Here is a 57,671-nt window from a genome sequence, read left to right on the forward strand (position 1 = left end):
GTGTGAAAGTAGGACATCGTCAGACTATTTATGCTACGAAAAAGCCCTCTGCTAAACACAGGGGGCTTTTTTATTGGGAGCTAAAAGCATAACTAACTAAATGCGGATATTCACATTGGTGGGCCGAGTACCTTGATGCCTCTTGCTTTATGCCTTTTACTGCATAGGTGTTTCTGTTGAAGCCAGAACGGTAAAACGTTTTGTTTGAGGATCGTAAATTTCAATGGTCTGGGTATTTTGCCATTCGCCATTTTCCGGCGACCATATGACGCGAGTGACCATCAGGCGTCCATCCGGTAATGGGACGGCTTCGCTGACCCAGTTCCATGATGCATCGGCACGAGACCATTGGTTTTTTGCATGGTCGTATATTTCGACAAGGTCAACCTGACCATCATCGGTCCATCCTCCTGCGACCATAACCTGATTATCCGGCAATAAGACGGCGTAGTGCTCACAACGTGCCTCCTGCATTTCGGGGAGTTGTGTCCATGTTTGAGTGGCTGGGTCGTATAGCTCTGCCGTATTCAGGGCTTGTGTCGGACCATCTTCCCCGCCGACGATCAAAACTTTTCCATTGTCTAAAAGTGTTGCTGTGTGGCGAACTCTGGCGGTTTGCATAGCGGTCATTTGAGTCCATTGATCTGCATCCGGTGTGTAGAGTTCTACGGCGGATAATTCAGTGCCTGCACCAGCCGCAGAGATCCCGCCAGTGACGAGAACTGAGTTATCCTGCAGTGTGGTCGCAGCAGCAAGCATGCGTTTTTGTTGCATGGGATGGATATTCTGCCACTGGTTATTAGCCATCATAAAGATGGCTGCATCTGTCAGGCCTTCCCCTGTGTTTGACTCTCCACCCATGAACATGATGCGTCCATCATTCAAAATGGTGGTTGTTGAATATGAGTTGAATGGATCTGGCTGGTTTGCTGTGGTGTCGATGATATTGGACTGTGGGTCATAAATACCGGCACCAGAGACATGTACACGACCATCTGGCAACAGGGTTAGAAAATGTCTGGAGGATCTGGAATCGGTCCATACGGAGTTTGCAGGAGCCGTTTGTACCCATTGGTTTTTAACCGGATCATAGACTTTGGCTTGATCCGCTCCCACAGATGCACCTGTTACAAGAACACGCCCATCTGTCAGAACAAGTAATCTGGCATGTGCTGAAGATGATAGAAACCAGCTAACACTAAATGCAAAAGCCCCTTATGCAGGCAAAAATGAAATGACGAGTGGCATGTGCAAAGGAGTATGTTTTCATGGGATGCATTTAATATTGACGTTTATATTTACATGAAAAGTATAGCGGTCTTCTGAATTTGATCATTTGTTTCGGGCGCGGAAACAAATGCAAGGCAAGCTAGTCAGAAGGCCCTGTAGCGGACGACTGGATCGCCTGCCCGGCAATAAAGTAATGGCCCCCAGCTACATGGTGTATCGTTCGGAGTTCATCATGACCTTCGAAGTGCCAATGGCCTTGGCTGAAAACACGGGTATCAGCCCATGCTGCAGTGACTTCTCCTAAAAACAGATCGTAGGTTTGCTGAATATGTGGCTCAATGATGAGTTTGCATTCCAGCCATGCAACACAGTCTTCAAGCAATGGGGCTTGAGTTGTTGTGCCGGTAAATGTTTGAAGGTTTAATGTGGTGATTTTGTCTTTTTGCGTGTCACGCAATAATGCTGCGCCGGAAAGAGAACCGATTTGTTGAGCCAGATTAACCTGAGCTCGGGTTGGAACGCTGATGGCAAACGTGCCTGATGCTTCGAGCAACTGGCGTGTCCAGGTCTGTTTGTCAAGGACGACTGCGACTTTGGATGGTGCAAAATCCAGTGGCATGTTCCAGGCGGCTGTCATGATATTTTGCTGCCCGTTATGGGCGGCACTGACGCAAATTGTAGGCCCATGGTTTAAAAGCCGGTAGGCTTTTTCCAGCAGCACAGTTTCACGATAGTTCATGTTCATTTTGTAGTATAAAAAGTGTTGATTTCCGGCAGTTTACCGGGTTTGGCACTTTATAGAAAGAGAACAGAGGCGCACAGAAAAGGAATCGTGGGATAATAGCGGTCTGGTCGTTTTTTAGACAGTGCATTCAGAGCAAGCAAATGATGGAAAAGAAGGTCTTTTCAGCAACAGATGATTTGGTGTTGTCTTGGCGGCAGCTCTTGCTGCCTATTGGTGCAATGGCAGCGGTGATCATTCTGTCCAATGTGCTGGTACAGTTTGTGATTAATGACTGGCTGACCTGGGGCGCTTTTTCGTATCCGTTGGTTTTTCTGGTGACAGACCTGACGAACCGTGCCATTGGTTCGCGCAATGCGCGCCGTGTGGTGTTTGTCGGGTTTGCCGTGGCTGTCGTGGTTTCTTTGTATCTGGCGCCGTGGCGTATTGCTGTGGCATCTGGCGCAGCGTTTATTTTTTCGCAGTTGATGGATATTCTGGTGTTTAACCGCTGGCGGCAGGCCTCCTGGTGGAAGGCGCCGTTTTTTGGTTCCACCGTGGCAACCGTGGTAGATACGCTGGTGTTCTTCTCTATTGCTTTTGCTGGCACGCACATGAACTGGTTCATGCTGGCCGCCGGTGATATGAGCGTGAAATGGTTGATGGCAGTAATGTTGCTTGCACCCTATAAGGTGCTGCTGCCGTATTTATTCAGTTACTACAAAAGGGCATTCAACTGACCTGAGCGGCTGGCATTAAGGCCGGATGGTAAATCCGGCTGGTGCAACGTTGGGAGCAGGCTGGTTGCAGTGGTACATGTCCATGTAAATCATGACGACATGCTCACCACATTGCACATGGTAGCGGTCAATGATGTGATGGTCCGGGTCTCCGGGTTGTATCGGTTGGCCGCATTTGGCGGCATATTCTCTTTCCTGCGCGGGTGTCAGATTCTCGGGCCAAGGCGTACGCATGCCGACATTGCCGGTCCGGTAAAAGTACGGGCTTTGCCCGTCCAGGCAAATCAGCCGGGACAGATATTGGCGTTGCCCCACAGGCTTGCAGACTTCAATGGCGGTTTCTATGGTCATACCGTATTGCGGGTCTGGCGTTTCATGCGTTAGGGCGTTTGAGACGCATCCGGATGTGCTGATGATGGCTGACAAAAGCAGCAGCAAAGAGAAATATGATGGTTTCATAGGGGGCAATATGCTTTGCTGGTAAAAGAGGAAGCCTGTTTTGCATCACGCTGAGCGCAATGCAAATCTGGCCCGCACAATAAGAGCAGTATATACGCTTGCCGGGGCTGCACCCACAAAATCAGAGTATGTGCTGGTAGATTGCCAGATCTGCAGCGCTGAAGCAGCAGAAAATGATTTCCTGAAGATAGCGGTTATGGGGCGCATCTTCAGCCAGATAGGTTTTGACAGTGTTGATGGCAATTTCTGCCGCGGCTTTTGGGGGATAACGGTATGCGCCGGTGCTGATGCAGGGGAAAGCTATGCTTTGAACACGGTGTTCGCCAGCCAAGGTCAGGCTGTTCTGGTAACAGCTTGCAAGAGCCTGTGGTTCACCGTGCAGCCCATCCTGCCAGTAAGGGCCGACCGTATGAATAATGTATTTCGCAGCGAGTTTAAAACCTGGGGTTATGCGCGCCTGTCCTACCGGGCAGCGTCCAATGCGGCGGCATGCTTCCAGCAGGTCAGGCCCGGCGGCACGGTGTATTGCTCCATCGACACCGCCGCCACCCAGCAAAGAGGTGTTGGCGGCATTGACAATGGCATCAACCTGCAGGGTGGTGATGTTGGCCTGAACCGCGCGAAATTCTGGCATCGCCATTCATTCAGGCGGTACCGCCAACCGTCATGCCGTTGATTCGGATGGTGGGCTGGCCAACGCCAACGGGAACGCTCTGGCCTTCTTTACCGCAGGTGCCTACACCGGTGTCCAGTTCAAGGTCATTGCCGATCATGGTGACACGGGTCAGGGCGTCAGGGCCGTTACCAATGATGGTGGCGCCTTTGACCGGGTACTGGATCTTGCCGTCTTCAACCCAATAGGCTTCTGATGCCGAAAATACAAACTTGCCGCTGGTGATGTCGACCTGACCGCCGCCGAAGTTGGTGGCGTACAGCCCCCGTTTCAGCGAAGAGATGATTTCCTGCGGGTCTTTGTCGCCGCCGAGCATGAATGTATTGGTCATGCGCGGCATGGGCACGCTGGCATAGCTTTCGCGGCGGGCATTGCCGGTGGAGCTGGTTTTCATCAGGCGGGCGTTCAAGGCGTCGTGCAGATAGCCTTTGAGTATGCCGTCTTCAATGAGTACATTGCGCTGGGTAAGGTGGCCTTCGTCATCAATGTTCAGCGAGCCACGCCGGTCGGTGATGGTGCCGTCATCCAGAATGGTGACGCCAGGCGCTGCCACGCGCTCTCCAATACGGCCGCTGAAAGCGCTGGAGCCTTTGCGGTTAAAGTCGCCTTCCAGGCCATGGCCGATGGCTTCGTGAATCAATACGCCCGGCCAGCCGCTGCCCAACACAATATCCATCTGGCCTGCCGGAGCGGGGCGGCTTTCCAGGTTGAGCAGGGCAGAGTTAACAGCCGTGTCGGCATATTGCTGAATCTGCGCTTCTGACAGTGCAGTCAGGGCGAAACGGCCGCCGCCGCCACTGGAGCCGATTTCACGCCGGCCATTCTGTTCTGCAATGGCGGTGACGGATAAGCGGACCAGAGGCCGTACATCAGCGGCAATGGTGCCGTCAGCACGGGCAATCAGTACAACGTCGTATTCTGCGGCAAGGCCTGCCATGACCTGAACAATGCGCGGATCTTTGGCACGGGCCAGGCGCTCCACTTTTTCCAGCAAAGCTACTTTTTCGGCGTTGTCCAGGGAGGTGATCGGATTCAGGGCCGGGTACAGGTTGTGCGAACTGCTGCCGGCAGTGGCTGGCCTGGCAATTTGGATGCGTTTATTTTGCCCCGCCGCAGCAATGGCGCGCACCGTGCGTGCAGCATCAAACAAGGCGTTTTCTGAAATGTCGTCAGAATAGGCAAAAGCGGTTTTTTCACCCGTGATGGCACGTACGCCCACTCCGGTGTCAATGCTGAAGCTGCCGGATTTGACGATTCCTTCCTCCAATGACCAGCCTTGCAGGCAGGTGTACTGAAAATAAAGGTCGGCATCGTCTATACGGTGTTCACCGATCAGTTTCAGTGCCCGGGCCAGCGTGGTTTCATCCAGCCCGAAGGGGGTCAGCAAAAGTGATTGGGCAGTTTGCAGCCGTTCCAGTGCAGGTTCGTGTGAAATCATGAAATAAGTTCCGTGGTGAAGTCTGAATTATCGCGTAAAGGCGTTCCAGACGGGGAAACATCTTATAAAGATGGGGATGAAAATGCCGGATTTCCAGTGCAGGCGGCAAAATGCCGGGCTTTTTAATAAACATAGTCCCCAAAACGGAAGATTCGTCGGTGATGAACGAATGACCCTGATCGGCGTATCATAGCAGTCTGTTACAGGCGGTGAAGTGGTTTGCTGCAAAGGGGCCATGTTCATCTGAGTTGAATTGGAAGGAGTTTTGATGCGTGCTGATCACAAAACAATTGACACTCAGGCGTTACAGAATTTAGTCAACCGGAAATGGGATCAGGAAATTACGCCTGCATTGTCAGAATACATCAAAATCCCGGCGAAATCGCCTGCATTTGATGCGCAGTGGGCAGAGCATGGCTATATTGACCGGGTGGTGCACGATGCGGTGGCGTGGGTCAAGGCGCAGCAGATACAGGGATTGCAGATAGAGGTTGTGCGTTTGAGCAAGCCGGATGGTTCGCCCCGCACGCCGGTGATTTATTTTGAGGTGGCGGCATACCAGTCTGCCGCAACACAAACAATTCTGATGTATGGGCATCTGGACAAACAACCTGAATTTTCCGGCTGGAGTGCCGGGCTGGGCCCGTGGCTGCCCAAAATTGTGGATGACAAGCTGTATGGTCGCGGTGGCGCCGATGACGGGTATGCCATTTATGCCAGTGCCGCCATTGTGAAGGTTTTACAGCAACTGGGGGCATCACACCCGCGGGTGGTGGGGGTGATAGAAACCTGTGAGGAATCGGGCTCGACCGATTTGCCTGCTTATCTGGATGCTTTGAAGGAGCGCATGGGCGATGTGGGCATGGTGGTCTGCCTGGATTCGGGTGCGGGCAACTATGATCAGCTCTGGATGACCAATTCGCTGCGTGGCATGGCTGCCGGCGTACTGCGGGTGGAGGTGCTGACGCAGGGCATCCATTCGGGTGATGCGTCAGGCGTGGTACCGTCCAGCATGCGGGTCATGCGCCAGTTACTGGACCGGCTGGAGGATAGCCAGACCGGGCAGCTCAAACCGGCGGTATTTCAGTGCGAAATCCCCGCCAAGCGGATGCAGGAGGCACAGGCCGCCGCCCGGATTCTGGGCGATGGCATGCTCAAACGCTATCCTTGGGCGCAAGGGGCTGATGGCTCGCCGGTGCATCCGGTTACCACAGACCTGGTGCAGGCGCTGCTGAACCGCACATGGGGTGCGACTTTGTCGGTGACCGGTGCGGATGGTTTACCGGCACTGGGAAGTGCCGGCAATGTGCTCAGGCCGCATACGGCTTTGAAACTGAGCCTGCGGTTGCCGCCGGTGGTTAATGCACAGGATGCCGTGCGGCAGGTGAAAACGCTGCTGGAAGAAAATACGCCCTATAACGCCAAAGTGACTTTTGCGCCTGAACTGCCGGCCAATGGCTGGAACCTGCCGGATTATCAGCCCTGGCTAGATCAGGCGTTGCAGCAGGCTTCTCAAACCCACTATGGTGCGCCTTGTGCGTTCATTGGGCAGGGAGGGACGATTCCGCTGATCAACATGCTGCAGACGAATTTCCCAGCAGCGCAAATGCTGGTGTGTGGCGTACTGGGCCCCAATAGCAATGCGCATGGGCCGGATGAGTTTTTGCATTTGCCCTATGCACGCAAGCTGACGGCATCTGTGGCGCAGGTGATTGCAATGCATCCTTGACGCGGCCGGGTCAAAGCGCGGGCCATGTATATGAGTACCGTGCGCTTTGCGGTATGATTTTGTGGATAATCCAGTGTAAGCAATCAATGTGAAGAACGGTTCGGATAAAGGAGAAGGCAGAGATGAGATGGATTGAGCATTTACGCAAAGCAGCTATGGCGCTGACAGCGGTTGCGGCTGTGGGCATGGTGCCCATGGTACAGGCAGAGGTGAAGGTTGGGGTGGTGCTTTCCAGCACCGGGCCGGCGGCGGCATTGGGTATTTCAAGCCGCAATGCCATTCAGATGTGGCCCCAGACACTGGGCGGAGAGCCTGCGAAGTACATTATTCTGGATGATGCGACTGATCCTTCTGCCACCGTGCGCAGCTTCAGTAAATTCATCAATGAAGAAAAGGTGGATGTGATTGTAGGGCCCAATCTGACAGCAGGGGCGCTTGCTGCGCTGGACCTGATTGCACAAAGCAAAACGCCAACCATCACGCTGGTGGGCTCAGGGGTGGTGGTGGAGCCGCCTGATGATCCCAAGAAACGCTGGGTATTTAAGATGGCTGCCACCGATACGCTGATGGCCGATGTGCTGGCGCAGTACATGGCGCAGCATGGTGTAAAAACACTGGGATTCATCGGCTATGCGGACAGCTATGGCGAAAGCTGGCTGAACGCGTTTAAGCCGTTTGCTGAAAAGCACGGCATTCAGATTGTGGGGGTTGAGCGCTATAACCGCACCGACACCAGCGTAACCGGCCCGGTGCTCAAGCTGATTTCGCTTAAGCCCGATGCCGTTCTGATTGCGGGCTCAGGTACGCCCAGCGTATTGCCCCAGAAAACACTGATGCAGATGGGTTATAAAGGCACCATTTACCAGACACATGGTATTGCCACACCGGAGTTTCTGAAAATCGGCGGGCGTGATGTGGAAGGCACCATTTTCCCGACGCAGCCGGTGGTGGTGGCAGAAACACTGCCGCAGGACCATCCGGTGCGTGCGGCAGCAATAGAGTTTGTGAATGCCTACAATGCCAAATATGGTGCCAATTCGGTGACACAGTTTGCCGGTGATGCGGCCGGTGCCTATCCGGTACTCAATGCCGCAGTTGAGCGCGCTTTACAGCATGGAAAGCCGGGAACCGTGGAGTTCCGCACGGCTTTGCGCGATGAGCTGGAACGGACCACTGAAGTGATTATGCCCAATGGCATTGTCAATACCAGTGCCAAAGACCATGTGGGGCTGGATGGCCGCTCGGCGGTGATCGGCACCATTCGAAACAACCGCTTCGTTTATCTGGCGGACTGAACGCGCAGGTTTTGGCCGGTGCATCCGGTTCTTTGACAGCCACCCTGAGCGGTGGCTGTTTTTATGGGGAGAGGAATTCCGACAATAGGTCATGTGGCTGTCAGAAGGTGCTGATAAGGGGGTAAAATCAAACCTTTGCCCGATGGGCGCAGCATTCTTTACGGCATTGACGTAAGAATGCGGTGTGAGGAGAGGTGTGTCGTGCTGTCAACCAGTGTGGCGCAGTCAGATGAACATGAACCGATTGAATGGCGATCAGATTAAATTGAGCAACATCAACCCGTATCAGGTGGTTTATGATTGACCCGTTTATTGCAGGCGTGCTGAGCATTGACGGGCTGACCACAGGTGTCATTTATGCCTTGCTGGGGCTGGCGGTGGTGCTGGTGTTTTCTGTCACGCGTGTGCTGTTTGTTCCTCAGGGCGAGTTTGTTTCATATGGGGCGCTGACCATGGCGGCGTTGCAGTCGCAGATGTTTCCGGCAACGGTGTGGCTGCTGCTGGTATTGGGCGGGGTCTGTTTCATGGTTGAAGCCGCACGCATGCTGAGTGCCCGCACCCGCTTCCCGGCCAAACAATGGGCATATATGCTGGTGCGCGATATTGCGCTGCCTGTGGCTATTTTTTTGCTGGTGCGCACGTATGCGCTCAGAGAAACCGGGCTGCTGGTGCAAAGCCTGCTGACGCTGCTGATTGTGATTCCGCTGGGCCCGATGGTCTACCGCTTGGCGTTTGAACCGGTGGCACAGGCCAGTACGCTGACGCTGCTGATCATTTCCATTTCTGTGCATTTTGCGCTGATGGGGCTGGGGCTGGTGATGTTTGGCCCCGAAGGGGTGCAGACCGCGCCTTTCATTGATGGCGGCATGTTGCTGGGCACCATTTTTGTGAAGTGGCAGACCGTGGTGGTGATCATGACGGCCTTGGCACTGGTGCTGGTGTTGTATGTGTATTTTGAGCACAGTTTCATGGGCAAGGCGCTCAAGGCGATGTCGGTGAACCGCATGGGCGCGAGGCTGGTGGGGATTAATACCGCACGGGCCGGCCGCATGACATTTGTCATTGCCGCAGCGCTGGGGGCCGTCAGTGGCATGCTGATTGCGCCGCTGACCACGGTGTATTACGACTCCGGTTTTATCATGAGCCTCAAGGGGTTTGTCGGGGCCGTTTTTGGTGGCCTGGCGAGTTATCCGCTGACGGCGCTGGGTTCTATTTTTGTGGGCGTGCTCGAATCATGGGCATCCTTTCTGGCCAGCGCCTATAAGGAAGTGATTGTCTTTACGCTGATCATTCCGCTGCTGCTGTGGCTGTCCATTTCCAAGGGGCAGCACGATGAGGAGGAGGAAGAATCATGAAGCCTCATCATCTCAGTGCGGTTGGTCTGGTGTTGCTGGTGATTTGCCTGGCAGTGCCGCAGTTGCCGGTGCCGGAATATTGGATCACGCTGCTGAACTACACTGGCATTTATGCGCTGCCGGTGCTTGGTCTGGTGTTGCTGACCGGGTTTGCCCGCATCACCACGCTGGGGCAGGCGGCGTTTGTCGGCATTGGCAGTTACGCAACAGCGGTGCTGGCGGTCAAGTTCAATATCTCGCCCTGGTTCGGTTTGCTGGCAGGCATTGCACTGGCCGTGCTGATTGCATTTTTGATCGGGCTGGTGACAATGCGGCTTTCCGGCCATTTCCTGACGCTGGCAACCTTGGCGTGGGGGCTTGCGCTGTTTTATCTGTTTGGCAATATGGAGTTCCTGGGCAAATACGACGGCCTTTCCGGCTTGCCGGCACTTCATGTCTTCGGGTGGGAACTGGCCAGCCCGCGGCAGATGTATTACCTGATCTGGATCGTATTGATTTCATCGATGCTGGGGGTGCGCAATCTGCTGAATTCGCGCATTGGCCGTGCTATCCATACGCTCAAAGGCGGCAATGTGCTGGCAGAAGCCATGGGCATCAACAGCCAGTGGCTCAAGATGCTGGTGTTTATTCTGGCAGCGGTGCTGGCTGCCATATCCGGCTTTTTGTATGCCGGGCTGCAACGGGCGGTGAACCCGACATCGTTTGGCATCAACTACGGCATAGAATATTTGTTCATGGCAGTCATTGGTGGCATGGGGCAGGTCTGGGGCGCGTTGATTGGCGCGGCGGTCATCACGATTTTGAAAGATGTGCTGCAAAGCATGCTACCCAGGTTGATTGGAGAGCAGGCCAATTACGAAATGGTGGTGCTGGGCATTGTCATGGTGCTGATTCTGCACTACAGCCGCGATGGGGTCTGGGGGTATATTTCGCGCCTGCTGCCGCAGCGCGCGCAAACCCAGGCGCCTGACCCGCAAAGTGTAGAGCCATTACCGTCACGGCGGCGAACAGGCGACAGCAGTGGGCCGCTGCTGGAAGTGCGGCAGGCGCGTAAAACATTCGGTGAGCTGGTTGCGGTCAATGATGTCAGTTTTGATGTCGGGCCACGTGAAATCGTGGGGCTGATCGGCCCCAATGGTGCCGGCAAATCAACGCTGTTTAACCTGGTGTCTGGTGTATTGGCACTCAACAGCGGAGAAATCAGGTTCTGTGGCGAGCGTATTGATGGACGCTCTTCAAGACAGATTGTGTACCAGGGGGTTGGTCGCACATTTCAGCATGTCAAACTGTTGCCGCAGATGACGGTGCTGGAAAATGTGGCTGTTGGCGCGCATCTGCGCGGGCACAGTGGTCCGCTGCGTGCGGTTTTGCGTTTGGACCGTCCTGACGAAAAACGGCTTTTGGCCGAGGCCGCCAGGCAGATTGAGCGGGTCGGGCTGACAGGTGCCATGTATACCCAGGCGGGTAATCTGGCGCTGGGGCAACAGCGGGTGGTGGAGATTGCACGTGCGCTGGCAGGAGACCCGACACTGCTGCTGCTGGATGAGCCCGCTGCCGGACTGCGTTATATGGAGAAAAAGGCGCTGGCAGATCTGTTGCGCAAGCTGCGTGATGAGGGCATGAGTATTTTGCTGGTGGAGCATGACATGGATTTTGTGATGAACCTGACCGATCGCCTGGTGGTGATGGAATATGGTGCACGCATTGCCAGCGGCACACCGCAGCAGGTTCAACAGGACCCGGCCGTGTTGCAGGCCTATCTGGGAGGCATGGCGTGAGCGCAGCGGCGAACCATATTTTGTTGAAGGTTGAGCACATGCATGTGTTTTACGGCAAGATTGAAGCCGTGCATGATGTCAGCCTGGAGCTCAGGGCCGGACAGATTGCCACAGTGATCGGTCCCAACGGGGCGGGCAAGAGTTCTTTGCTCAATGCGTTGATGCATGCCCTGCCTGCAACCGGGTTGGCGCATGGACAGGTCATGTTTGATGGGCAGGATATCAGCCACTGGCCGATTGAATCCCGGGTTCAGAACGGGTTATCGCTGGTGCCGGAAAAAAGAGAGTTGTTTTCATCCATGTCGGTGGAAGATAACCTGAAGCTGGGTGCCTATGTGCGCAAACTGGCTGGTGAGCGGGGTTTTCTGGACCAGCTTGATGTGGTCTACGCGCTTTTCCCCCGGCTGAAAGAGCGTTTTCGGCAGGAGGCGGGTACGCTATCCGGCGGCGAGCGGCAGATGCTTGCTGTGGGCCGTGCGCTGATGGCAAAGCCCAAAGTGCTGATGCTCGATGAACCCAGCCTGGGTTTGGCGCCGCTGATTGTGCAGGATATTTTTGCAACCCTGAGCCATCTGCGCTCACTGGGCATGGCGCTGCTGCTGGTGGAACAAAATGCACGCATGGCCTTGCAGACAGCAGACTATGGTTATGTGCTGGAGACCGGGGAGCAGGTTTTGCAGGGGAAGGCATCAGAGCTGCTGCACAATCCCAAGGTGATGGAAACGTATCTGGGGCTGGGGCGCCAAAAGCAAAAATAAATAAAGCCGGAACGCTTTTCACAGCACCCCGGCTTTGTTCTGGAATGTAAAAGCAGGTTTAGAACGGGAATCCTCTGCCCATATTCAATGGTTTGCCGTTCACCGTCATATTGCCCATTTCATATGAAAAATTGGAAGTGATCCGGTCGCCTGTGCGGGTGATATAGCCGCGGGCAACGGTTTCGTCGAGGAAGTCCTCAATCTCATAATCTTCCATGAAAATATTCAACCAGCTGACAGGTATATCCATGCTGGCATGTGCCTGCAGTTTTTGCATAATCAGCAAATGCATGCGTGTCTGGCGCTCTTCAGCGGTGAATGGCTGAATACCAATGTCATAGCTCAGCTCGCCTTTATCGCCATTGAGCACCAGTGAAAATTTGCTGATATCAACCTTGGGGCCATGGCTGAGTATATCCAGCATGATGTTTTCCATGGCCTTGGAGTCCATACCGTAGAAATCATCTTTGAACTGATCCATCAGTTTGAGGTAATTGTCTACGTGCAGATTGCTGATCGTTCCGGCAACATCAAAGCTATCAACCTGTACGGGTTTTTCTGTCGGATTTTCAACATCCACAACGGCGTTGCCGGCAAAAGTAAACTGCGTTTGCAGCAGGCCTTTGTCATCAACTTTGGAGTCTTCTGTGTATTTGCCATTATTGAGCGTGAAGACGGTTTCTCCTTCATCGCGGAATTCTGCTTTTTCAACGCTGACTTCATTGTGCCCGTTAAACTGCCACTGATGGTCACGGATGGGTTTGCCGCTTTGCAGGATGCGCAGGTTGGTTACCCATAAACCGCTGCCTTCGTAATAGGGATCAGTGCTGTAAACCGAAAGCGAAGGCATGGTAATGTCCATGTCAGCCAACTGCCCCTGATTGTATGTACGGAATGTTCCTGTATAAGACGGCACATTAAAGGCGATATCGTCTGCTTCGCCTTCCAGTGCCCGTGCACTTTGTATGGAACCGGTGATATCACCATTGAGCGCGATGGTGCCTTTGCCTTGCTCGATGGGCTGATCGCCCAGCAGATCCAGCAACTCAAACGTCGTGTTTTCCGTGGCGCGCGTGGTCCATTCAATTTGGGCAACGTCGAAACGCCCGTTTTCCAGAGCCGGGTTATGGTGGATTGTCAGATCGGTTTCAAAGGTCATGTTGACCTTATCGTCTGTCCACATGTCCACTCCGAAATCGAAATAAGATTCGATGACAGCGGTAGACTGGTTCCCGGTATTCTGGAAAGTTTTCAGCGTAAAGCGTGAAGACGGAAAAGCAGTTTGCAACCCCTTCAGATAACTTTGCAACTGTTGTTCAGCCATGGTTCCATAAGCAGACTGTGCTGCTGGGGCTGCGGTTGCGGTTGTGCTGTCGCTGGTTTGGGCCATGGCGCAGGATATGCTGCCTGCCATGGTGGCAGCAATCAGGGACCGGGCAAAAAATTTGGTTTTCATAAAAGGTTTCCTGTCTCAGGTCTCATGGGAAGGAGCAACGAAGACGCAAAAACAAGCCGTCTTGCTGTTGATACCCGAAGTATTCTACCGTATCGCGTTCAAATAGCGCTAAAAACACGCATATCTTTGCAAACGCAGTGCCATTATAGGAATGCAGAAATGGCAGCAGGCTTATTTTTTTGCTGGTTTGGGTTGTGTGGGTGTGTGCGGTACATTTCCGGCACGGGGGTGGGCGGCATCATATACCTGCGCCAGGTGCTGAAAGTCCAGACGGGTATAGACCTGCGTTGTGCTGATGCTGGCGTGCCCCAACAGCTCCTGTACAGCACGCAGATCGCCGCTGGACTGCAGCAGATGGGTGGCAAAGCTGTGGCGCAGCATGTGCGGATGCACTTTGCCTGCAATGCCGGCATGGCGGGCTCTGCTTCTGAGGCGGTTGCGGATCTGAACGTCTGTCAACCGGGTGCCATTGCGTCCCAGAAATAAGGGGGCCGGGTCTTCACGCACAAATTCCGACCGGACACGCAACCAGTTTTGAATGGCATGGATTGCGGTGCTTCCAATGGGAACAATACGCCGTTTGTTGCCTTTACCGAGAACATGTGCTTCTCCGGCCTGTAAATCAAGCCAGCCGGCAGCATGGTCAGATGGCACAACATCCAGGCCGACCAGTTCTTTGATACGTAAACCGCAGGAGTAAAGAAGCTCAATAATGGCATGGTCTCGTGTTTCAAGCCGCATGTCCTGATGATCAGAAGTGCTGGGAGGCTCCTTGTAATCGGCCAGTTGCATGGCCTGGTCCACAGATAGTGCTTTGGGTAATGGCTTGCCGGCTTTGGGTGCACGGATGCCGTCAATCGGATTGATGGATATAAGCTGTTGCTGGCCCAGCCAGCGAAACCAGCCACGCCATGCAGACAGCAAGTGCGCAATGCTGCGCGGGGCTAAGCCGCGCGCATGCAGTTTGGCCAGCCAGGAGCGCAGGTGAAACGGCTGGACCTGGTCATATTGGGTCGACAGGTCGAGCCCGTGCTCTTGGGCCAGCAACGCCAGTTGGGCCAGGTCATGGCGGTAACGTTCTAAAGAGCGTGCGGCCAGCCGGCGCTCATAACGCAGGTGTTCCAGATAGGGCATGAACGCTGCCGGTTCTTGAGAACTGGCAGGTGGCAAAGGCGTGTTCATGGCACCGGCTCGGGTTGCGGTTAAATGTCGCCGGAAGCCGGGGCTTCTTTAAGGCAGCGGGCCAGTGCTGAGCTGGCAATGGTGCCCATGCTTTTGAGCACGTCAACGCCCATGTCTGGTGAGAAGCGCTGCGCATCTGGCGAGCCTAACACCATCAGCCCGAATGTTTTGTGCGGAGACTGGATGTACAAAGGCAGTAACGCAACCGAGCGGATGGCGGCGGCATCGTCCAGCCAGTTAACGGCTTCCAGATCGGGGTTGTGCCCGCAATAGGGGGTACCGCCCATGCTGTTGACAAAAGACTGCACATTGGAAGATACCGGCTGCGCGTAGACACTGGATGCATACGCGCTGTCCATATCCCACAGGCGCAAAGCAATCTGGGGGACATTAAAGTGGTTTTGCAGGCCGGTAACCAGCTTGTGCGGGATACGTGTGGCAGTGCGCTCCTGCAACAGCGTCAGTATCCAGTCCAGCAGTTTCTGGTGTGTCTGGTCATTCTCGCTGGCTGCACGGATCATGTTGGCCATGCGCAGTTCCAGCCCCTTGATTTTGTCGCGCAGCAGTTCCATCTGGCGTTCTTGCAATGACACTGCACGCTGGCCGTGCGGGCTGGTTAACTGGATGGAGGCCAGTATATCGGCATTGCGTTCGAAAAAATCGGGCGTACTGAGCAGGTAAGCTGCAATGTCATCTTCTGTTATGGTATTCATAGTTCTATCACTCCCTCAAAAACGGTCTGGGCAGGCCCACTCATCCAAACAGGTTCCTGCAGCCCACGGCTAAAAGCCCAGCGGATTTGCAGGTGCCCGCCGCGGGCATCAACATCAACCTGCTCATCCAGCCAGCCTAGTCGGATGCCGCACACAACAGCAGCGCAAATACCGGTGCCGCAAGCCAGCGTTTCGCCAGCGCCGCGTTCATAAACGCGGACTTTGATATGCTGGCGGGATACCACCTGCATAAACCCCACATTAGTCCGCTGCGGAAAGCAAGGGTGGTTCTCAAGCAGGGGACCTGTTTCTGTGACCGGTGCCGTATCGACATTATCAACCCTTTGTACCACATGCGGATTGCCCATGGAAACTACCGCGCATGAAATGCTTGCCGGCAATGCCGCCGCATTCAGGGGCAAAGGCCAGAGCTGCCATGCACCGTGAGCAACGGGCTGCAAATTGCCTGGTACAAATGGGATTCGCTCCAACTCAAAAACAGGTGCCCCCATATTGACGGTGATATGCCCTGCATCATCCATCTGCAAAACAATATCGCCTGCAAGCGTGCGAACTTTGACCGTGTTTTTTGTGGTCAGTTTTTTTTCATGGATAAAACGCATGAAACAGCGGGCGCCATTGCCGCATTGTTCCACCTCGCTGCCGTCAGCATTGATGATGCGGTAACTGAAATCAATGCCTGGCGCAGGGGATGGGCCGACAATCAGAATCTGATCAGCGCCAATGCCGAAATGCCTGTCTGCCAGTTGCCGATACGCCGCAGAATGCAGTTCAATGGGCATGGCGGTGGCATCCAGAACAATGAAGTCATTGCCCGCGCCGTGCATTTTGGTAAAACTCAGTTTCATAGACTGTTATTATGAACGATGGTGCAATGAAAACAAGGGGGTAAGGGGATTTTCACGGCAGCTTTCGACATGAGCACATATACCAGCTACATATGCCGGTTGATATGCGTATGCATGAGGTCAGGCCGCCGGGGTTTTGTTCTCATATAAAGAGGGTTCTCCAGGCGGTCTGGTTTTAAAGCGGCGGTGCACCCACAGGTATTGAGACGGGTTCAGATGTATTTGCTGCTCAATAAACTGGTTGATCCGAAGTGTGTCGGTGTATGCATCGGCGGTGGGCACGCCCTCCAACGGGGCATGGTAGTGCACTTTATAACCTTTTCCTCCGGGGAGCATTTCTGCAATGATGGGTACGATTTTCATGTTCAGCGTCTGAGCAATTCGCGATGGCGCTGTCAGCGTGGCGGCCGGAATGCCAAAGAATGGCACAAACTCGGCGTCCTGCATACCAAAGTCCTGGTCGGGCAGGTTAAAAAAAGCCATGCCTTCACGGCGGATGGCACGCATGACCGGTATCAGCCCCTGCTGGCGTGTGAAAATAACGGCTTTGCCTAAACGCAAGCGTGCTTTGCGCACTGCTTTATCCATAATCGGATTGGACTGCGCCTGATAGATGGATGCCGCATGGCGCTCCTGATTCAGTTGGGTGGTGACCGCAGCAATGTCCAGTCCAACAAAATGGGGCACCAGCCACATCACGGGTTGATCAGGGTGTTCATCGGCATAGCGCGGGTTGCCTTCGACCTGAATCAGACGGCGTAAACGTGCCGGGCTGGCATAAAACAGAATGCCACGTTCCAAAGCGCTGCGGGCCAGCCATTCAAAATGCTGGCGAACGATTTTGTCCTGCTCAGCAAAAGACAACTCGGGAAAACACAATTCGATATTGCGCAATGCAATGCGTCTGCGTGAGCCGGCCAGACGATAAAGCAGCTTGCCCAAGCCTTGCCCGATAGGCGCAAGAATACACAAAGGCAGCCAGTGCAGCAGCCAAAGTAACCATAAAAGTAGCCGAGTACCTAAATACATGAAGCAAACAGATTAAGGCGGTGATTAAAATATGCGAATGCCGCCAAGTGTATAACCAGAAATCCGGGATGGGATTCGTTGCATGTATTATCGTGGATAAACGGACCTTTCCTAGCCAGGGCACAGCAAAAAGCCTATAATGTGGTTCTATATCGCCGAGTTAATGAGCAACTTGCGGGGCGATTGATAAATGCCGCTAAAGCGTTCGCCGCTCAGTAACTTCAGAATGGCGATACGTCTTGTGTAATGCCGAAGTTTGAATGGAGTGAAAAAGTGGCGAGTAATGATTATCTGTTTACTTCTGAATCAGTTTCAGAAGGGCATCCTGACAAATTGGCCGATCAGGTCTCTGATGCGATTCTGGATGCGGTGCTTGAGCAAGACCCCCTTTCCCGTGTGGCAGCCGAAACGCTGGCAAATACCGGCCTGATTGTTCTGGCTGGGGAGATCAGCACCAATGCGCATGTGGACTATATCCAGGTGGCGCGCGATACCATCAAACGCATTGGCTATGACAATGGCGATTATGGTATTGACTATAAATCATGTGCCGTGCTGGTTGCTTATGATAAACAAAGCAATGACATTGCCCAGGGGGTAGACCGGGCTTCTGATGATTATCTGGATATTGGTGCTGGCGACCAAGGGCTGATGTTTGGTTATGCCTGCGATGAAACGCCGGTGCTGATGCCGGCCCCGATTTATTATGCACACCGGCTGATGGAGCGGCAGGCGCAGTTGCGCCGGGATGGCCGTTTGCCGTGGCTGCGCCCGGACGCCAAAAGCCAGGTGACATTGCGTTATGTGGATGGCAAGCCGCACAGCGTGGATACGGTGGTGATTTCTACCCAGCATGCGCCTGATGTCACGCAGGAGACAATTCGCGAAGCTGTGGTGGAAGATATCATCCGGCCCGTTTTGCCTGAGGCATGGCTGAGCGGCACCCGCTTTCTGATCAACCCGACCGGGCGGTTTGTGGTTGGAGGGCCGCAAGGCGACTGCGGTCTGACGGGGCGCAAGATCATTGTGGATACCTATGGCGGGGCCTGCCCTCATGGTGGCGGTGCATTTTCCGGCAAAGACCCGACAAAAGTGGATCGCTCAGCGGCCTATGCAGCACGTTATGTGGCTAAAAACGTGGTGGCCGCAGGGCTGGCACGGCAGTGCCAGGTGCAGGTGGCATATGCGATTGGTGTGGCCAAACCGGTCAATATCACGGTGTATACGGAAGGTACAGGGGTTATTGCCGACGAGAAAATTGCAGATCTGGTCCTTGCGCATTTTGATTTGCGGCCCAAGGGCATCATCCAGATGTTGAATTTGCAACGCCCGATTTATGGCAAGACGGCGGCGTATGGCCATTTTGGCCGTGAGGAGCCGGAGTTTACCTGGGAAGCAATCGACAAAGCGGCTGTTTTGCGCGATGCGGCAGGGTTGAAGTAAACGTCAATGCGTTTTTAAAACGGCAAGACCGCAGCCTTATTTGGCTGCGGTTTTTGTTTGGCAATTTGCGTTATTGCAAGCGACAGGCTTTGCCAATGATACGGCTTTCCTGGTTGAATGACTGGCATTTTATGCATTAGGGCAGCAATTGTTCATGGGCATACAGGTCTGTAACTGTTTCCCGCTTTCTGATTAAATGAACAGATTTGCCGTCCACGAGTATTTCTGCTGCACGTGTGCGTGAGTTGTAGTTGGATGACATGGTCATGCCATAAGCGCCGGCGGACAATACGGCCAGAAAATCTCCAGCCTGCACGCGGAGTTGACGGTCATAGCCCAGCCAGTCGCTGGATTCACACACCGGGCCAACCACATCATATGGTGCCGCAGGGAGGTCGGTATGGCGTTTAAGCTCAACAATCTCATGATACGCTTCGTACATGGCCGGGCGGGCCAGATCGTTCATGGCCGCATCAACGATGCAGAAGTTTTTATGTGCCCCCGGTTTCAGGTACAAAACCTGTGTGATCAACGCGCCCGCATTGCCGACAATGGAGCGTCCGGGCTCAACCAGTAATTCCCGGCTTTGCAGGCCGTGCGCATGCAGCCGCTCAATCAGCGGTTGGTAAAGGTTGGTTGGCGTGGGCGGGGTTTCGTCATGGTATGTAATGCCAAGGCCGCCGCCCAGATCGATATGTTCCAAATGAATGCCATGGGATTCAATCTGCTGGATCAAGGCAAGCAGACGATTCACAGTGTCCAGATAGGGAGACGCCTCGGTGATCTGAGAACCGATATGACAGTCAATGCCAACAATGCGCAAATCCGGCAATGAGGCTGCATGCTGATAGGCCGCCAGCGCTTGTTTGTAAGCAATGCCGAATTTGTTATTTTCCAGCCCGGTGGAAATGTATGGGTGCGTTTTGGCATCCACATCCGGGTTGATGCGCAGGCTGACAGGCGCTTGGGTTCCGGCTTCTTTGGCAACGGAAGCCAGAACATCAAGCTCTTGCAGGCTTTCGACATTAAAGCATTTGATTCCGGCTTTCAATGCCTGGTGCATTTCTGCACGCGTTTTACCGACGCCGGAAAAGACGACGGTATTGGCTTTTGCCCCTGCGGTTAAAACACGCTGTAGTTCTCCACCAGAGACAATATCAAAACCGCAGCCGGCCTGTGCCAGCGTTTGCAAAATGGCCAGACTGGAATTGGCTTTAACGGCATAACAAACCAGATGAGACGGTGTATGTGCCAAAGCCTGTTGGTAACTGGAAACAGCGTGTAATAAGGCTGCTTTGGAGTACACATACAGCGGCGTTCCATACTGTGCGGCTAACGCAGCAATGTCTACCTGTTCAAGATAAAGTTGGTCTTGGTGGTAATGAAAGAATGGAAATCCGGGTAATGAGGCGTTCATGGCGTGTGAGAAAATAGTTTGCTGAATATGCGAAATGGCGAAAAATGTTATTTTGATGTCGAAGCGGTTGTTGCAGAATGGGATGTATTGGACAGAGCCGCGGTGCTTTCTGGCAAATAAAGATCACCCTTGAGTCCGCAGGCGCTTAACAGTGCCAGAAAAACCCCGCCGACAGCCAATTTAATGATTCGCTGCAAAATGGCAGTTTCAGGTATATTGTTCATAGTGCATTAATATTTTGATAAAAGAATGATTGTAATGACAGATAAAGATTTTCTGGATGCAGCGGAAAAAGTGCTTGACGCAATTGAGGCATGTTGCGATGACATCAATGAACATACTGAGGCTGATATTGATAATTTGCGCAATGGAAATGCCGTCACGCTGGCTTTTACCAATAAAAGTCAGATTGTGGTGAATTTGCAAAAGCCGATACACGAAATCTGGTTGGCATCACAGTCAGGAGGATATCACTTTACGCTGGGTGATGATGGCTTGTGGCATGATAGTCGTGAAGGACTGGAGTTGTTTTCGGCCTTGTCGTCTTTTGCATCGCAACAGTCCGGTGTTTCGGTACAGTTTCATCCGGTATAGCGATGGGCCGGGAAGTAAAAGCACCTGAAATAATTCAGGTGCTTTTTTCATGCGTTAGCGGAACATGTCCAGAATCGTATCTCTGTGCTCGTCATTGACGATGGGGATATCTTCTGGGTTGGGGGTTAACTCGTCCCCCAGTGATTTGATGCCGCCTGAATAGGCAAATTCATCATAAACCCACTGTCCATTGACATTGGTGACGCCGGGAACAGGCCGGAACGGTTTTTGCGGAACACCTTCCAGGGCATCTTTCATATAGGATACCCAGATCGGCAGGGCCAGAAAGCCGCCGTTTTCCCGCCGGCCCAAGTCTTTGGGCGTGTCGTAGCCGACCCAGACAGCGGCGGCAAGGGTGGGCGTGTAGCCCACAAACCAGGCATCACGTGAGTCATTGGTGGTGCCGGTCTTCCCATAGATGTCGCTGCGCCGCAATGCACGGTTGGCGGCTGCCCCCGAGCCGCGGGTAACAACACCATTGAGCAATGTGTTCATGACAAAAGCATTGCGTGCGGGAATCACTCGTCTTTGTTCTGAGAGGGCAGGTGGCGTGTAGTCCAGCAGGATGTTGCCTTTGGCATCGGTAACACGGGTTACCAGGTACGGATCAACCTGATAGCCGCCATTGGCAAAAATCGAGTAGGCACTGGCCATTTGCAAAGGCGTTACAGAGCCTGCACCCAGTACCATGGTCAAATAAGGGGGATGCTTGCTGGGCTCAAAACCAAAGTGTCCGATCCATTGCTGAGCGTATTGGGGAGAAATGGCGTCCAATACCAGAATGGCAGGGATGTTTCTGGAGCGTGCCAGGGCTTCCCACATGGGAACGCGGCCGGCAAAAGAGCTTCCATAATTCTTCGGGGTCCAGACGCCCCTGCCCCCAGGGTTGCGGACCATGATTGGCGCGTCGTTCAGTGTGGTGTTGGCGGTGACGCCCCGCTCAAGTGCAGCAGAATACACAAACGGTTTGAAGCTGGAGCCTGGCTGACGCCAGGCCTGTGTCACATGGTTATATTTTTTGCGGGCAAAGTCAAAGCCCCCGACCAGCGCCCGGATTGCGCCGGTTTGTGGATCCATGGCGACCAGTGCGCCTTCCACTTCCGGAATTTGGGTAATGTCCCAACTGCTTTCCCCGGTTTGTACAATGCGAATGATGGAGCCGGGCTTGATCTGTACCTCTGGTCGTGCATTGGCGGCCAGTCCGGATTTGACCGGCTCCAGGCCTGCGCCTGTAATTTCGATGACGTGCTGCCCGTCACGTGTCACAGTGACTTTTTTGGGGTCTGCTGAGAGCACAATGGCCGTCATCAGCTCCTCATTGTCAGGATGCTGCTCCAGCGTGGATGCAACAGTTTGGATCAGCGCCTGAGGATCTTGCGGTAAGTCGATATAGCCTTCGGGGCCCCGATAAAACTGGCGTCTTTCATAGGCCAGCAAGCCTTGTCGTACTGCGCGGTACGCTGACTTTTGATCGTTTCCTTGAATGGTGGTGTATACATTCAGGCCGTTGGTATAGGCGTCAGCCCCAAACTGATCCAGGATCATCTGCTGCACGGCATCGGCAGCAAATTCGGCATGCAGTGTCGGGGGGGCGGGTTTTCTTAAAACGATTGTTTCGGCGACCGCCTGGTCGTATTGTTCCTGGGTGATCCAACGGACTTCCAGCATGCGCCGCAGCACATGCATTTGTCGCTGACGCGCGGCATTAAAATCGCTGATAGGGTTGTTTCTGGAGGGAGACTGAGGTAATCCTGCCAGCATTGCCGCTTCTGCCAGTGTGATGTCCTGCAGTTTTTTGCCAAAATAAGTTTGCGCTGCGGCGGCAAAACCATAAGAGCGATGCCCCAGGAAAATCTGGTTCATATAAATTTCCAGGATCTGGTCTTTGGTCAGGTTGTTTTCAATCCGGAAAGAAAGCAGAATTTCGTAAAACTTGCGGATGTATTTACGCTCACTGGAAAGATAAAAATTGCGCGCAACCTGCATCGTAATGGTAGAGGCGCCCCCGGCATCCTTATTGAGCACCTGGCCCAAAACCGCGCGTGCCAGACCTTTGTAGTCAATACCGGGGTGGTTATAGAAATTAGCATCTTCTACGGCCAGCACGGCGTTGCGCATGACCAGCGGAATTTCGCTGATGGGCATAAATTCACGTCGTTCTTCGCTGTATTCGCCTATCAAAATACCATCTGCTGAATAAATTCGCAGAGGCAATTTCGGCTGATACTCTGCCAGCAGGTGAACGTCCGGCAGTTTGGGGTAAGCAATGGCATAAGCAATAGCGCCAACGGCTAACCCGCAGATAATTAGCGAAATAACGGCAATAACACCCCATTTGATCGCAGCCAGCCCCAAACGAAGCACAAACGGAGAGGCGGGTGCTTTTTTGGCGGGTTTTGCCTTAGGGGATGATTTTTGGGTGGTTGAGGTTTGATGTCCGCTCATAAGTTTCCTAGAGACCGGAATTATAGGAATTTATGACAAATTCTTGAATTCATATTAAAAAGTGTTATATCCAGACAACAGCAAAGCCGAGTAAGCTGACATTTTTCTTTGATTCCGCTCCCAGATGCTGCTACGATCATACAACATATTTGAAAAAGACAATTATTAGAGAGCAGGGGGGTCTGTGAGTTCACTGACTAGTTTATTCCATCGTGAAGAGTCGTCGCCCTTATTTGGCCTGGATATCAGTTCTTCCAGCGTCAAACTGGTTGAATTAACTCAAGGCAAAAGTGGTGATTATATCCTTGAACACTGCGGTCTTGAGTTGCTTGAGCCGGGGTGGATTGAGGGCGGCAATATTGAAAACTTCGATGCTGTTGTCGCGGCTGTGCAACGGGTTGTCCGTACCAGCGGCACCAAGGCAAGGCGCGTGGCATTGGCTTTGCCGCCACCGGCTGTCATCACCAAAAAGATCATGCTGGCAGCAGATCTGTCAGAGGCAGAAATGGAAGTACAGGTGGAGGCCGAGGCCAGCCAGTATATTCCGTTCCCGTTAGAAGAGGTGAGCCTGGACTTTTGCGTGCTTGGGCCGGCATCCGGGTCCGGGAAAGATGTGGAAGTCCTGCTGGCGGCATCCCGTAAGGAGAAAGTCCAGGACCGGCAGGCTGTGGCAGAAGAGGCCGGGCTGAAGCCAGCGATTATGGATGTGGATATTTTTGCCGCACAACTCGCTGCCTCTCGCGTCATTGACTCAATGCAACTGGGTAAAAATGGCATTGTTGCGTTGTTTGAAATTGGCGGATCAACGACCACTTTACAGGTGTTGCGCGGCGGCGAGTCGGTCTATGAGCGTGATTTGAGTTTTGGCGGGCAGCAATTGACGCAGGCCATGGCGCGCCAGTATGGGTTTACCCAGCAGGAGGCGGAAGCCAAAAAGCGTACGCATGAAGTGCCGGAGGATTTTGAAACCACCTTATTGCCAGAGTTTGTTGGGAATGCAGCATCTGAAATTTCCAGAGCCATGCAATTATTCCTTTCCAGCACCGTGTACGGAAAAGTAGATCGTATTCTGTTGGCTGGTGGTGTGGCTAATGTGGCGGGTTTGGATGCCCAGGTTGCCAAGCAGGCAGGGTGTCAGGCCATGGTGATTAATCCTTTTGAGGGTATGCAAATAGGTCGAGGCGTGCGGCAGCAGCGATTGGTGCATGAGGCCCCCTCTTATTTGACGGCTTGCGGTTTAGCCATGCGGAGGTTTCAACAATGATCCTCATTAACTTATTACCTCATCGCGAAGAGGCGCGTAAAAAACTGCGTGAAGGGTTTTACGCAAATGTTGGTATGGCGTTTGTCATTGGGCTGGTCATTGTGGCCGGGGCCTGGTTTGCGCTGGATATGATGAAAAATGCGCAGAGCACTCGTAATGAGTATTTAACGCAAAGAAATGCAGAGTTGGACCGGCAAATTGTGCAAATCAAAGCGCTGAATGAAGAAATTACGGCGCTGCAGGCACGTCAGACAGCCGTTGAAAACCTGCAATCTGATCGTAATTTGGCTGTACATTGGATGGAAGAGTTGGCAAGGCAAACACCCGATGGCATCTTTCTGACCAAAGCACAGCAAAGAGAGTTGAGTCTTACCATAGAAGGTGTAACGCTTTCGAATGACCGGGTGAGTGAGTTTTTGGCAAAGACAGCGGCTGGGCGCTCAAACTGGATGACCAACTCACAGTGGATTGGGAGCATTGAGGCAAAAAACATGCAGCTTGCACCTAATGAGCCAGCGCGGCGGGTATTTACATTCAGCATGCAATTTGATCTGGTACGTGAGAATGCCACAAATGCAGGTATGTAAGCAGAGTCTCTGGAAGCGAATATGATGAGGGAGAATTGAATAATGGCCGCTAAAAAAAATAGAGGCGGGGGGCCTAAAAAACAGAGCTTTGCTGAGATGCAGCAAAGTATTTCCAAGCAGTTCCAAGGGTTGAATATGAACGACCCTGGGCAGTGGCCTTTGGCACCCAGAGTGGCAGCTTACATTTTTGTTGTTGTCATCGTTGTTGTGCTTGCTTGGTTTTTGGTTTTGGCCGGTAAAAAAGATGAATTGACTCGGGCACAAGGTCAGGAGTTGACACTCAAAGATGACTTCTCCAGAAAAGCGGCACAGGCTGCTAACTTGCCACGTTTGCAGCAGCAGCAGCAAGAAGTACAGAAGTATGTGGAACAGCTTGAGCAGCAATTGCCCAGCAAAGCATACATGGACCAGTTGCTGATGGACATCAATGCTGCTGGGATTAATAATCATCTGGAGTTTGACAAGTTGCAGTCGGAAGAAAGGATTCTGCAGGAGTATTATGCAGAGCAACCTATTTCCATCTCTGCAGTTGCTCCCAATTATCAGCAGATTGCCTTGTTTGCAGCGGAACTGGCAAGACTTTCTCGAATTGTGACGTTGGATAATATCACCCTGGAGTCACTTAAATCCTCCTCTTCATCCTCTTCGCGCACATCAAGCGCAGCAGGGGGGGTGCCATTAGATGCGATGAGAATCACGGCGACATTAAAAACCTATCGCTATCTGGATGCCGATGAAGTTCGTCTGAACCGGCAGGCCGCGGCAGGAAACAGGAGATAAGGGAGGCAATATGTCAAAATTTGCATTCAAAATGATCTGCCTGACAACTGCTGCTTTTGTTGTGGCAGGATGTACCGGCTCTACATCGGATCTGGAAGAGTGGACGCAGCAACAGCGTAGAACTGTTCCTCCAGCGCCGCTTGATGTGAAAGCGCCACCGGAATTTGTGCCTTATGCGTATAACGGTATTGGATTGCCAAATCCCTTCAGTACATCTAAACTGACGGCCGTGCTTCAACCGACAGGGGATACAACCAAAGAACCCCCGGAGGTCACCGACAAGCGAGATCCGGAACCACTGGAATCGGTGCCGTTAGAAGCGATCACGATGGTCGGCAGCATGAGCATGCCGCAAACAAACCAGGACGTGGCTTTATTGAGTGTGGATGGGTTTATTCATCAAGTCAAAGTAGGTAATTACATTGGCATGAACTATGGAAAAATCCTTCGCATTACAGAAACAACGATTGATTTGCGGGAATGGGTAAAAACAGGACAGGGTGAATGGATCGAAAGGCCAGTAACACTGCATCTGCAGGAGGGGCAGTCATGAGCACGAGGGAAATAATCAATAGAGATGCGAAGCGAAAAATGAATATGCAGCAATGGTTAAAAAATGCAGGGGGATTGATTGTCGGGCTGGTTCTTGCAGGGCATGCATGGGCACAAACGGCGATTCAGTCAATTACAAGCGGTGTGCAATCCGGTGAGATTGTGGTGAAGGTTCAGCTTTCTGAACCGCTGACACAGGCTCCTGAAGGGTTTGTGATTCAGAGTCCGGCGCGTATTGCATTGGATTTGCCAGGCGTTGTCAATGGAATGAACCGATCTGTTGTCGATTTGAGTCAGGGGAACTTGCGCTCTATTTCAGTTGCGCAGGCCAATGATCGTACCCGACTGGTATTGAACCTGGGAACGGCAACAACGTACACAACAGAAATGTCCGGCAATACATTGCTGGTCAGGTTAGGCGGATTGCAAGCGGCAGCGTCAGCAGCGGTTGAAACCACACCGTTTTCTCCAGCAGCGACAACTTCGGTTGCATCGACCCCGGTAGCACAGCCTGCAGCGCCAGCGCCTGTATCAACAGACTTGCAGAATATTGACTTTCGTACTTCTGCGGATGGTGCAGGGGCTGTGATTGTTACTTTGCCTTCAGACCAGACCGCAATTGACATTCGTCAGCAGGGCGGCAATGTGGTGGTTGATGTGTTTCAGACCACTTTACCGGTATCATTGCGTCGCCGGCTGGATGTCAGCGATTTCAGAACCCCGGTGAAGACGGTAACCGCCGAACAGGTAGGCGCAAATGTACGTCTGACGATTGCACCGACCGGGAACTGGGATCAATCAGCCTTTCAGGCAGGTAATCAGTTTGTACTGGAACTGCATCCGATCAAGGAGGATCCGACCAAACTGGTGCAGGGGGTTGGTTACCGAGGCGAACGGCTGACACTGAATTTCCAGAATATCGATGTGCGTGCCGTGCTGGCGGTGATTGCAGATTTTACAGACTTTAACGTTGTAACATCTGACTCTGTGCGTGGCAGCCTGACTTTGCGGTTGAAAGATGTGCCCTGGGATCAGGCGCTGGATATCATTCTGCAGGCCAAGGGTTTGGCAGCAGACAGGAACGGGAATGTGCTGTGGATCGCACCGCGTGATGAAATCAATAACATGATGCGGGAGCGGATGCGCTCACAGAGTGAAAGCGAGGTGCTCGAACCTTTGCGTACCCAAATTTTCCAACTGAACTATGCAAAAGCGGAAGCGGTTATGAATGCGTTGAAACCCAGTGGAGGTTCAACTACAACATCAGGCGTTAAGCCACCGTCTATGCTTTCCGAGCGAGGAACCGTGATTGTAGACCCTCGGACCAATAAGCTGATTGTCACGGACGTGCCTTCCCGGCTGGAGAGCTTGGCAGCAGTGATTGCTCAGGTCGATATTCCTGTCAGACAGGTGGTCATTGAAGCCCGGATTGTTGAAGCTTCTGAAGGCTGGGGACGTAGCATCGGGACGCGTTTGAGCGGTGTAGGCTGGTCCGGTAACTGGACTGGTGGCGGTACAATGCCTTCTGAGGAGCAATCATCTGGCGATGATGAAGATTCAAATGAATATAGCAGAGACAATGATTTGTTTAACATGTTCAACCTGCCAGCACTGTCGTTGAATGCAACCCAACCAGGCTACTTTGCGCTGCAATTCTCTCCTTCTGAGGGCAAATATCTTCAGCTTGAATTGCAAGCCCTGGAGTCTGAAAACTATGGGCGTGATATTGCTAGCCCACGGTTGATGACGGTAGATTCTGTGACGGCCTCAGTGGAACAGGGGGTGGAAATTCCTTACCAGAATGCAACGGCAAGTGGTGCCACATCGGTTGAATTTAAGAAGGCAGTGCTGTTGTTAGAGGTGACACCGCAGATCACACCTGATGGTAATGTCAGCATGAACATCAATATCAGCCAGGATACGCGAGGTGAGAATACGACTGCTGGGCCTGCTATCAATACGAAACGTGTGAATACGCAGGTAACGGTTGAAAATGGCGGTACAGTGGTGATTGGTGGTATTTATACACAGAGTGAATCTTCTACGCAGTCCAAGATTCCTTTGCTGGGTGATATTCCTCTGATTGGTAACTTCTTCCGTAATAACAACAAATCAACATCACGCTCTGAGCTGTTGATCTTTATTACGCCACGTATCATGAACGATGGGTTAAGCAGAGGCATTACACCATCGTTTGGTGGAACACTCTAATTTTTAGTGGCCTGTTTAAAGCGTACTCCTTGGAGTACGCTTTTTATTATTTTTAAACAGATAAAATAGACGCATGTTAAGAAAACCGGTTGTTTTGGTGGGCTTGCCAGGCGCAGGGAAAACAACAATCGGACATCGGTTGGCCCAACGCCTGTCGTTACCTTACATTGATGCTGACCAGGTGGCTGAAGAACAGTTAGGGCAATCAATTCGGTCTTTTTTTGAAGAATGCGGAGAGAGTGCATTTCGTGATATTGAAGAGCAGATTTTATGCACTCTGCTCCAGGGCGACAGTTCAGGCGTGATATCTACCGGTGGCGGGGTTGTATTGCGCGAATCCAACCGCCGTTTGCTTAAAGAGAAGGCTTTTGTTATTTACCTGAATGCCAGTCCGGATGAATTGTTTCGTCGGTTGCGGAATGATCAGCAGCGGCCGCTACTCCAGGTAACAGATCCATTGCACCAATTGCATGAACTGAAAAAGCAGCGTGATCCGCTGTATCGTGAAGTGGCACACTTTATTGCAGATACAACAAAGCATGGATCTTCGCATCAGGTGTTACTTTCATTGATTATTTCTCAGCTTGAACTGGCCGGGTATGTTTTTAATGCAGGCAATTAAGGCACCTTGAGCATAGGAGAAGGTAGTTTTATATACTTGAGCTTATGAAACCATCTGTCCCTAATTCATCGTTGACCATAGACCTGGCTGAACGGTCTTATGACATTTTAATTGGCCCGGATTTATTGCTTGACGCTTCCTGCTTTGATCGTTTGGGGGCTGTAACCGGTGCCGTGATTGTGACCAACACCACCGTTGGGCCGTTGTATGCAAAGCGACTTGAGCAGACTTTGCGGCAGTGTTTTTCTCATACACAGCTTATTGAACTACCGGACGGTGAGGTTTATAAAGATTGGAACACGCTGAACCTTATTTTTGATGGCTTGCTTGGCACAGGGGCGGACCGCAAATGTATGCTGTTTGCTTTAGGCGGTGGGGTTATTGGCGATATGACTGGTTTTGCCGCAGCGTGCTATATGCGCGGTGTTCCCTATGTGCAGGTCCCGACGACGTTGCTGGCACAAGTGGATTCTTCGGTTGGTGGTAAAACGGCCATTAACCACCCACTAGGCAAAAACATGATCGGAGCGTTTTATCAACCCCAGCGCGTAGTGGCTGATATTTCAACCCTTTCAACGCTGCCGGAACGTGAGTTGAAAGCAGGGCTGGCCGAAGTGATCAAGTATGGGCCTATTTATGACACACGCTTTCTGTCCTGGATTGACCAGCACCTGAATGATTTGCTGGCGTTAGATCCGGCCGCTATTACCCATGCCATTCGTCGTTCATGTGAGATCAAAGCGGAAGTTGTTGCCCAGGACGAGCGGGAAAGTGGGTTGCGTGCCATTTTGAATTTTGGTCATACGTTTGGGCATGCGATTGAGGCCGGTGCCGGTTATGGCGTATGGCTGCATGGCGAGGCTGTCGCGTGCGGCATGGTGATGGCTGCCGATCTGTCATGCCGAATGGGTTTGCTTGACTCAGCGGATGCTCAATACCTTCAGTCCATCATTGAACGTGCCGGGCTGCCAACCAAAGCACCCGCTTTGGGTCTATCGCGATACATGGAATTGATGCAGGTCGATAAAAAGACAGAAGGCGGTGTTATCCGGTTTGTGCTGCTCAATGGGCTTGGAACGGCGGTGATTCAATCCGCGCCTCATGATCTGGTTGCAGAAGTTTTGCATGCCCATCAAGGTATCTGAACGCGATGTCTGCCGATTTGCTTGCGCCTTATGCCTGTCATCCGCAGATGACACGGGGCAGACATATTCAGGAGTTACCTGCACCCACGCGCAGTGATTTTCAGCGTGATCGGGACCGCATTGTCCATTCCAGTGCTTTTCGCCGGCTTGTGTATAAAACCCAAGTGTTTATCAATCACGAGGGTGATATGTTTCGCACCAGGCTGACGCATTCGCTGGAGGTGGCCCAGCTTGGGCGTTCGATTGCCCGTACATTAAAGCTGAACGAGGATCTGGTGGAGGCCATTTCACTGGCGCATGATTTGGGGCATACACCGTTTGGACACGCCGGACAGGATGCCTTGCACGAGTGCATGCGTGAACATGGCGGTTTTGAGCATAATATCCAGAGTTTGCGCGTGGTGGATCGCCTGGAAAAACGTTACCCTCATTTTGACGGGCTGAACCTGTGTTATGAAGCACGCGAGGGTATCTTAAAGCATTGCTCTGCTCAGGTGGCAAAAACGCTGGGAGATGTCGGGCAGCGATTTTTGTCACATCAGCGGCCAAGTATGGAGGCGCAGCTTACCAATCTGGCCGATGAAATTGCATACAACGCACATGATATTGATGACGGCGTGCGCTCCGGACTGCTTTCTTTAGAGCAGATGGAGCAGGTTCCGCTGTTTTTGTACTGGCGCGATGATGTACTGAAAGAATACCCTCAACTGCGAGGCAAGCGTCTATTGTTTGAGACGATCCGGCGTATGCTTTCGGCGCAGGTTTATGATGTGATTGATGCAACAGATGCGCAACTTAAGCATTTTCAGCCCGGGCATGTTGATGATGTCAGAGCGATGCCGCCATTGGTGGTTTTTTCGCCAGAGATGCGCAGCATGAGTCATGAGCTTAAAACATTTTTGTTAAAGCATTTGTATCGCCACCCGCAGGTGATGGATACCATGAACAAGGCCAGGCAGATTGTGCATGACTTGTTTCATGTCTATTGCACCTACCCGCATGAGGCTTCGCCTGAAATATCTGCCAACGATATCCCCAGGCAAGTGGCAGACTATATTGCCGGCATGACCGACCGTTTTGCCATTTATGAACATGCGCGGCTGACCGGTGAGCACTTATTTCCTGCTGACAGCAGCTTTTACAGTGCAGGCAAGATGAAGGGGGCTTTATAGTGGTGCGCAAAGCCCGGCGCTCAGTGGCAGGCGAGTTGCATTTGGTTGTGCAACGTGTCCGCCCGGAGCGAATCCCCTTATTTCGTAACAACGGGAGTTACGAAACATACCTGAGCACGCTGGCAGCATTGTTGCCTGAGTGTAAGGTTGCTGCTTATGCCTACGCTTTGTTGTCAGACCGTATTTATCTGTTGCTGCGCCCGGAAAGTGAAGAAGGGGTGAGCCAGCTCATACAGGCGCATTCGCGCTATTTTGTGTCGGCCATGAATCGTGAGTTTGGCTGGCGCGGCGGGTTATGGCTGGACCGGTTTGCCTGTGCGCTGGTTGATCCGCAATGGCTGCTGAGAGTCATGCGGTTCATTGATGTCTCTCCTGTGTATTCCGGGCTGGTTGGCGCACCGGGGATTTATCCCTGGAGCAGTTATGCCCATCATATTGGTCAACAATTCGTCTCTTTTTTGCAGACGCCTTCGGCTTATTGGGATCTGGGCGATACATCTCATGAACGCGAGGCCTCTTACCGCGAATGGTGTCAAAAACTCGTGAGCCGTGCGGACACGCGGCACATTGAACAGACGGTTTTGCGTAACGGCATCTTAGGTGAAGATGCATACTTTTCATTGCTGGAGCAGCAGGTGGGCTGTTCATTGCGCGTTCGCCCTAGAGGACGCCCGGCCAAATCAGAGCTCAATTAAATTGTCTGTCCCTATTTTTAATTCATTAATATTTTTATATAAATAGGGACGGACCCCATTAAATTAATGCTTGCGTATCCAATAACAACAAATTATGCTTGTGACTCCACGATAAACACAGTACATGCTGGAGTCTTACATGACCTCTTTGGCACAAGAAATTAAAGCCTGCACAGAGCAGGGCCTATATCGCAGCGAAAATGAACACGATGCCTGTGGCGTTGGTTTTGTTGCACATATCAAGGGTGAAAAATCTCACTCAATTATTGAACAGGGTCTGCAAATCCTGATCAACCTCGACCATCGCGGTGCCGTGGGCGCAGACAAGCTGATGGGTGACGGTGCCGGAATCATGATTCAGATTCCGGATGATTTTTACCGTGCAGAAATGGCTCAACAGGGTATTGAACTGCCTCCCCCTGGCGAGTATGGCGTGGGCATGGTGTTTCTGCCCAAAGAACACGCGTCGCGTCTGGCATGTATCCGTGAACTGGAGCGTGCAGTGCGTGCGGAAGGCCAGGTGGTACTGGGATGGCGCAATGTTCCTGTTGATGAAGAAATGCCAATGTCTCCGACAGTGCGCCAAAAAGAGCCTGTCATTTGCCAGATTTTCATTGGGCGCGGTGCTGATGTTATTGTGCAGGATGCACTGGAGCGCAAGCTGTACGTTATCCGCAAAACCGCATCCAGTGCAATTCAGCACCTCAAACTGACGCACAGCAAAGAATACTATGTGCCAAGCATGTCTTCTCGTACGATTGTGTACAAAGGCTTGTTGCTGGCAGACCAGGTCGGCTGGTATTACAAAGATCTGCAGGACCCGCGTTGTGTTTCTGCATTGGCTTTGGTGCACCAGCGGTTTTCCACCAACACATTCCCCGAGTGGTCGCTGGCACACCCTTACCGCATGATTGCGCACAATGGCGAAATCAATACGGTAAAAGGCAATTACAACTGGATGCGTGCCCGCGAAGGGGTGATGTCTTCTCCCGTACTGGGCGCTGATTTGCAGAAGCTGTATCCCATCAGCTTTTTTGGTCAGTCCGATACGGCAACGCTTGATAATGCCCTGGAACTGCTGGTGGCAGCAGGCTATCCGCTGTCGCAGGCCATCATGATGATGATCCCCGAGCCATGGGAGCAACATACCCTGATGGATGAGCGTCGCCGCGCATTTTACGAATACCATGCAGCTATGCTGGAACCCTGGGATGGCCCGGCCTCCATCGTTTTTACCGATGGCCGCCAGATTGGCGCCACGCTGGATCGCAACGGGCTGCGTCCGTCACGTTATTTGATTACCGATGATAACCTGGTGGTCATGGCATCTGAAGCGGGTGTCTTGCCGATGATTGCAGACAGCAAAATTGTGCGTAAATGGCGCTTGCAGCCAGGCAAAATGTTCCTGATCGATCTGGAACAGGGCCGCATGATCCATGACGAAGAAATCAAATCCACGCTGGCCCACAGCAAGCCTTACAAACAGTGGGTTGAAAACCTGCGGGTCCGTCTGGATGACATGTCATTCAAACCTGAAGAGCTGCCACGCAGTGATATTCCTCTGTTAGACCGGCAGCAGGCCTTTGGTTATACGCAGGAGGATATTAAATTTCTGATGGCGCCTATGGCCAGCAAGGGGGAAGAGGGCAATGGTTCCATGGGGAACGATGTGGCGTTGTCCGTGTTGTCCAACCAGAACAAATCATTGTTCACTTACTTTAAACAACTGTTTGCCCAGGTGACCAATCCGCCGATTGACTCCATTCGCGAAAACATTGTGATGTCGCTGGTGTCTTTCATTGGGCCGCGGCCTAATCTGCTTGACATCAATCAGGTGAATCCGCCTTTGCGCCTAGAAGTGCAGCAGCCCATTTTAAGCATGGAAGAAATGGCAAAGCTGCGCTCTATTGAGCACCATACGCAAGGCAAATTCAAGAGCTATGTGCTCGATATTACCTATCCGCTGGCCTGGGGCAACGAAGGGATTGAAGCGAAGCTTGCATCGCTGTGCGCCGAAGCAGAGGATGCGATCCGGGACGGTTATAACATTGTCATCATCAGCGACCGCAACCTCGGCAAAGACCAGGTTGCCATTCCGTCACTGTTAGCGCTTTCTGCGGTACACCAGCATCTGGTGCAGGAAGGGCTGCGCACCCTGACCGGGCTGGTGGTTGAAACCGGTGCCGCGCGCGAAGTGCATCACTTTGCTGTGCTGGCCGGTTATGGCGCAGAAGCGGTGCATCCTTATCTGGCCATGGAGACCATTGCCGATATGCATAAAGAGTTTTCCGGTGATCTGTCAGCGGAAAAAGCGGTGGCTAACTATATCAAAGCCATTGGCAAAGGGCTCTCCAAAATCATGTCCAAAATGGGCATATCCACCTACATGTCTTACTGTGGGGCACAGATTTTTGAAGCCATTGGCCTGAACCGCGATTTGATTGAAAAATACTTTAAGGGGACTGCCTCACAGGTGGGCGGTGTCAGTGTGTTTGAACTGGCGCAGGAAGCCATTAACCTGCATAAGAAAGCATTTGGCAATGACCCGGTGCTGGAGCATATGCTGGATGGCGGCGGCGACTATGCCTGGCGTGCCAACAGCGAAGAGCACCTGCTGACGCCGCAGGCAATTGCCAAGCTGCAGCACAGCACCCGTGCCAATAATTTCAATACGTATAAAGAGTATGCCCACATTATCAATGACCAGTCCAGACGGCATCTGACGTTGCGCGGGCTGTTTGAGTTCAAGACGGACCCAAGCAAAGCCATTCCGCTGGAAGAAGTGGAGCCGGCCAAAGAGATTGTCAAACGCTTTGTGACGGGTGCCATGTCCATGGGCTCCATCAGTGCAGAATCCCATACCACACTGGCGATTGCAATGAACCGGATTGGCGGCAAGAGCAACACCGGCGAAGGCGGCGAAGATCCGGCACGTTACATCAATGAGTTCAGAGGCGTCCCGATTCAGTCTGGAACCATGGTCAGCGACGTGGTGGGCAAAGATAATCTGGAAGTTGACTATGCCATGCAGGCGGGTGACTCGCTGCGCTCGCGCATCAAGCAGGTGGCTTCCGGTCGTTTTGGCGTCACGGCAGAATACCTGGTCAGCGCCGACCAGATTCAGATCAAAATGGCTCAGGGTGCCAAACCTGGTGAAGGCGGTCAATTACCGGGTACCAAAGTGTCGCCTTACATTGGTTACCTGCGTTATTCTGTGCCAGGCGTTGGCTTGATTTCACCGCCACCGCATCACGACATTTATTCCATTGAAGATTTGGCGCAGTTGATTCACGACCTGAAAAATGTCAACCACCATGCGTCTATCAGCGTGAAGCTGGTGGCTGAAACCGGTGTGGGAACAGTGGCTGCGGGTGTGGCCAAAGCCAAGGCTGATCACATTGTGATTTCCGGCTACGACGGCGGAACCGGTGCCTCACCTCTGACGTCAATCAAGCACGCTGGCTCTCCCTGGGAAATCGGGCTGGCGGATACGCAGCAGACGCTGGTGCTTAACCGTCTGCGGGGCCGTGTCTGTGTGCAGGTGGACGGACAGATTAAAACCGGACGTGACGTGGTCGTTGGTGGCCTGCTGGGGGCTGACGAGTTTGGTTTTGCAACCATTCCGCTGGTTGCCATGGGTTGTATCATGATGCGCAAATGCCATCTGAATACCTGCCCGGTCGGTGTGGCAACACAAGACCCTGAACTGCGCAAGCGCTTTACCGGAAAACCGGAATACATCATTAACTATCTGTTCTTTGTGGCTGAAGAAGTGCGCCAGATCATGGCGGAACTGGGTATTCGCAAATTCAATGATCTGATCGGGCGCTCTGACCTGTTGGATATGCGCAAAGGCATTGAGCATTGGAAGGCCAAAGGGCTGGATTTCTCCCGCATTTTCTACCAGCCGCAAGTGCCTGCCGATGTGCCGCGTTACCATGTGGATACGCAGGACCACGGGCTTGAAAATGCGCTGGATCATCGTTTGATCAAGAAATGCCAAAGCGCAATGGATGACGATGAGAAAGTACAGTTCATCGAAACCGCCCGTAACATCAACCGTACCGTGGGCGCGATGCTCTCTGGTGAAATTGTGCGCCGCCGTGCCGGAAAACGGCTGGATGACGACAGCATTCGCATCCAGTTTGAAGGAACTGGCGGGCAGAGTTTCGGTGCATTCCTGGTGCATGGCGTAACGCTGTACCTGATTGGTGAAGCCAATGACTTTACCGGCAAGGGGTTGTCAGGTGGGCGCGTGATTGTGCGCCCGAATGTTGAATTCCGCGGTGATCCTGCGCAGAACATCATTGTGGGCAATACCGCGCTGTATGGTGCAACCCAGGGGGAGGCCTATTTCAGTGGCGTTGCCGGCGAGCGTTTTGCCGTGAGACTGTCCGGCGCTACAGCCGTTGTCGAAGGCACGGGCGACCATGGCTGTGAATACATGACCGGCGGCATTGCAGTGGTTCTGGGTAAAACCGGCCGTAATTTTGCTGCGGGCATGAGTGGTGGTTTGGCTTACGTCTATGATGAAGAAGGCGATTTTGCATCGCGCTGCAACACCTCGATGGTTGGGCTGGAACAGGTTCTGACCAAGGCTGAGCAGGAGCTGCATGTTGAAAAAGCACTTTGGGCGCGTGGCAAGGACGGTGAGTTGCTGAGTGATGAGGAATTGCTGCGCAAAACGATCAGTGACCACTTGAAGTGGACCGGGTCCATGCGTGCACGGCATATTCTGGATAACTGGCTGACAGCGTTCCCGAAATTCGTCAAAGTCTTTCCGCACGAATACAAGCGGGCCATGCGTGAACTGTATGCGCAAAGTGAAAAGCAGCAGAGCAGCAAAGCCAAGCCTGTGGCGAAAGCAAGCAAGAACAAGGAGCGTGCTGGCAGTACAGCAAAATAACGCAGCGAAAAGATATAACCTCACGATCGAATCAGAGTATAAGGAATTCAACCATGGGTAAGATTACTGGCTTCATGGAGTTCGCCCGGATAGAAGAAGGGCACGAAACTGTTGCAAAGCGGCTGAAGCATTACCACGAGTTCACGATTGGGCTTGACGATGAACAGGCCAAGACGCAGGGCGCGCGCTGCATGGATTGCGGCACGCCATTTTGTAACAATGGCTGCCCTTTGCATAACGTGATTCCTGATTTCAACGACCTGGTTTTTCGCGGTCAGTGGCAGATGGCGTTGGAGGTTTTGCATTCCACCAACAATTTCCCTGAGTTTACGGGGCGGGTTTGTCCTGCGCCCTGTGAAGCATCGTGCACGCTCAATATCGATGAAGCGCCTGTAGGCATCAAGTCCATTGAGCACGCCATCATCGACCGGGCCTGGGAGTCTGGGTGGATTCAGCCCAAACAGGCCAAGCATAAAACCGGCAAGCGTGTGGCTGTGGTGGGCGCAGGGCCTGCCGGGATGGCTGCCGCACAGCAACTGGCACGCGTCGGGCACGATGTGGTGCTGTTCGAGAAAAATGACCAGATCGGCGGCTTGCTGCGTTATGGTATTCCAGACTTCAAGCTCGATAAAGGGTTGATTGACCGTCGTGCCCAGCAACTGGAAGCAGAAGGCGTGGAAATCCGCACCGGGGTTGTTGTGGGAGACTGGCCGAAAGACAGCAAGGTGACCAACTGGTCAAAGGCCAAAGTATCTGCAAAAGAACTAATGCAGGAGTTTGATGCGGTATTGCTTGCCGGAGGGTCCGAAGTTTCGCGTGATCTGCCGGTGCCTGGCCGCGATCTGGACGGAATTCACTTTGCCATGGAATTTTTGCCGCAGCAGAACAAAGCCAACGCAGGCGGTAAAGTCAAAGATCAGATCAACGCGAAAAACAAGCGTGTGGTTGTGATTGGCGGTGGTGATACAGGCAGCGACTGTGTGGGCACCAGCAACCGCCAGGGTGCAAAGAGTGTGGTGCAGCTCGAGTTGATGCCACAGCCGCCTGAGCATGAGAACAAGCTGCTGACCTGGCCGGACTGGCCCTATAAGCTGCGCACCAGCACCAGCCATGAGGAAGGTTGCACACGCGAATTTGCTATTTCTACCAAAGAGTTTATTGGTAAAAACGGCAAGCTCACAGCACTGAAGACGGTGCGTGTGGAGTTAAAAGACGGTAAGTTCCAGGAAATTCCGGGAACCGAGCAGACACTGGAAGCCGATCTGGTATTTCTGGCGATGGGGTTTGTGCATCCCATGGCCAAAACGCTGGAAGCATTTGGTGTGGAAGTGGACAAACGCGGCAACGCCAAGGCCACGACAGATCTGGTCGATGGTTATGTAACCAATGTATCTAAAGTGTTCGCTGCAGGCGATATGCGCCGTGGACAAAGCCTGGTGGTCTGGGCAATCCACGAGGGTCGCCAGGCAGCCAGAGCCATTGATGAATTTTTAATGGGCGTATCTGATTTGCCTCGATGAGTTATTGAAACTCGTCTTCAACCCTTGGCCTTACATTCATCCGTTTTGGGTTTAATGTAAGGCCATTTTTTGTCTTTTTAGCTTAAGCGGCGTGTCAGGATAGCCAGCGATAGACCGTGATATTTTCCGGCTTGCATTCGCAGCAACCCTTGGCGCAGCCTGAAGATGCGGCAGTCTCGCTGGCCATTCCTTTGCGGATCCAGGTGTGCATGGCTGCTTTGACCGCTTGCGGGTCTGAGTTGAAATGAATTGCAAGATCAGCCAGGCTGGCTTGATGATGCTGTTTTAAATAATCTCTGAGTTCGCTGGGCGTCATATCACGCTCCTTGGGTTTTGGCCTGGTGTTCTGGTGCGTCTGAGATGTCGTGACGCAAACCATACTGGCGCATGACCAGCAACACAACAGCCATAAAGATCAGAATGCCAATGATCCACGATGCTGAATAAACCGGATGTTGTGCAAACGTGGCTGTCTGATAAAACAGTACCGCGACACAGTAGCCCAATGCCGTGCTCCAGAACGCGACAAAACCGGCCCAGCGCAAGCTGGCTTCACGTGCAATGGCACCGATGACGGCTACGCATGGAAAATAGAGCAGAATCAGCAGCAGGTAAGCAAATGCGGCGGCTGTACTTGGAAACATTTTTACCATGGCGCCGTAGGTGGCAACGGAAACTTCCTGTCCTTCGGCAATTTCTTCTAAAGAACCCTCTGCTTTGACGGCACCCAGCCCCAGAGGATCAAGGAGGCTGTCTTTCAATGCAATCAGGTTGGTTGGAATGGTTTTGAATGCATCGGCAACACCGCTCCATAGGCTGAATGGTTCAGGCTCCGCCGCCCCTTCTTCTGCGGCAGCCTCTTGTCCGGCCTGGGCATAAAGCGCGTTCAGGGTTCCCACCACGGCTTCTTTGGCCAGCAGGCCGGTGAAAATGCCCACTGCGGCAGGCCAGTTTTCGTCGGTTACGCCTAACGGATGAAACACCGGGGTGATGGCTTGACCGATTGCGGATAGAGCAGATTCCTGACTGTCTTCATGCCCAAAGCTGCCGTCGGTTCCAACAGAATTCAGTATGTTTAATACCATCACCATTGGGATGATGACTTTGCTGGCGCGTAGCACGAAAGATTTAAGCCGGTCCCAGGTGTGGCGTAGTATGCCCTTGACGGTTGGCAGGTGGTAAGGGGGCAGCTCCATGATGAATGGCATGCCCTGGCCGGGTAATAAGGTGTGCTTCAGCGCCAGACCTGTCAGCACGGCAGCAGCAACACCGATCAGGTACAGGCCAAAGACCAGGTTCTGTCCCCCACTGGGAAAGAAGGCAACCGCAAATAAAGCATAAATAGGCAGCCGGGCACCACATGACATGAAGGGTGCCATGGCCATGGTCATCATGCGGTCACGCCGGCTTTCCAGCGTGCGCGTGGCCATGACGGCCGGTACATTGCAGCCAAAACCGACAATCAGCGGAACAAAGGATTTTCCGGGCAACCCGATAAACCGCATGAAGCGGTCCATGACAAAGGCGGCACGGGCCATGTAGCCCGAGTCTTCCAGAATGGACAGGAAAATAAACAGAAATCCGATGACCGGGACAAATGTGGAAACGGTCTGAATCCCGCCGCCGATGCCGTTGGCCAAAACCACTTTCAGCCATTGCGGGCAGCCCATGGCTTCCAGGCCGTGGCCCAGGCCATCGACCAGCAAGGTGCCGAACAGTTTGTCAAAGAAGTCGATGAATGCACCACCCAGGTTGATGGTAAACAAAAACATCAGGTACATCAGCAGCAGGAAAATCGGGATGCCCAGAAACCGGTTCAGGACAATATGGTCGATTTTGTCTGAGGTGGTTTTGGAGACCTGCTGTTTGCGTGTAATGACATCATGAACCACTTTGCCAATGAAGGCGTAGCGTGCATCGGCAGTGACAATGTCAATGTCATCGCCCAGGATGGTTTCAGTCTGCTCGCGCAGTTGAGAGATGGCTTCTTTTTGTTCCGGCGTCAGTAACTGGGTAATACCGTGGTCGCCTTCCAGCGCTTTGAGTGCGGCCCAGTGCGGGTTAAGCTGGCGTTGCGCGCAAAGTGCTGCGACGTTGGGAATCGCGGTGTTGACGGCCTGCGTCATTGCCGGAGGGTAAACCGGTTGGGCAGCAGGTAGTTTAAAGTTCTCTGACGTTGCCAGATGATTCTTCAGTTCTGCCACCCCTTGGCCCTGGGACGCAATAATCTGGAATACCGGGCACCCTATTTCCTGCTGGAGTTTGTTTGTGTCCAGCGCCATTCCCCGGGTTTCTGCCACATCCACCATGTTCAGCGCAACGATGACCGGTACGTCCATTTCCAGCAGTTGCGTTGTCAGGAACAGGTTGCGCTCCAGATTGGAGGCATCCACAATGTTGACAATGACATCAGCCTCTCCGGAAAGCACATAATCCCGAGCCACCTGCTCATCCAGCGATACACTGCTGTCAGTGGTATCTAGTGAGTAAAGGCCGGGCAGGTCAATGACTTCAATCTTATGGCCTTCGTGGACAAAATAGCCGGATTTCCGTTCGATGGTTACGCCAGGCCAGTTGCCAACCTGCTGATGGGCTCCTGTCAATGCGTTAAAAAAGGTGGTTTTACCGCTGTTCGGATTGCCAATGAGCGCGATGGTGTGTTTGATATTGGACATCTCTTATACCCAATGGAAAGTAAGTATCACAGCAGTTCAACTTGCAGTGAGGCGGCCTCGTGTTTACGCAGACTCAGTGAAAAACCGCGAAGCCTGATTTCAACCGGGTCTCCCATCGGGGCAAGGCGTGTGACAGTGAATTCAGTGCCTGGCGTCAACCCCATTGCCAACAGCTTTTGACGATAGGCTTTTCCGCCCTCAGTTTTTGTAAAGCCTGTAACGCGTGCGTTCTGACCAACTTTCATGTCTGTGAGGCTTGAAGTCATATGGTCTGTTTATTGTGTTTTAAATAAGGACTGACGGAAAAGCCAGTACCTGTTTCAATTAAGGTGTATCGGTAGGCGTGACCATCACCTGATGCGCAATACCCGGGCCTATGGCCAGGCGGGTGTTGCCAATGGCAACAATCAATCCGCCATGCGCGTGCTCAATGGTTTTCAGAACGCTGCCAGGATTGATTCCCATGCTGGCCAGACGGTGGGCTGTATTTTTGCCGGTTCCGAAATTGACAACGCGAACCGGCTCCCCAATGGGAGCTAAAGGCAATGGCAGACAGGGCCCGAGGGCAGGTTTTGAGGACATGACAAATCCCATTAAAGCAGCAAAAGCGCAATATGCATCTGCGCTCAGCGTAACCAATATCCTAAGTGTCAGTAGAGGTGCTGTGGATGATAAATCAGATATTGTTCTTACTGACTTCAGGAGTTGTTACCATTCTAGTATTGAATGATAATAATTGTCAATTAGATTCCTGTTATCTCTTTGATTTCTATCAATTTTATCGTGTGATATATTTCTGTTTGCAAACAAATTTTTCGCCGCACAGTGGGTCGTTGTGCGGCGTTTGGATGCTGGTAAAAGCGCAGTTATTTGGAAAACCCGGTAGCGCTTTGTTTTTTGCGTGCAATTAGCCATCCAATACCCAATACGGTAACTACCATGAGTGCTTCAACGATATAGACGACCAGTTGGGGTATTGCTGCCAGAACCGGGTCTAACAAAGGTTCGCTGACAATCATTTTGGCTGCGGTGAAGGCCAGAATACCCGCGCCAATATAAATAATGGATGGAAAGCGGGAAATAAGCTTCAGCACCAGCGTGCTGCCAAAAACGACAATGGGGATGCTGATCAGCAAACCGATAACAACCAGCCCGAAATCATTCTGAGCCGCGCCGGCAACGGCCAGCACATTGTCCAGCCCCATAAGTGCGTCAGCAATCACAATGGTTTTTAACGCTGCCAGGAAGCTCATGGGAGCAGCGTGTCCATGGGAGGCGTTTTCATCGGGATGTGCATCGTGGGGTTTCAGCAGCTTGACCGCGATCCAGAGCAGGCCCAGGCCACCGACCAGTTTCAGGCCCGGAATGGTGAGCAGCCAGGCAACGATCAGCGTCATTAAAACCCGTATACCGATAGCACCGGCAGTACCCCAGATAATGGCTTTGCGTTGCAGGTGCGCAGGCAGGTGCCGTGCTGCCAGCGCAATCACAATGGCGTTGTCGCCTGCCAGCACCAAGTCCAGCAAAATGATGGATAACAATGCCCAAAACCAGGCAGCAGATAAAAATTCCATATAAAGACCTTATTCAAGTTGATAACAGACGCCTTAGCGTGTATCTGCATCACAGCAGGTCAAGTGGAAATATGGGCAGAAAAGCACAAAATGAGAGATGGCTGGGAATTCAGAAACCAGCTTCAACAATCATCTGCACTTGGCGTAAGCCATACCTCCAGGTTGTGACCTGGCAGTCAGTCAGATATCGCTGAAGGTCTGGCTCAACATGTCGGTGTGACAAATCAGGTAAACCGGAAGCGTTTAAAAAGCTTCGTATTGACGATTTACCTTCGCTGTGCTGCTCAAATTTTGAGCACAACGCGAGTTACTCCCCTTCTTGAGAATCTTATGTTTGTTCACATAAAACCTCAGGTGCATATTAAATCATAAAAGACAAGGACTTGCAGACAAGAGGCCAAACAGGTGGACAGATATTCTTACAATCCGGCTATGGGAACGCAAATACACATTACAGATATTGAGGCGGCGATTAATTACTGGCGGGTGCAGCCAGGGATGATTGAGGGGGTGTCTTTGGGGGCACCGTTGCGTGAACTGGCAGCAGTGTACGGGCTGATGGTGTATCAGAAAAAAACGGAAATAGACCCGGCACAAATGTCTATGAAAGCCAAAGAGGCTTGGATGCAATGGTATCTGACTACACCGGATGCACCATGCATTGCCATCTGCACGACCAGTCAGGGAGATATGGTCTGCAAGGGGTGCGGGCGCACTTTCGAGGAGGTGCAGTACTGGACGGCGATGACGCCACCGCAAAAACGCGCTGTCTGGCGGCGGATTGTTCAGGAAGGTACCGCATGGCGTTTCACCCGGTATAAAGAGAGGGCAGCAGACGTTGCCAAAGACGATCAGCCGGTGTCGCCGGACGAGGATAAGAAAAAAGGTTAAATAAAAAACCACTTCCTGCCAGGAAGTGGTTTTGGAAATGAAATTAAAACAAGCTTTACGGATGCAATCGTTTGGCCAGTTCAACGGCTTTGCCGATGTAGTTGGCTGGAGTCAGCGCTTTCAGACGGGTTTTTTCGGCTTGCGGCAAATCCAGCGTATCGATGAACGCATGTAATGTTTCTGCTGTGACCTGCTTGCCGCGGGTCATTTCTTTGAGCTGCTCATACGGGTTGGGCAGCCCGTAGCGGCGCATCACGGTTTGAATGGGCTCGGCCAGCACTTCCCATGCGGCATCCAGGTCGGCGGCCAGTGCCGCTTCATTGACTTCCAGCTTACCTAGGCCTTTTGCCAGGCTGTCCCATGCCAGCAGCGTGTAGCCGAATGCAACGCCCATATTGCGCAGGACGGTGGAGTCGGTCAGATCACGCTGGAAGCGGCTGATCGGGAGTTTTTGTGACAGGTGGGCGAGCAATGCATTGGCCAGGCCATAGTTGCCTTCGGCATTTTCAAAGTCAATCGGGTTGACTTTGTGCGGCATGGTTGACGAACCGATTTCTCCAGCTTTGGGGCGCTGTTTGAAATAATGGAAAGAAATATAGCCCCAGACATCGCGTGCAAAATCAATGCCGATGGTGTTCAGGCGGGTAATGGCGTCGAACAGTTCGGCCATATAGTCATGGGGTTCGATCTGAATGGTGTAGGAGTTAAACGTTAGCCCCAGCTCATCTTGTACCACGTGGCGTGAAAATGCCTCCCAGTCATAGTCGGGGTAAGCAACCATATGCGCGTTGTAATTACCGACAGCGCCATTCATTTTGGCCAGCAGTTCAACCCGCGCAATGCGCTGGCGCGCCTGCTGCAAGCGAATGGTCACGTTGGCAATTTCTTTGCCAACGGTGGTTGGACTGGCGGTTTGGCCGTGCGTGCGGCTGAGCATGGAGGTCTGTGCATGCTCGCTGGACAGACGTTGCAGCGTGGCGATGATGCCATCCAGTGCCGGCAGCAGCACGTCATCGCGTGCGGTTTTCAGCATCAGGGCGTGAGAGGTGTTGTTGATATCTTCACTGGTGCAGGCAAAATGCACGAACTCTCCCACGGCATTCAGTTCCTGGGCAACGTCCGGCCATGCTTTGAACTGGTTTTTAATCCAATATTCAACTGCTTTGACATCATGGTTGGTTGTTTTTTCTATGTCTTTAATCTCCTGCGCATTGGCTGGAGAAAAGTTTTTGACCAAAGCATTTAAGTGTGAGCGTGCCTTTTCAGACAGCGAAGGAAATTCGGTGAAACCGGCATCTGACAAAGCGATGAACCAGGTAATTTCAACCTGTACCCGGCGGTGCATCAGGCCGTATTCAGACAGTGCGTGGCGTAATGGATTCAAACGGGCGGCGTATCGCCCGTCCAGCGGACATAAAGCGGTCAGTGGGGACATATCCATGAATTTTCCTTCGTGAAACGTGATCTTTTGTGCAAAAGATACTGAAAAAGCTATTTTAGGTGGGTTTGTTTATCCAACCGGAATTAGTGGTTCTCGGCGTTTTAAAAAGACGTTCATTTCAGCAGGGACATGTGTGGCAAGCGATGTGACAAGCTGTTTGCGGGATAAGACAGGTTTAAAAATAACCATGAACTCATATTTTGTTTTTATTTTGAAAATGGCTTAACCATGCGGGTTTTAGGCGGTTCTAATCACGCGCAACCAAGGCAGTTTACAGGCTTGAAAAGGATGGTGTTTTCCCTGAGCGGGTTTGTCCGATACAACTTCTGATTGACATCCATTAAATTGAGCGGGTGCTTTTGCATATGGATGAGGTACAGAACGTAAGGTTACGTTTTCAGTATTTTGAAATCGGGTTTTCAGGCGCTTTGGCGTATCCCCGCATAACGTATACACCTGCTGGCAGGGGTGTAAGGAGACAAGATAATGGATGAACAAATGGTGGTGAGAATCGGTGCCCCTCCCAATTACACCGGGGCAGACAAAAAGCGCGATCACTCGGGAAAAGCTCCGGAAGTAGGGCAGGAGGCAGGTATGAGTGAGCAGATAATTGCTCAGATCGAAGCCAACCCCGACTACATTGCATTGCGTAAAAAGCGCAACCTGCTGGGCGGCTCGCTAACGCTGGTGGTTCTGGTGATTTATTACGGCTTTATTTCGCTGATTGCATTTGATAAGGAGTTTCTTGCCAAACGTATTGGCGAAGGTGTGACAACCATTGGCGTACCGATAGGACTCGGTGTGATTGTGGTCATGATCATATTGACGGCCTTTTATGTGCGGCAGGCGAACAGAAGTTATGACGGCCTGATTGAAAAAATCAAATCGGAGATTCAACAATGATTCACTCCAAAAAAACATGGATGCCCCCAGTTGTTTTTCTGGGACTGGGCAGTTTGGCTTTACAGGCGCAGGCGGCAGGGGATGTGGGTGTGGCAGACAAGCAGCCGACCAACTGGATTGCCATTGTGCTGTTTTTAGCATTTGTCGGGGCGACGCTGTTCATTACCAAATGGGCGGCTAAACGGACAAAATCTGCATCTGATTTTTATACGGCCGGCGGTGGTATTACAGGCTTTCAGAACGGGCTGGCGATTGCCGGGGACTTTATGTCTGCCGCTTCGTTTCTGGGGATTACGGCAGCGGTTATGATGACCGGATATGACGGACTGATCTATGCGATTGGATTTCTGGTCGGCTGGCCGATTGTGACGTTTCTGCTGGCAGAGCGGTTGCGCAATTTAGGTAAATATACGTTTGCCGATGTGGCCGGGTTCCGTTTTCAGCCTGTACCTATCCGTATTTTCTCTGCATCGGGAACCCTGGTGGTGGTGGCGTTTTATCTGATCGCCCAGATGGTAGGGGCCGGGCAACTGATTAAACTGCTGTTCGGGCTGGATTACTGGATCGCCGTGATGTTGGTTGGCGTTTTGATGATGGTGTATGTGATGTTTGGTGGCATGACTGCTACGACATGGGTTCAAATCATCAAAGCCTGTCTGTTGCTGTTTGGCGTGACTTTCATGGCGTTCATGGTGCTTTGGAACTTTAATTTCAATTTGGGATCATTGTTTGCCAAAGCCGTTGAAGTGAAAGCGCTGCATGCGGCCAATGCCGGTATGACGCCTGATAAAGCGGCGGCGGCGGGGCAGGCGGTATTGTCGCCAGGCGGATTTGTAAAAGATCCGATATCGGCTATTTCATTTGGTATGGCGCTGATGTTTGGTACGGCCGGACTGCCCCATATTCTGATGCGGTTCTTTACCGTGCCAAATGCCAAAGAAGCGCGTAAATCGGTTTTGTGGGCAACTGCATGGAATGGCTATTTTTACATTGTCATTTTCATCATCGGTTTTGGTGCCATTGCGCTGGTTACAACCAACCCTGAGTTTGCCAATACCGCTACAGGGGCGCTCAAAGGCGGGCAGGGGGCCAATAACATGGCTGCTGTGCTGGTCGCGAAAGCCGTAGGGGGTAACATTTTCTATGGCTTTATCTCCGCCGTGGCGTTTGCAACGATTCTGGCCGTGGTGGCCGGACTGACCCTTTCGGGTGCAGCCGCTATTTCACACGATGTGTATGCCACGGCAATTAAAAAAGGCAAAGCAACAACGCGTGAAGAACTGCGTGTTTCCAAAATCACGACCATTGTATTAGGTGCGGTTGCCGTGTTGCTGGGTATTGCATTCGAGAAACAGAATGTAGCCTTTATGGTGTCACTGGCGTTTGCAATTGCGGCGTCGGCTAACTTCCCGGTTTTGCTGCTTTCTGTGCTGTGGAAAAACTGTACGACCCGTGGAGCGGTGATTGGCGGATTTTTGGGCCTGATTTCATCGCTGGGCCTGACCATTGTTTCGCCACCGGTGTGGGAGGTGACATTGGGTAATCCTGCCGGGTCGGCATTGTTCCCTTATGCATCACCGGCATTGTTTTCTATGACGATCGGGTTTGTCGGCGTATGGCTGTTCTCGGTTCTGGATCGCAGTGCTCAGGCGCAGAAAGAACGGGCGTTGTTTCCTGCGCAGCAGATTCGCTCTGAAACCGGTATCGGGGCTTCCAGAGCAGCGGAACATTGATCATTAAAAAGGGATTTGACTAATCCCTTTGGGTCATAGTTTGACTGATGCGGCATGTGCATTGCAGCACATGCCGCATGTTATTTTATGAATGGGTAAGGCGGGCAAGTAAGCCATGGAGTGCATGTTCAACCGTGGCATGACGAACTGCATGGCGATCGCCTGGGAAATGCATTTTTTCTGTTTGAATTTGCAGTTCTGCTGTGGCGGTGGAATGTATAGACAACCGTCTGGCAAATCCGAACCAGACCAACCCTACCGGTTTTTCTGCTGAGCCGCCGGAAGGTCCGGCAATGCCCGTAACGGATACGCTCCAGTGTGCCCGGGAATGGCTCAGTGCATTTTGTGCCATGGCGTGCGCGACGGGTTCGCTGACAGCGCCATGTTGTTCAATCAGTGCCAGAGGGATATCAAGCAACTCATGTTTGGCTTCGTTGGAGTAGGTGACAAAGCCACGTTCAAACCATTGGCTTGAACCCGCAAGGCTGGTGCAATAAGCTGCAATAAGCCCGCCAGTGCATGATTCCGCTGTGCATAACATCTGCTGGCGCTTTAATAATGCACCGGATAGTTCTGCAAGCAGGGGCTGTAATGAAGACGCATGGATCAAAGTCATAACAAAACGGGCACCTTTGGCTGGTGGCAAACGCCCGCAACACGGTGATGCGACCAGAGGGCGTTACTAGCGTCCTGCTCCATTGGCAGACGAGCGTTGTTGCCAATAAGGGGTGAGCAACTGGTGCTCCTGATCAAACTGGGTATTGGTATTTTCTATCTGGGTGCCCAGGTTGTTGATAATCCGCTGCTGAATGGAAATATCGCGCTGGTTGAACTCATAACGCTCCCGCAATTGCATTGGCGCGTCAGCAGGGGATGAGTAAGGCCGCATTTCCTGCTGCAACGTACGGCGGGTGTCTTCAAGAACGACCATTTCCTCTTGTGCCACACGCAACCGTTCCGTCAATGGCTGTAGTTGCTCTGCGCGAGCTTTATCATGAGATGCCGGCGAAGGATAACGGACGAGCAAACTGCGGGCAGAGGCATCAGCTCTTTCCTGTGCCTGCCGGGCTGCATCCTGTTGGCGGCGTTCAGCTTCCTGAGCAGCTCGCTGCTGAGGGGTCAGTTGTGGCGGAATGACCGACAGTGTGGCGCCACTGAGGCCCAAAACACGCTGTTCCCGGTAAAGGCATTCGCGAATCGGCCGGTCAGACACCAGTTTGCGTCCATCTGCCGTTTCGCAGGCGTACGTAATGGTTGTTGAGTTGGTGGTTGGCTTTTGTGCCCACGCAGGCGTTATTACGAAAGTAAGTAATAACAAAAAAGAAGCCAGACGTGTCAGCATAATAAGTATTCTATAACAACCTAAGGTACATATTAGACTAAAAAGCAGCAAAAAAGATGCCAAAAGATGTGAGCAATGTCAATTAATCAAGAATCATGAGACATGTTTCCCATGTTATACCAGTTTAATAACTTCAATTGGCAGAAGGTATATGAAAAAAAGGATTATCAAAAAGTATTGCTTATAACGCGATAGTTTTACAAGAATGTTAAGCGAAATAACCAAGAGTTATAAAACGAAATATGTCATATTTTTTACTGACTGTGACAATTATGACAGAGATTCAACATGATTTAACATTTTTGTCATGCCAAACTCAAAGCATTTCCCTCATTCAAAAGAGGTTTGTTACTCTGATGGCTGTTCTGCGCCAGGCTGTTGATGGAACATGGCATTGACATTACACGCCAAATTGTTTCCGGTACGCCAGTACTTTGGCATGAAAAAGCGCAAACTCAGGGGCGGCAGAAGTTTGCAGATAGTCCAGCAGATCGTGTAACGTCGCGATGGCAATCACAGGTAACTGGTGTGTTTGCTGCACATACTGTGCAGCGGAATGTTCCACATCGTGGATCTGTCCATCTGCCCCTAAGGCGGTGGCTTTCTCCTGTCTGTCCAAAGCGATGGCAACGCCGCAAGGTGTTCCGCCGGCATGCTGAATCAATGCCAGGGATTCGCGGACAGATGTTCCGGCAGAAATGACATCGTCAATGATCAGTACCCGGCCTTTTACCGCGGCGCCGACGAGCGTTCCGCCTTCGCCATGGTCTTTGGCTTCTTTGCGGTTATAAGCGAACGGTACGTTATGTCCCAGACGGGCCAGTTCAATCGCCACCGCTGCGGCCAGCGGGATGCCTTTGTATGCCGGGCCGAACAGCATGTCAAACGACAGGCCGCTGGCAATCAGGCGCCGAGCATAAAACTGGGCCAGCAGGCTCAGCTTGGCACCATCGTTGAATAACCCGGCATTAAAGAAGTAGGGAGACAAGCGTCCGGCTTTGGTGGTAAATTCTCCAAAACGCAGGACACCGTTTTCAACGGCGTTGCGAATGAATTCTTGAGCGAGCTGGTCTGGTTCGTGCATCATTGACATAGGAGTATTCAGTTGTTTCGTTTGGTGAGTTTAAATCTCAATGGTATCCGCTCAGCATATACCAAAGGTGTTGCCCATTGGTTGGAGCGCACGCAACCTGATTGTATTTGTGTACAGGAACTTAAGGCGCAATTGCCTGATATTCAGGGGCGTTTTGATCAGTTAGCTGATATGACAGGGTATTTTCACTGTGCTGAAAAAAAAGGGTATAGCGGTGTGGGAATCTATACCCGGAGTGAACCCAGCGATGTGGTTTATGGTTTGGGTGTGTGTGAGTTTGATGCCGAGGGTCGTTACGTCGAAGCGCGTTTTGACCGGCCAGGGAAAAAGCTTTCTGTGATCAGTTGTTACTTTCCTTCAGGAACCAGTTCCGAGGAACGGCAGGAGGTCAAATACCGGTTCCTGGATGTGATGTACCCCCATCTGATGCAACTGAAGCAGGACAGGGAGCTGATTTTGTGTGGTGATGTCAATATTGCGCACCATAACATCGATATTAAAAACTGGCGCGGTAATCAAAAGCATTCGGGGTTTTTGCCAGAGGAGCGTGCCTGGATGACCCGCTTGCTGGAAAGTGGCGGGTTGGTTGATGTGTTCCGTCGTTTGAACCCGCATCCTGATCAATATACCTGGTGGAGCAACCGGGGACAGGCCTGGGCCAAAAACGTGGGCTGGCGTATTGACTATCACCTGGCAACGCCTGCAATCGCGGGGCAGGCGCGGTCTGAATTTATTTATAAGGATGAACGGTTTTCTGACCATGCGCCACTGGGCATTGACTATGATCTGGCGGTGGCATAACGTGAACCGGTCATCAATACTGCCAGGGCAGTTTTCTTGTGTTGGATATACTGGGCAAGGCGCATCCGCTTTTCTCGCATCAGGGCACGCTTGCTGAATCAGGTATCAAGAGCAAGAGGCAAGAGCGTGCGATGGATACGGTAATTTGATATATCAATATGATGAATTCCATTCAAAAATACGACTTTTCTCATTACAGCGAATCACAGTGTGCGACTCTGGAGGCATTGCTGAGCCGTTATTCTGCCTGGCCATTGACAGTTCCTGGCCCCAGTGAACAGGAGTTGAACCTGGCGATTGATATTGCATTGCGGGCACCGGATCATGGGCACCTGAAACCATGGCGTTTTGTGGTGATACAGGGAGACGCACGCCAGGCATTGGCCGACGTTTTTGAACAGGCCGCGCACCAACGGGGGGCAGATGATGATGTGCCGCGGATGCGCAGCAAGGCATTGGCCGCCCCTGTGATCATTGCTCTGGGGGTACACATTACGCCGGCGCGCAAAGTACCGGCGCAGGAACAGGCATTTGCTGTTGCTGCGGCTGCAATGAACATTCTGAATGCGCTACAGGCGATGGGATACAGTGGTTTTTGGGGGACCGGGCCTAATGCGTATGATGTGAATGTGCAAAAAGCGCTGGGGTTTGCCGATGACGAACAATTGATCGGTTTTTTATATGCAGGCACACCGAAAGAACCGAAAAAGCATGTGGAACGGCCTGACCCTGGAGCATTTATCCGTATCTGGACCGGGGGGTAACCTGTTGCAGATCCTATACAGGGCCATATGATAAAGTCCTTAATCTGATAAATTGTTCACAAAGTTCGTAGGCTGCCAAGATATACAGAGTGCCGGTAAGCCTTGATAATTGGGGTCATAACGAAATCAAATGAACTAAAAGATTACAATATTCCTTCAAACGGGCAGAATATGGTGCCAGAACCTATCAAAATCTTGTTACAACTCAGTGACGCCCATATTGTGCCGGAAGGGCAGATGCTTTCGGGTAAGGTCGATACCCGTTCTTGCCTGATGCAGGCCATCAAACAAATCAAGCGCATGAAGTTACAGCCGTCAGCCGTTGTGATTACGGGGGATCTGGTTGATGATGGCGAGCTGCAAAGCTATGCGCATTTAAAAGATATTATTTCGATGCTGGATATGCCGGTTTATGTGCTGCCCGGAAATCATGACCGGCGGGATCATATGCTGCAGGCGTTCCCATCTTTAGTGCAGGACCCCCGCATGCAAAGCGCAGGGTTTATCCAGTATACCGCTCAGGTTGATGAGTTGCGTCTGGTCGTGCTGGACACCTCGGTGCCCGGTAAACCGCATGGGGAGTTGTGTGATGTGCGGCTGGACTGGCTGGAAGATGTTTTGGCGCAGGAGCCGGATTGTCCTACGGTGGTGGCCATGCATCATCCGCCATTCAAAACCGGTATGGCTTTTATGGACGGCATCAGGTTGTTGAAGGGCGTGTCCCGTCTGGAGCAGATCATTGCCAGTAACCGCCAGGTTCAGCGCGTGGTGTGTGGCCATGTCCACCGCATGTGTGCACACGCATTTGGCGGGACGGTTGCGATTACGACACCATCGGTGGCACATCAGATGGCATTTCAGTTCCTGCCTGCTGAGGCTCCCAGTTTCACATTTGAATCTCCCGGGTGCCTGCTGCATACCTGGCAGGCGTCCAATGTCTGCGTCACATCCCATCTGATGGCGCTGGATGATTTTGCCGGGCCGTTTTCTTTTTAATCAAACATGCCTCAATAAACGCAGGCAGCCATCAATCCAGGCTGCAAGTGCTTTACACGCCCCAGACCACGGGCTTTCCGGCAGACTGTGCGGCTTTCAGCATTTCGATAAAAGGCCAGGCTCTTTGCTCCAAAGAAATGGGGATATTGGCTTCCTGCATGTCGGCCTGTGCGGCTTCATTGGCTTCAGGAGTGGCTTTGGCCCGGTTTTTTTCAGCATCAATTGCTTTTTGCAAGGCGGTGATGGCCCCTGCAATCTCATGAACATCAATAATGCCGGGTTTGCTGGGGTCTTTGCCGACAAGCTCCAGTATCTGCTGGGCCGGTTTGGTCAACATCAGTAAATCGCCTGTTGCCTGACTCTTGAATGTATAGGTCATGTCAGTACTTTCTTATCAATGGTCTGGGTTTGCTGTTATTGTATGCCCTGCAGGTGGAAATTTCTAAAAAGTGCCGCCGCTGCACATATCGTCGGGGTGGGTTTATCAGAAAAAACCTGAAATACTGTATAAATATGTGCAAAATGCAGTCTCTACGATAATATACGCCCATGGCAGGAAATACATTAGGCGAACTGTTTCGCGTCACGAATTTTGGGGAATCACATGGCCCGGCAATTGGCTGTGTGGTTGATGGCTGTCCGCCCGGCTTGGCGTTGACGGTGGCAGATATTCAGGTGGAGCTGGATCGCCGCAAACCGGGAACGTCACGCCATGTGACGCAGCGGCAGGAGGCCGATCAGGTGGAGATTCTCTCCGGCGTTTATGAGGGCTATACCACCGGGGCGCCGATTGCGCTGCTGATACGCAATACCGATCAGCGCAGCAAAGATTATTCCAATATTGCACAAAGTTTCAGGCCCGGACATGCGGATTTCAGTTATTGGTATAAATATGGCGTGCGGGACCCCCGTGGTGGCGGCCGCTCGTCTGCACGGTTGACGGCACCCACTGTGGCCGCAGGCGCGGTTGCTCGGAAATGGCTGCAGGAGCAGTACGGCACGACGTTTCGGGGCTGCATGACAGCGCTTGGCGCCATTGAGGTTGCAATAGAAGACTGGGCTCAGACAGAACAGAATCCTTTTTTTGCGGCCAACAGTTCTCAGATTGCCGAGATGGAGGCTTATATGGATGCATTGCGCCGCGATGGAGACTCCATTGGTGCGCGCATCCGGGTTGAGGCGCAGCGGATGCCAGTAGGGCTGGGTGAGCCCATTTATGACCGGCTGGACGCTGATATTGCCAAGGCCATGATGGGGCTGAATGCGGTTAAAGGGGTTGAAATTGGAGACGGATTCGCCAGTGTTTCGCAGCGAGGCAGTGAGCATGGTGATGAAATCACACCTGAAGGGTTTATGAGCAACCACGCAGGGGGCATTCTGGGCGGCGTTTCAACCGGGCAGGATCTGGTTGTACACCTTGCCATTAAACCGACCAGTTCGATCCGTGTGCCCCGGCGCTCGCTGGATACCGAAGGCAACCCTGTCACGGTGGAAACGCACGGGCGGCATGATCCGTGTGTCGGCATTCGTGCGACGCCAATTGCCGAAGCGCTGCTGGCGCTGGTGGTCATGGACCATGTGTTACGCCAGCGGGCTCTGCGCGGCGAAGTCAAGGGCGCGGGCTTTCCTTTTGTCTGATGACTGCGCAAGGGGCCGTACAGGTGCATTGCTGCGGATATGAAAAACAATTGCCGGCAGCAACCTCTTGAATTGGGCTGATCCTGTCCTTAATTAAATAGAGTTAAATTGGACGGCATAAAAGTTTTTATGCCGTTACCCTGTTGAAACAACCAATTAATGTTTATAAACCATGAGTAAACAGACACAATCTTTTCAGGCAGAAGTGAAACAATTGCTGCATCTGGTGACACATTCGCTGTATTCCAATAAAGAAATTTTTCTGCGTGAACTGGTCTCCAACGCTTCTGACGCCTGCGACAAGCTGCGTTTTGAAGCCATTGACAAACCCGCGCTGTATGAAGACGAGCCGGATTTGCAGATCCGGCTGTCCATTGATAAAGAAGCGCGCACCTTGACCATTACCGACAACGGGATTGGCATGTCTTTTGAAGAGGCGGCAAGCAATCTGGGCACCATTGCCAAAAGTGGAACACGTGAGTTCATCAGCCAGTTGGAGGGTGATCAAAAGAAAGATGCCAATCTGATTGGCCAATTTGGCGTCGGGTTTTATTCCGGCTTTATTGTGGCTGACCGCATCACTGTTGAATCGCGCCGTGCAGGTTTGAATGCCGAAGACGGGGTACGCTGGCAAAGCGAGGGTGCTGGAGAATTTGAAATAGAAAATATTGCCCGCGAACAACGGGGCACATCGGTGACGCTGCATTTGCGTGAAGGTGAAGATGAGTGGCTGGAGTCCTGGAAGGTCAGGCAGATCATCAGTCGTTATTCAGACCATATTTCACTGCCGATTCTGATGCGCCAGCAGGAATGGGACAAAGACAAAGGCGAGTACATTGAGCAGGACGCGTGGGAGCCGGTCAACCAGGCCAACGCATTATGGACCCGTTCCAAAAACGAGATCAGTGACGAGCAATACATTGAGTTTTACAAACAGATTTCTTGGGACAGTGAGGCGCCGCTGGCGTGGACGCATAACCGTGTAGAAGGGAAAACCGAATATACACAGTTGCTTTATATTCCGTCGCATGCGCCCATGGATATGTGGAACCGTGACAGCAAAGCGGGCGTCAAGCTGTATGTCAAACGCATCTTTATCATGGATGATGCGCAGCAACTGCTTCCCAATTACCTGCGTTTTGTCAAAGGTGTGATTGATTCGGCTGACCTGCCGCTGAATGTTTCCCGTGAGTTGTTGCAGGACAGCCGTGATGTGCGCATGATTCGTGATGGCTCGACCAAGCGGGTTTTAAGTCTGCTGGAAGACATGGCAGACAGCGAGGATACGGCCAAGCAGGAAAAGTATCAAACCTTCTGGCGTGAGTTTGGCCCGGTGCTCAAAGAAGGCGTGGGTGAGGATAATAATAACCGCGAGCGCATTGCCAAGTTGCTGCGTTTTGCCTCCACCCAGTCTGATGCGCAGACAGTCTCTTTGGCTGATTATGTCGCGCGCATGCAGGACGGGCAAAAAGCCATTTATTATGTGACGGCCGATACGCTGGCAACAGCGAAAAACAGCCCTCAGTTGGAAATATTCAATGCCAAAGATATTGAGGTGCTGCTGCTGACAGACCGTGTGGACGAATGGATGCTGAGCTTTTTGCAAGAGTTTGACGGTAAGCCCTTGCAGTCCGTTGCCAAAGGTACGGCAGACCTGGGTGATTTGCAAAATGAAGAAGAGAAAAAGCAAGCGCAGGATGCCGGCAATGATTTGCAGCCGGTTCTGGAAAAAATCAAAAATGTGCTGCAAGAGCGGGTGAGTGAAGTGCGTGCCACTACACGGCTGGTTTCCTCGCCGGCATGTGTGGTGGTTTCGGAAGGGGCGCTGTCTTCCCATCTGACGCGTTTGTTGCAACAGGCCGGTCAGGAAGTTCCTCAAACGCAGCCGATTCTGGAAATCAACCCGCAACATGCGCTGATCAAAAAACTGGCCGCTTTCAAAGAAGAGAATGCGGATCAGTTCAGTGATCTGGCAAACGTTATTTTTGATCAGGCGGTTCTGGCCGAAGGCGGTGCACTGGAGAACCCTGCTGCGTATGTACAGCGGGTGAATCGGTTGTTAATGTAATTGTGTGAACGTGAATGAAATATTTTTCAACGGGCTGCGGCCCGTTTTATTTTGGGTAAATAGGTAAAAGGTATTTAATGTACGTGAAATCATGTGCAGAAAACGCCATACAACTATTTGTGAAATGCATCAGCGTGTTATCGAAAGTGCCTGCTGGTCGTTATAAAAATGGTGTTGAAGGTGTGGGTGTTGCAGGCTCAACCGGCTGAAGTTCAATGTGTGCAGCTTTTTGATTTTCTACCGTCACAATGACACGGTGGTGTGCATCCTGCCATATATAGGTGTCAGGCTGTGTAGAGGTTTTTTTGCCTAAAGCCTGGGCTGTCTGGACGACTTTAACCAGCGGCATGCCGATACGGATTTGCTGTACCAGCCGGGATGCGTTGGCGGTATAGCCTTCGGGCGCATGGTTGATGGTAGAGATGAGCTTGACCGTACTGTACAACTGAAAGCCGCACAGTATGACAAACAGAAAGACAATTGCCAGAATGCCGATCCAGCCAAATGACCGGCCTAATACCCAGCATGCAATACTGAGTACCGCCAGGACACAGATAGCGCCTAAAAATTTATTTTTCATAAGTTGGTATTGTAGATAAGGAAAACGGAAATAAAGCGTGGCATGGAAATAGCCATGCACTTGCAGCAGATCAGGTGCAGTTGCCATTGTTGTTGCCTTTGTTAATGGCCAGATAGCATGCATGCAAAATGAAGACATGCTTGCAATGATAGGCGAGTAAAATCTTTTTGTTTGATGATATCTGTTGAATAGTCGGCAGAATTTAATTTACAATGTCAAACATAATAATTCCTTTTCAGAAAAATTGGATACATGAAGATGCCTGTGAAGGCAGCCGTTTCTGAAAAATGATTTACTGTTCAGCAGACCAGGTCTAGCCGAAGCAAAAAGAAGAATCGAAACATGGCAAAGCCAGTTTCAGCAATGATTAAAACAGCTTCAGCCAATATGCAGG

51 protein-coding genes are annotated in these 57,671 nt (G+C 52.1%); 27 read left to right on the forward strand and 24 right to left on the reverse strand.

All coding sequences use genetic code 11. The annotated features are described in order from the left end of the window. Positions 1-156: 156 nt before the first annotated feature. Together CUZ56_RS04150 and CUZ56_RS04155 are read right to left on the reverse strand one after the other, a co-directional pair. On the reverse strand, positions 157-1,116 hold the full coding sequence (locus CUZ56_RS04150) for a Kelch repeat-containing protein (RefSeq protein WP_126978585.1): 960 nt from the start codon (positions 1,114-1,116) through the stop codon (positions 157-159). A gap of 253 nt (positions 1,117-1,369) precedes the next feature. Then, positions 1,370-1,975, reverse strand: coding sequence for a flavin reductase family protein (locus CUZ56_RS04155; protein WP_126978587.1), 606 nt, complete (start codon positions 1,973-1,975; stop codon positions 1,370-1,372). A gap of 218 nt (positions 1,976-2,193) precedes the next feature. On the opposite strand from CUZ56_RS04155, the gene CUZ56_RS04160 reads away from it, so the two are divergent. Beyond that, positions 2,194-2,691: a VUT family protein gene (locus CUZ56_RS04160; protein ID WP_126979616.1), complete on the forward strand. Its 498-nt coding sequence runs from the start codon at positions 2,194-2,196 to the stop codon at positions 2,689-2,691. Positions 2,692-2,706: 15 nt separating this feature from the next. Here the strand turns inward: CUZ56_RS04160 and CUZ56_RS04165 are convergent, their stop codons facing one another. The 3 genes from CUZ56_RS04165 to tldD all read right to left on the reverse strand — a co-directional run bounded on the left by CUZ56_RS04165 (position 2,707) and on the right by tldD (position 5,261). Beyond that, entirely contained in the window at positions 2,707-3,150 is a 444-nt protein-coding gene (locus CUZ56_RS04165; protein ID WP_126978590.1) for a hypothetical protein, read from the reverse strand. A 121-nt stretch (positions 3,151-3,271) separates the two neighbouring features. Next, complete coding sequence (locus tag CUZ56_RS04170; protein ID WP_239442037.1) at positions 3,272-3,784, reverse strand: O-acetyl-ADP-ribose deacetylase; 513 nt, start codon at positions 3,782-3,784, stop codon at positions 3,272-3,274. 10 nt (positions 3,785-3,794) lie between these two features. Continuing rightward, on the reverse strand, positions 3,795-5,261 hold the full coding sequence (tldD, locus tag CUZ56_RS04175; RefSeq protein WP_126978594.1) for a metalloprotease TldD: 1,467 nt from the start codon (positions 5,259-5,261) through the stop codon (positions 3,795-3,797). Between the two features lie 268 nt (positions 5,262-5,529). Between tldD and CUZ56_RS04180 the strand changes: the two genes are divergently transcribed. From CUZ56_RS04180 to CUZ56_RS04200, 5 genes are all read left to right on the forward strand, one after another. Further along, on the forward strand, positions 5,530-6,990 hold the full coding sequence (locus CUZ56_RS04180) for a M20/M25/M40 family metallo-hydrolase (protein ID WP_126978597.1): 1,461 nt from the start codon (positions 5,530-5,532) through the stop codon (positions 6,988-6,990). 122 nt (positions 6,991-7,112) lie between these two features. Next, entirely contained in the window at positions 7,113-8,285 is a 1,173-nt protein-coding gene (locus CUZ56_RS04185; RefSeq protein WP_404948026.1) for an ABC transporter substrate-binding protein, read from the forward strand. Between the two features lie 299 nt (positions 8,286-8,584). Continuing rightward, positions 8,585-9,640 carry a branched-chain amino acid ABC transporter permease gene (locus CUZ56_RS04190; RefSeq protein WP_126979620.1) on the forward strand — a complete coding sequence of 352 codons (1,056 nt, stop codon included), beginning with the start codon at positions 8,585-8,587 and terminating at the stop codon, positions 9,638-9,640. Next, the gene (locus tag CUZ56_RS04195) at positions 9,637-11,418 is read left to right on the forward strand and encodes a branched-chain amino acid ABC transporter ATP-binding protein/permease (protein WP_126978599.1); all 1,782 of its coding nucleotides are present in this window, start codon (positions 9,637-9,639) and stop codon (positions 11,416-11,418) included. The genes CUZ56_RS04190 and CUZ56_RS04195 overlap by 4 nt, the downstream gene beginning before the upstream one ends. A gap of 38 nt (positions 11,419-11,456) precedes the next feature. Further along, positions 11,457-12,176, forward strand: coding sequence for an ABC transporter ATP-binding protein (locus CUZ56_RS04200; protein ID WP_126979622.1), 720 nt, complete (start codon positions 11,457-11,459; stop codon positions 12,174-12,176). A 58-nt stretch (positions 12,177-12,234) separates the two neighbouring features. Here the strand turns inward: CUZ56_RS04200 and CUZ56_RS04205 are convergent, their stop codons facing one another. The 5 genes from CUZ56_RS04205 to CUZ56_RS04225 form a co-directional block, all read right to left on the reverse strand. Further along, a complete protein-coding gene (locus CUZ56_RS04205) occupies positions 12,235-13,632 on the reverse strand; it encodes a DUF945 family protein (RefSeq protein ID WP_126978601.1) in 1,398 nt (465 codons plus the stop codon). 171 nt (positions 13,633-13,803) lie between these two features. Further along, the gene (gene xerC, locus CUZ56_RS04210; protein WP_126978603.1) at positions 13,804-14,814 is read right to left on the reverse strand and encodes a tyrosine recombinase XerC; all 1,011 of its coding nucleotides are present in this window, start codon (positions 14,812-14,814) and stop codon (positions 13,804-13,806) included. A 20-nt stretch (positions 14,815-14,834) separates the two neighbouring features. Continuing rightward, positions 14,835-15,527 carry a DUF484 family protein gene (locus CUZ56_RS04215; protein ID WP_126978605.1) on the reverse strand — a complete coding sequence of 231 codons (693 nt, stop codon included), beginning with the start codon at positions 15,525-15,527 and terminating at the stop codon, positions 14,835-14,837. Next, on the reverse strand, positions 15,524-16,396 hold the full coding sequence (gene dapF / locus CUZ56_RS04220) for a diaminopimelate epimerase (RefSeq protein ID WP_126978607.1): 873 nt from the start codon (positions 16,394-16,396) through the stop codon (positions 15,524-15,526). The genes CUZ56_RS04215 and dapF overlap by 4 nt, the downstream gene beginning before the upstream one ends. A 120-nt stretch (positions 16,397-16,516) precedes the next feature. After that, positions 16,517-17,425: an LpxL/LpxP family acyltransferase gene (locus CUZ56_RS04225; protein ID WP_126978609.1), complete on the reverse strand. Its 909-nt coding sequence runs from the start codon at positions 17,423-17,425 to the stop codon at positions 16,517-16,519. Positions 17,426-17,671: 246 nt separating this feature from the next. On the opposite strand from CUZ56_RS04225, the gene metK reads away from it, so the two are divergent. Beyond that, positions 17,672-18,868, forward strand: coding sequence for a methionine adenosyltransferase (gene metK, locus CUZ56_RS04230; protein WP_126978611.1), 1,197 nt, complete (start codon positions 17,672-17,674; stop codon positions 18,866-18,868). A 136-nt stretch (positions 18,869-19,004) separates the two neighbouring features. Here the strand turns inward: metK and lysA are convergent, their stop codons facing one another. Together lysA and lptM are read right to left on the reverse strand one after the other, a co-directional pair. After that, positions 19,005-20,285 carry a diaminopimelate decarboxylase gene (lysA, locus tag CUZ56_RS04235; protein ID WP_126978613.1) on the reverse strand — a complete coding sequence of 427 codons (1,281 nt, stop codon included), beginning with the start codon at positions 20,283-20,285 and terminating at the stop codon, positions 19,005-19,007. A gap of 47 nt (positions 20,286-20,332) precedes the next feature. Beyond that, a complete protein-coding gene (gene lptM, locus CUZ56_RS16335) occupies positions 20,333-20,509 on the reverse strand; it encodes an LPS translocon maturation chaperone LptM (RefSeq protein ID WP_126978615.1) in 177 nt (58 codons plus the stop codon). A 34-nt stretch (positions 20,510-20,543) separates the two neighbouring features. On the opposite strand from lptM, the gene cyaY reads away from it, so the two are divergent. Beyond that, positions 20,544-20,879, forward strand: a complete 336-nt coding sequence (cyaY, locus tag CUZ56_RS04245) for an iron donor protein CyaY (protein ID WP_126978617.1) — start codon at positions 20,544-20,546, stop codon at positions 20,877-20,879. Positions 20,880-20,933: 54 nt separating this feature from the next. Here cyaY and CUZ56_RS04250 read toward each other — a convergent pair whose 3' ends face one another. Continuing rightward, positions 20,934-23,324, reverse strand: a complete 2,391-nt coding sequence (locus CUZ56_RS04250) for a penicillin-binding protein 1A (protein WP_126978619.1) — start codon at positions 23,322-23,324, stop codon at positions 20,934-20,936. A gap of 184 nt (positions 23,325-23,508) precedes the next feature. On the opposite strand from CUZ56_RS04250, the gene CUZ56_RS04255 reads away from it, so the two are divergent. From CUZ56_RS04255 to CUZ56_RS04305, 11 genes are all read left to right on the forward strand, one after another. Further along, complete coding sequence (locus CUZ56_RS04255; RefSeq protein WP_126978621.1) at positions 23,509-24,588, forward strand: pilus assembly protein PilM; 1,080 nt, start codon at positions 23,509-23,511, stop codon at positions 24,586-24,588. Positions 24,589-24,716: 128 nt separating this feature from the next. Next, complete coding sequence (locus tag CUZ56_RS04260) at positions 24,717-25,175, forward strand: PilN domain-containing protein (protein ID WP_162615247.1); 459 nt, start codon at positions 24,717-24,719, stop codon at positions 25,173-25,175. Positions 25,176-25,217: 42 nt separating this feature from the next. After that, positions 25,218-25,955, forward strand: a complete 738-nt coding sequence (locus tag CUZ56_RS04265) for a type IV pilus inner membrane component PilO (protein ID WP_126978625.1) — start codon at positions 25,218-25,220, stop codon at positions 25,953-25,955. 10 nt (positions 25,956-25,965) lie between these two features. Beyond that, positions 25,966-26,508: a pilus assembly protein PilP gene (locus CUZ56_RS04270; RefSeq protein WP_126978627.1), complete on the forward strand. Its 543-nt coding sequence runs from the start codon at positions 25,966-25,968 to the stop codon at positions 26,506-26,508. Positions 26,509-26,552: 44 nt separating this feature from the next. Further along, on the forward strand, positions 26,553-28,718 hold the full coding sequence (pilQ, locus tag CUZ56_RS04275; protein ID WP_239442039.1) for a type IV pilus secretin family protein: 2,166 nt from the start codon (positions 26,553-26,555) through the stop codon (positions 28,716-28,718). 73 nt (positions 28,719-28,791) lie between these two features. Continuing rightward, positions 28,792-29,340, forward strand: coding sequence for a shikimate kinase (locus CUZ56_RS04280; RefSeq protein WP_126978631.1), 549 nt, complete (start codon positions 28,792-28,794; stop codon positions 29,338-29,340). Positions 29,341-29,384: 44 nt separating this feature from the next. Beyond that, complete coding sequence (gene aroB / locus CUZ56_RS04285) at positions 29,385-30,485, forward strand: 3-dehydroquinate synthase (RefSeq protein ID WP_126978633.1); 1,101 nt, start codon at positions 29,385-29,387, stop codon at positions 30,483-30,485. Positions 30,486-30,490: 5 nt separating this feature from the next. After that, positions 30,491-31,657, forward strand: coding sequence for a deoxyguanosinetriphosphate triphosphohydrolase (locus CUZ56_RS04290; protein WP_126978635.1), 1,167 nt, complete (start codon positions 30,491-30,493; stop codon positions 31,655-31,657). Next, the gene (locus tag CUZ56_RS04295) at positions 31,657-32,352 is read left to right on the forward strand and encodes a transposase (RefSeq protein ID WP_162615248.1); all 696 of its coding nucleotides are present in this window, start codon (positions 31,657-31,659) and stop codon (positions 32,350-32,352) included. Before CUZ56_RS04290 ends, CUZ56_RS04295 begins: the two co-directional genes overlap by 1 nt. Before the next feature lie 139 nt (positions 32,353-32,491). Then, complete coding sequence (locus tag CUZ56_RS04300; protein WP_126978639.1) at positions 32,492-37,258, forward strand: glutamate synthase-related protein; 4,767 nt, start codon at positions 32,492-32,494, stop codon at positions 37,256-37,258. Between the two features lie 53 nt (positions 37,259-37,311). After that, positions 37,312-38,778 (forward strand): glutamate synthase subunit beta, encoded by a 1,467-nt coding sequence (locus CUZ56_RS04305; RefSeq protein ID WP_126978641.1) that lies wholly within the window; start codon positions 37,312-37,314, stop codon positions 38,776-38,778. Between the two features lie 94 nt (positions 38,779-38,872). On the opposite strand, the gene CUZ56_RS04310 is transcribed toward CUZ56_RS04305, so the two are convergent. The 5 genes from CUZ56_RS04310 to CUZ56_RS04330 all read right to left on the reverse strand — a co-directional run bounded on the left by CUZ56_RS04310 (position 38,873) and on the right by CUZ56_RS04330 (position 43,027). Continuing rightward, the gene (locus CUZ56_RS04310) at positions 38,873-39,094 is read right to left on the reverse strand and encodes a FeoC-like transcriptional regulator (protein ID WP_162615249.1); all 222 of its coding nucleotides are present in this window, start codon (positions 39,092-39,094) and stop codon (positions 38,873-38,875) included. Position 39,095: 1 nt separating this feature from the next. Then, a complete protein-coding gene (gene feoB / locus CUZ56_RS04315; protein WP_126978644.1) occupies positions 39,096-41,453 on the reverse strand; it encodes a Fe(2+) transporter permease subunit FeoB in 2,358 nt (785 codons plus the stop codon). A gap of 26 nt (positions 41,454-41,479) precedes the next feature. Continuing rightward, entirely contained in the window at positions 41,480-41,698 is a 219-nt protein-coding gene (locus CUZ56_RS04320) for a FeoA family protein (protein WP_204250826.1), read from the reverse strand. A gap of 79 nt (positions 41,699-41,777) precedes the next feature. Further along, entirely contained in the window at positions 41,778-42,035 is a 258-nt protein-coding gene (locus tag CUZ56_RS04325) for a FeoA family protein (protein ID WP_162615250.1), read from the reverse strand. A gap of 284 nt (positions 42,036-42,319) precedes the next feature. After that, complete coding sequence (locus tag CUZ56_RS04330; protein ID WP_126978650.1) at positions 42,320-43,027, reverse strand: TerC family protein; 708 nt, start codon at positions 43,025-43,027, stop codon at positions 42,320-42,322. A gap of 432 nt (positions 43,028-43,459) precedes the next feature. On the opposite strand from CUZ56_RS04330, the gene CUZ56_RS04335 reads away from it, so the two are divergent. Further along, entirely contained in the window at positions 43,460-43,918 is a 459-nt protein-coding gene (locus tag CUZ56_RS04335) for a DUF3717 domain-containing protein (protein WP_126979624.1), read from the forward strand. A gap of 55 nt (positions 43,919-43,973) precedes the next feature. Here the strand turns inward: CUZ56_RS04335 and purB are convergent, their stop codons facing one another. Next, positions 43,974-45,359, reverse strand: coding sequence for an adenylosuccinate lyase (gene purB, locus CUZ56_RS04340; RefSeq protein WP_126978652.1), 1,386 nt, complete (start codon positions 45,357-45,359; stop codon positions 43,974-43,976). A 594-nt stretch (positions 45,360-45,953) separates the two neighbouring features. Between purB and CUZ56_RS04345 the strand changes: the two genes are divergently transcribed. Both CUZ56_RS04345 and CUZ56_RS04350 read left to right on the forward strand, forming a co-directional pair. Next, positions 45,954-46,262, forward strand: coding sequence for a DUF485 domain-containing protein (locus CUZ56_RS04345; protein WP_126979626.1), 309 nt, complete (start codon positions 45,954-45,956; stop codon positions 46,260-46,262). 20 nt (positions 46,263-46,282) lie between these two features. After that, the gene (locus CUZ56_RS04350; RefSeq protein WP_126978654.1) at positions 46,283-47,995 is read left to right on the forward strand and encodes a cation acetate symporter; all 1,713 of its coding nucleotides are present in this window, start codon (positions 46,283-46,285) and stop codon (positions 47,993-47,995) included. 85 nt (positions 47,996-48,080) lie between these two features. On the opposite strand, the gene CUZ56_RS04355 is transcribed toward CUZ56_RS04350, so the two are convergent. The 3 genes from CUZ56_RS04355 to pyrE all read right to left on the reverse strand — a co-directional run bounded on the left by CUZ56_RS04355 (position 48,081) and on the right by pyrE (position 50,430). Next, positions 48,081-48,611: a CinA family protein gene (locus tag CUZ56_RS04355; protein ID WP_126978656.1), complete on the reverse strand. Its 531-nt coding sequence runs from the start codon at positions 48,609-48,611 to the stop codon at positions 48,081-48,083. 66 nt (positions 48,612-48,677) lie between these two features. Further along, positions 48,678-49,337, reverse strand: coding sequence for a DUF4124 domain-containing protein (locus CUZ56_RS04360; RefSeq protein ID WP_126978658.1), 660 nt, complete (start codon positions 49,335-49,337; stop codon positions 48,678-48,680). A 400-nt stretch (positions 49,338-49,737) separates the two neighbouring features. Further along, a complete protein-coding gene (gene pyrE / locus CUZ56_RS04365; protein WP_404948027.1) occupies positions 49,738-50,430 on the reverse strand; it encodes an orotate phosphoribosyltransferase in 693 nt (230 codons plus the stop codon). A 12-nt stretch (positions 50,431-50,442) separates the two neighbouring features. Here pyrE and CUZ56_RS04370 point away from each other — a divergent pair, with 12 nt between their 5' ends. From CUZ56_RS04370 to CUZ56_RS04380, 3 genes are all read left to right on the forward strand, one after another. Then, positions 50,443-51,231: an exodeoxyribonuclease III gene (locus CUZ56_RS04370; protein WP_126978660.1), complete on the forward strand. Its 789-nt coding sequence runs from the start codon at positions 50,443-50,445 to the stop codon at positions 51,229-51,231. Between the two features lie 158 nt (positions 51,232-51,389). Further along, positions 51,390-51,995 carry a nitroreductase family protein gene (locus tag CUZ56_RS04375; RefSeq protein WP_126978662.1) on the forward strand — a complete coding sequence of 202 codons (606 nt, stop codon included), beginning with the start codon at positions 51,390-51,392 and terminating at the stop codon, positions 51,993-51,995. 171 nt (positions 51,996-52,166) lie between these two features. Then, positions 52,167-52,991 (forward strand): phosphodiesterase, encoded by an 825-nt coding sequence (locus CUZ56_RS04380; protein WP_126978664.1) that lies wholly within the window; start codon positions 52,167-52,169, stop codon positions 52,989-52,991. Positions 52,992-53,043: 52 nt separating this feature from the next. On the opposite strand, the gene CUZ56_RS04385 is transcribed toward CUZ56_RS04380, so the two are convergent. Next, on the reverse strand, positions 53,044-53,370 hold the full coding sequence (locus tag CUZ56_RS04385) for a DUF1840 domain-containing protein (protein ID WP_126978666.1): 327 nt from the start codon (positions 53,368-53,370) through the stop codon (positions 53,044-53,046). 170 nt (positions 53,371-53,540) lie between these two features. Between CUZ56_RS04385 and aroC the strand changes: the two genes are divergently transcribed. Together aroC and htpG are read left to right on the forward strand one after the other, a co-directional pair. Then, a complete protein-coding gene (aroC, locus tag CUZ56_RS04390) occupies positions 53,541-54,629 on the forward strand; it encodes a chorismate synthase (RefSeq protein WP_126978668.1) in 1,089 nt (362 codons plus the stop codon). 172 nt (positions 54,630-54,801) lie between these two features. After that, positions 54,802-56,697, forward strand: coding sequence for a molecular chaperone HtpG (gene htpG, locus CUZ56_RS04395; protein ID WP_126978670.1), 1,896 nt, complete (start codon positions 54,802-54,804; stop codon positions 56,695-56,697). 160 nt (positions 56,698-56,857) lie between these two features. Here htpG and CUZ56_RS04400 read toward each other — a convergent pair whose 3' ends face one another. Next, complete coding sequence (locus CUZ56_RS04400; RefSeq protein WP_126978672.1) at positions 56,858-57,364, reverse strand: hypothetical protein; 507 nt, start codon at positions 57,362-57,364, stop codon at positions 56,858-56,860. Positions 57,365-57,671 lie beyond the last annotated feature (307 nt).

The sequence above is a fragment of the Saezia sanguinis genome (assembly GCF_003991585.1).
Lineage (GTDB): Bacteria > Pseudomonadota > Gammaproteobacteria > Burkholderiales > Burkholderiaceae_C > Saezia > Saezia sanguinis.

What these genes read in the sequence shown, in the direction of transcription:
- CUZ56_RS04155 (WP_126978587.1), bottom strand. Translation starts at nt 1,975, where the DNA reads ATGAACATGAACTATCGTGAAACTGTGCTGCTGGAAAAAGCCTACCGG.
- CUZ56_RS04160 (WP_126979616.1), top strand. Translation starts at nt 2,194, where the DNA reads ATGGCAGCGGTGATCATTCTGTCCAATGTGCTGGTACAGTTTGTGATT.
- CUZ56_RS04165 (WP_126978590.1), bottom strand. Translation starts at nt 3,150, where the DNA reads ATGAAACCATCATATTTCTCTTTGCTGCTGCTTTTGTCAGCCATCATC.
- CUZ56_RS04170 (WP_239442037.1), bottom strand. Translation starts at nt 3,784, where the DNA reads ATGCCAGAATTTCGCGCGGTTCAGGCCAACATCACCACCCTGCAGGTT.
- tldD (WP_126978594.1), bottom strand. Translation starts at nt 5,261, where the DNA reads ATGATTTCACACGAACCTGCACTGGAACGGCTGCAAACTGCCCAATCA.
- CUZ56_RS04180 (WP_126978597.1), top strand. Translation starts at nt 5,530, where the DNA reads ATGCGTGCTGATCACAAAACAATTGACACTCAGGCGTTACAGAATTTA.
- CUZ56_RS04185 (WP_404948026.1), top strand. Translation starts at nt 7,113, where the DNA reads ATGAGATGGATTGAGCATTTACGCAAAGCAGCTATGGCGCTGACAGCG.
- CUZ56_RS04195 (WP_126978599.1), top strand. Translation starts at nt 9,637, where the DNA reads ATGAAGCCTCATCATCTCAGTGCGGTTGGTCTGGTGTTGCTGGTGATT.
- CUZ56_RS04200 (WP_126979622.1), top strand. Translation starts at nt 11,457, where the DNA reads ATGCATGTGTTTTACGGCAAGATTGAAGCCGTGCATGATGTCAGCCTG.
- CUZ56_RS04205 (WP_126978601.1), bottom strand. Translation starts at nt 13,632, where the DNA reads ATGAAAACCAAATTTTTTGCCCGGTCCCTGATTGCTGCCACCATGGCA.
- xerC (WP_126978603.1), bottom strand. Translation starts at nt 14,814, where the DNA reads ATGAACACGCCTTTGCCACCTGCCAGTTCTCAAGAACCGGCAGCGTTC.
- CUZ56_RS04215 (WP_126978605.1), bottom strand. Translation starts at nt 15,527, where the DNA reads ATGAATACCATAACAGAAGATGACATTGCAGCTTACCTGCTCAGTACG.
- dapF (WP_126978607.1), bottom strand. Translation starts at nt 16,396, where the DNA reads ATGAAACTGAGTTTTACCAAAATGCACGGCGCGGGCAATGACTTCATT.
- CUZ56_RS04225 (WP_126978609.1), bottom strand. Translation starts at nt 17,425, where the DNA reads ATGTATTTAGGTACTCGGCTACTTTTATGGTTACTTTGGCTGCTGCAC.
- metK (WP_126978611.1), top strand. Translation starts at nt 17,672, where the DNA reads ATGCCGAAGTTTGAATGGAGTGAAAAAGTGGCGAGTAATGATTATCTG.
- lysA (WP_126978613.1), bottom strand. Translation starts at nt 20,285, where the DNA reads ATGAACGCCTCATTACCCGGATTTCCATTCTTTCATTACCACCAAGAC.
- lptM (WP_126978615.1), bottom strand. Translation starts at nt 20,509, where the DNA reads ATGAACAATATACCTGAAACTGCCATTTTGCAGCGAATCATTAAATTG.
- cyaY (WP_126978617.1), top strand. Translation starts at nt 20,544, where the DNA reads ATGACAGATAAAGATTTTCTGGATGCAGCGGAAAAAGTGCTTGACGCA.
- CUZ56_RS04250 (WP_126978619.1), bottom strand. Translation starts at nt 23,324, where the DNA reads ATGAGCGGACATCAAACCTCAACCACCCAAAAATCATCCCCTAAGGCA.
- CUZ56_RS04260 (WP_162615247.1), top strand. Translation starts at nt 24,717, where the DNA reads ATGATGAAAAATGCGCAGAGCACTCGTAATGAGTATTTAACGCAAAGA.
- CUZ56_RS04265 (WP_126978625.1), top strand. Translation starts at nt 25,218, where the DNA reads ATGGCCGCTAAAAAAAATAGAGGCGGGGGGCCTAAAAAACAGAGCTTT.
- CUZ56_RS04270 (WP_126978627.1), top strand. Translation starts at nt 25,966, where the DNA reads ATGTCAAAATTTGCATTCAAAATGATCTGCCTGACAACTGCTGCTTTT.
- pilQ (WP_239442039.1), top strand. Translation starts at nt 26,553, where the DNA reads ATGCAGCAATGGTTAAAAAATGCAGGGGGATTGATTGTCGGGCTGGTT.
- CUZ56_RS04280 (WP_126978631.1), top strand. Translation starts at nt 28,792, where the DNA reads ATGTTAAGAAAACCGGTTGTTTTGGTGGGCTTGCCAGGCGCAGGGAAA.
- aroB (WP_126978633.1), top strand. Translation starts at nt 29,385, where the DNA reads ATGAAACCATCTGTCCCTAATTCATCGTTGACCATAGACCTGGCTGAA.
- CUZ56_RS04290 (WP_126978635.1), top strand. Translation starts at nt 30,491, where the DNA reads ATGTCTGCCGATTTGCTTGCGCCTTATGCCTGTCATCCGCAGATGACA.
- CUZ56_RS04300 (WP_126978639.1), top strand. Translation starts at nt 32,492, where the DNA reads ATGACCTCTTTGGCACAAGAAATTAAAGCCTGCACAGAGCAGGGCCTA.
- CUZ56_RS04305 (WP_126978641.1), top strand. Translation starts at nt 37,312, where the DNA reads ATGGGTAAGATTACTGGCTTCATGGAGTTCGCCCGGATAGAAGAAGGG.
- CUZ56_RS04310 (WP_162615249.1), bottom strand. Translation starts at nt 39,094, where the DNA reads ATGACGCCCAGCGAACTCAGAGATTATTTAAAACAGCATCATCAAGCC.
- feoB (WP_126978644.1), bottom strand. Translation starts at nt 41,453, where the DNA reads ATGTCCAATATCAAACACACCATCGCGCTCATTGGCAATCCGAACAGC.
- CUZ56_RS04320 (WP_204250826.1), bottom strand. Translation starts at nt 41,698, where the DNA reads ATGAAAGTTGGTCAGAACGCACGCGTTACAGGCTTTACAAAAACTGAG.
- CUZ56_RS04325 (WP_162615250.1), bottom strand. Translation starts at nt 42,035, where the DNA reads ATGTCCTCAAAACCTGCCCTCGGGCCCTGTCTGCCATTGCCTTTAGCT.
- CUZ56_RS04330 (WP_126978650.1), bottom strand. Translation starts at nt 43,027, where the DNA reads ATGGAATTTTTATCTGCTGCCTGGTTTTGGGCATTGTTATCCATCATT.
- CUZ56_RS04335 (WP_126979624.1), top strand. Translation starts at nt 43,460, where the DNA reads ATGGGAACGCAAATACACATTACAGATATTGAGGCGGCGATTAATTAC.
- purB (WP_126978652.1), bottom strand. Translation starts at nt 45,359, where the DNA reads ATGGATATGTCCCCACTGACCGCTTTATGTCCGCTGGACGGGCGATAC.
- CUZ56_RS04345 (WP_126979626.1), top strand. Translation starts at nt 45,954, where the DNA reads ATGAGTGAGCAGATAATTGCTCAGATCGAAGCCAACCCCGACTACATT.
- CUZ56_RS04350 (WP_126978654.1), top strand. Translation starts at nt 46,283, where the DNA reads ATGCCCCCAGTTGTTTTTCTGGGACTGGGCAGTTTGGCTTTACAGGCG.
- CUZ56_RS04355 (WP_126978656.1), bottom strand. Translation starts at nt 48,611, where the DNA reads ATGACTTTGATCCATGCGTCTTCATTACAGCCCCTGCTTGCAGAACTA.
- CUZ56_RS04360 (WP_126978658.1), bottom strand. Translation starts at nt 49,337, where the DNA reads ATGCTGACACGTCTGGCTTCTTTTTTGTTATTACTTACTTTCGTAATA.
- pyrE (WP_404948027.1), bottom strand. Translation starts at nt 50,430, where the DNA reads ATGTCAATGATGCACGAACCAGACCAGCTCGCTCAAGAATTCATTCGC.
- CUZ56_RS04375 (WP_126978662.1), top strand. Translation starts at nt 51,390, where the DNA reads ATGATGAATTCCATTCAAAAATACGACTTTTCTCATTACAGCGAATCA.
- CUZ56_RS04380 (WP_126978664.1), top strand. Translation starts at nt 52,167, where the DNA reads ATGGTGCCAGAACCTATCAAAATCTTGTTACAACTCAGTGACGCCCAT.
- CUZ56_RS04385 (WP_126978666.1), bottom strand. Translation starts at nt 53,370, where the DNA reads ATGACCTATACATTCAAGAGTCAGGCAACAGGCGATTTACTGATGTTG.
- aroC (WP_126978668.1), top strand. Translation starts at nt 53,541, where the DNA reads ATGGCAGGAAATACATTAGGCGAACTGTTTCGCGTCACGAATTTTGGG.
- htpG (WP_126978670.1), top strand. Translation starts at nt 54,802, where the DNA reads ATGAGTAAACAGACACAATCTTTTCAGGCAGAAGTGAAACAATTGCTG.
- CUZ56_RS04400 (WP_126978672.1), bottom strand. Translation starts at nt 57,364, where the DNA reads ATGGCAACTGCACCTGATCTGCTGCAAGTGCATGGCTATTTCCATGCC.